This is a genomic window from Herbiconiux sp. 11R-BC (assembly GCF_049472555.1).
GTDB lineage: Bacteria > Actinomycetota > Actinomycetes > Actinomycetales > Microbacteriaceae > Herbiconiux.
This window is the reverse complement of record NZ_JBCEBO010000005.1, coordinates 55,993-113,077: the sequence shown is the minus strand read 5'-3', so window position 1 is coordinate 113,077 and position 57,085 is coordinate 55,993. Positions and strand designations below refer to the sequence as shown.

Annotated in this window: 51 protein-coding genes and 2 riboswitches (2 of these 53 running past the window's edge); of the genes, 13 read left to right on the top strand and 38 right to left on the bottom strand. The window is 69.9% G+C overall.

Going from position 1 to position 57,085, the window contains the following annotated elements; genetic code table 11:
• The 5 genes from VD659_RS13295 to VD659_RS13275 form a co-directional block, all read right to left on the bottom strand.
• Nucleotides 1-207, bottom strand: the start of a protein-coding gene (locus VD659_RS13295) for a citrate synthase (RefSeq protein WP_423261558.1). Its footprint begins 1,089 nt before the window's first position; the window shows 207 of its 1,296 coding nt (coding positions 1-207); its start codon is at nucleotides 205-207; the stop codon falls past the left edge of the window.
• Nucleotides 208-384: 177 nt separating this feature from the next.
• Nucleotides 385-1,500 (bottom strand): succinyldiaminopimelate transaminase, encoded by a 1,116-nt coding sequence (gene dapC, locus VD659_RS13290; RefSeq protein WP_423261557.1) that lies wholly within the window; start codon nucleotides 1,498-1,500, stop codon nucleotides 385-387.
• A gap of 16 nt (nucleotides 1,501-1,516) precedes the next feature.
• A complete protein-coding gene (gene fdxA, locus VD659_RS13285) occupies nucleotides 1,517-1,840 on the bottom strand; it encodes a ferredoxin (RefSeq protein WP_137836404.1) in 324 nt (107 codons plus the stop codon).
• A 20-nt stretch (nucleotides 1,841-1,860) separates the two neighbouring features.
• Entirely contained in the window at nucleotides 1,861-2,451 is a 591-nt protein-coding gene (locus VD659_RS13280) for a hypothetical protein (protein WP_423261556.1), read from the bottom strand.
• A gap of 30 nt (nucleotides 2,452-2,481) precedes the next feature.
• Entirely contained in the window at nucleotides 2,482-4,269 is a 1,788-nt protein-coding gene (locus VD659_RS13275; RefSeq protein ID WP_423261555.1) for a helicase HerA-like domain-containing protein, read from the bottom strand.
• 147 nt (nucleotides 4,270-4,416) lie between these two features.
• Between VD659_RS13275 and efeU the strand changes: the two genes are divergently transcribed.
• Genes efeU through VD659_RS13255 form a run of 4 tightly spaced genes read left to right on the top strand, consistent with a single transcriptional unit; the run spans nucleotide 4,417 to nucleotide 9,308 of the window.
• Nucleotides 4,417-5,385, top strand: coding sequence for an iron uptake transporter permease EfeU (gene efeU / locus VD659_RS13270; RefSeq protein ID WP_423261554.1), 969 nt, complete (start codon nucleotides 4,417-4,419; stop codon nucleotides 5,383-5,385).
• Complete coding sequence (gene efeO, locus VD659_RS13265; RefSeq protein WP_423261553.1) at nucleotides 5,382-6,566, top strand: iron uptake system protein EfeO; 1,185 nt, start codon at nucleotides 5,382-5,384, stop codon at nucleotides 6,564-6,566. Before efeU ends, efeO begins: the two co-directional genes overlap by 4 nt.
• 31 nt (nucleotides 6,567-6,597) lie before the next feature.
• A complete protein-coding gene (gene efeB, locus VD659_RS13260; protein ID WP_423261552.1) occupies nucleotides 6,598-7,926 on the top strand; it encodes an iron uptake transporter deferrochelatase/peroxidase subunit in 1,329 nt (442 codons plus the stop codon).
• Complete coding sequence (locus tag VD659_RS13255) at nucleotides 7,923-9,308, top strand: MFS transporter (protein WP_423261551.1); 1,386 nt, start codon at nucleotides 7,923-7,925, stop codon at nucleotides 9,306-9,308. The genes efeB and VD659_RS13255 overlap by 4 nt, the downstream gene beginning before the upstream one ends.
• 57 nt (nucleotides 9,309-9,365) lie before the next feature.
• Here the strand turns inward: VD659_RS13255 and typA are convergent, their stop codons facing one another.
• From typA to VD659_RS13230, 5 genes are all read right to left on the bottom strand, one after another.
• Nucleotides 9,366-11,273, bottom strand: a complete 1,908-nt coding sequence (typA, locus tag VD659_RS13250) for a translational GTPase TypA (RefSeq protein ID WP_423261550.1) — start codon at nucleotides 11,271-11,273, stop codon at nucleotides 9,366-9,368.
• Nucleotides 11,274-11,368: 95 nt separating this feature from the next.
• The gene (locus tag VD659_RS13245) at nucleotides 11,369-13,120 is read right to left on the bottom strand and encodes a dipeptide ABC transporter ATP-binding protein (RefSeq protein ID WP_423261549.1); all 1,752 of its coding nucleotides are present in this window, start codon (nucleotides 13,118-13,120) and stop codon (nucleotides 11,369-11,371) included.
• A complete protein-coding gene (locus VD659_RS13240) occupies nucleotides 13,117-14,067 on the bottom strand; it encodes an ABC transporter permease (RefSeq protein WP_423261548.1) in 951 nt (316 codons plus the stop codon). Before VD659_RS13240 ends, VD659_RS13245 begins: the two co-directional genes overlap by 4 nt.
• Nucleotides 14,057-14,986, bottom strand: coding sequence for an ABC transporter permease (locus tag VD659_RS13235; RefSeq protein ID WP_423261547.1), 930 nt, complete (start codon nucleotides 14,984-14,986; stop codon nucleotides 14,057-14,059). Before VD659_RS13235 ends, VD659_RS13240 begins: the two co-directional genes overlap by 11 nt.
• 101 nt (nucleotides 14,987-15,087) lie before the next feature.
• Nucleotides 15,088-16,701, bottom strand: coding sequence for a peptide ABC transporter substrate-binding protein (locus tag VD659_RS13230; RefSeq protein WP_423261546.1), 1,614 nt, complete (start codon nucleotides 16,699-16,701; stop codon nucleotides 15,088-15,090).
• Nucleotides 16,702-16,901: 200 nt separating this feature from the next.
• Between VD659_RS13230 and VD659_RS13225 the strand changes: the two genes are divergently transcribed.
• Nucleotides 16,902-17,678 carry a CPBP family intramembrane glutamic endopeptidase gene (locus VD659_RS13225; RefSeq protein WP_423261545.1) on the top strand — a complete coding sequence of 259 codons (777 nt, stop codon included), beginning with the start codon at nucleotides 16,902-16,904 and terminating at the stop codon, nucleotides 17,676-17,678.
• Here the strand turns inward: VD659_RS13225 and VD659_RS13220 are convergent.
• The 7 genes from VD659_RS13220 to VD659_RS13190 all read right to left on the bottom strand — a co-directional run bounded on the left by VD659_RS13220 (nucleotide 17,675) and on the right by VD659_RS13190 (nucleotide 26,115).
• A complete protein-coding gene (locus tag VD659_RS13220; protein WP_423261544.1) occupies nucleotides 17,675-18,478 on the bottom strand; it encodes a pentapeptide repeat-containing protein in 804 nt (267 codons plus the stop codon). The two genes, VD659_RS13225 and VD659_RS13220, sit on opposite strands and share 4 nt — an antisense overlap.
• 167 nt (nucleotides 18,479-18,645) lie before the next feature.
• Nucleotides 18,646-19,566: an endonuclease domain-containing protein gene (locus VD659_RS13215; RefSeq protein WP_423261542.1), complete on the bottom strand. Its 921-nt coding sequence runs from the start codon at nucleotides 19,564-19,566 to the stop codon at nucleotides 18,646-18,648.
• A 137-nt stretch (nucleotides 19,567-19,703) separates the two neighbouring features.
• A complete protein-coding gene (gene gcvP, locus VD659_RS13210) occupies nucleotides 19,704-22,640 on the bottom strand; it encodes an aminomethyl-transferring glycine dehydrogenase (RefSeq protein WP_423261541.1) in 2,937 nt (978 codons plus the stop codon).
• Nucleotides 22,641-22,644: 4 nt separating this feature from the next.
• Nucleotides 22,645-23,016: a glycine cleavage system protein GcvH gene (gcvH, locus tag VD659_RS13205; RefSeq protein ID WP_423261539.1), complete on the bottom strand. Its 372-nt coding sequence runs from the start codon at nucleotides 23,014-23,016 to the stop codon at nucleotides 22,645-22,647.
• Nucleotide 23,017: 1 nt separating this feature from the next.
• Entirely contained in the window at nucleotides 23,018-24,220 is a 1,203-nt protein-coding gene (gene gcvT, locus VD659_RS13200) for a glycine cleavage system aminomethyltransferase GcvT (protein ID WP_423261538.1), read from the bottom strand.
• A gap of 66 nt (nucleotides 24,221-24,286) precedes the next feature.
• A riboswitch (glycine riboswitch) is annotated at nucleotides 24,287-24,399 on the bottom strand.
• 1 nt (nucleotide 24,400) lies between these two features.
• Nucleotides 24,401-24,500, bottom strand: a riboswitch (glycine riboswitch).
• A gap of 87 nt (nucleotides 24,501-24,587) precedes the next feature.
• Nucleotides 24,588-25,682 (bottom strand): fatty acid desaturase family protein, encoded by a 1,095-nt coding sequence (locus VD659_RS13195; RefSeq protein ID WP_423261716.1) that lies wholly within the window; start codon nucleotides 25,680-25,682, stop codon nucleotides 24,588-24,590.
• Nucleotides 25,683-25,908: 226 nt separating this feature from the next.
• The gene (locus VD659_RS13190) at nucleotides 25,909-26,115 is read right to left on the bottom strand and encodes a cold-shock protein (RefSeq protein ID WP_137836421.1); all 207 of its coding nucleotides are present in this window, start codon (nucleotides 26,113-26,115) and stop codon (nucleotides 25,909-25,911) included.
• A gap of 331 nt (nucleotides 26,116-26,446) precedes the next feature.
• Here VD659_RS13190 and lgt point away from each other — a divergent pair, with 331 nt between their 5' ends.
• Nucleotides 26,447-27,400 carry a prolipoprotein diacylglyceryl transferase gene (lgt, locus tag VD659_RS13185; protein WP_423261536.1) on the top strand — a complete coding sequence of 318 codons (954 nt, stop codon included), beginning with the start codon at nucleotides 26,447-26,449 and terminating at the stop codon, nucleotides 27,398-27,400.
• 93 nt (nucleotides 27,401-27,493) lie between these two features.
• Here the strand turns inward: lgt and VD659_RS13180 are convergent, their stop codons facing one another.
• The 3 genes from VD659_RS13180 to ychF form a co-directional block, all read right to left on the bottom strand.
• Entirely contained in the window at nucleotides 27,494-28,291 is a 798-nt protein-coding gene (locus tag VD659_RS13180; protein WP_423261534.1) for a hypothetical protein, read from the bottom strand.
• 215 nt (nucleotides 28,292-28,506) lie between these two features.
• The gene (locus tag VD659_RS13175) at nucleotides 28,507-28,827 is read right to left on the bottom strand and encodes a DUF4190 domain-containing protein (RefSeq protein WP_423261533.1); all 321 of its coding nucleotides are present in this window, start codon (nucleotides 28,825-28,827) and stop codon (nucleotides 28,507-28,509) included.
• Between the two features lie 67 nt (nucleotides 28,828-28,894).
• A complete protein-coding gene (gene ychF, locus VD659_RS13170; RefSeq protein WP_423261531.1) occupies nucleotides 28,895-29,968 on the bottom strand; it encodes a redox-regulated ATPase YchF in 1,074 nt (357 codons plus the stop codon).
• 43 nt (nucleotides 29,969-30,011) lie between these two features.
• Here ychF and VD659_RS13165 point away from each other — a divergent pair, with 43 nt between their 5' ends.
• A complete protein-coding gene (locus tag VD659_RS13165; RefSeq protein WP_423261530.1) occupies nucleotides 30,012-30,980 on the top strand; it encodes a DUF389 domain-containing protein in 969 nt (322 codons plus the stop codon).
• 34 nt (nucleotides 30,981-31,014) lie between these two features.
• Here VD659_RS13165 and VD659_RS13160 read toward each other — a convergent pair whose 3' ends face one another.
• Nucleotides 31,015-32,550 (bottom strand): CoA-acylating methylmalonate-semialdehyde dehydrogenase, encoded by a 1,536-nt coding sequence (locus VD659_RS13160; RefSeq protein WP_423261529.1) that lies wholly within the window; start codon nucleotides 32,548-32,550, stop codon nucleotides 31,015-31,017.
• A gap of 111 nt (nucleotides 32,551-32,661) precedes the next feature.
• Here VD659_RS13160 and rmuC point away from each other — a divergent pair, with 111 nt between their 5' ends.
• Entirely contained in the window at nucleotides 32,662-34,401 is a 1,740-nt protein-coding gene (gene rmuC, locus VD659_RS13155; protein ID WP_423261527.1) for a DNA recombination protein RmuC, read from the top strand.
• Nucleotides 34,402-34,701: 300 nt separating this feature from the next.
• On the opposite strand, the gene VD659_RS13150 is transcribed toward rmuC, so the two are convergent.
• Together VD659_RS13150 and VD659_RS13145 are read right to left on the bottom strand one after the other, a co-directional pair.
• Nucleotides 34,702-36,816 carry a DEAD/DEAH box helicase gene (locus tag VD659_RS13150; protein WP_423261526.1) on the bottom strand — a complete coding sequence of 705 codons (2,115 nt, stop codon included), beginning with the start codon at nucleotides 36,814-36,816 and terminating at the stop codon, nucleotides 34,702-34,704.
• Nucleotides 36,817-36,994: 178 nt separating this feature from the next.
• Nucleotides 36,995-37,333 (bottom strand): DUF6804 family protein, encoded by a 339-nt coding sequence (locus VD659_RS13145; protein ID WP_137838071.1) that lies wholly within the window; start codon nucleotides 37,331-37,333, stop codon nucleotides 36,995-36,997.
• Between the two features lie 39 nt (nucleotides 37,334-37,372).
• On the opposite strand from VD659_RS13145, the gene VD659_RS13140 reads away from it, so the two are divergent.
• The 4 genes from VD659_RS13140 to VD659_RS13125 are packed head-to-tail and all read left to right on the top strand — an operon-like array spanning nucleotide 37,373 to nucleotide 41,073.
• Nucleotides 37,373-37,771 (top strand): hypothetical protein, encoded by a 399-nt coding sequence (locus VD659_RS13140; RefSeq protein WP_137838072.1) that lies wholly within the window; start codon nucleotides 37,373-37,375, stop codon nucleotides 37,769-37,771.
• Nucleotides 37,768-38,712, top strand: coding sequence for a pseudouridine-5'-phosphate glycosidase (locus tag VD659_RS13135; RefSeq protein ID WP_423261715.1), 945 nt, complete (start codon nucleotides 37,768-37,770; stop codon nucleotides 38,710-38,712). The genes VD659_RS13140 and VD659_RS13135 overlap by 4 nt, the downstream gene beginning before the upstream one ends.
• A 4-nt stretch (nucleotides 38,713-38,716) precedes the next feature.
• Nucleotides 38,717-39,721, top strand: coding sequence for a carbohydrate kinase family protein (locus tag VD659_RS13130; RefSeq protein ID WP_423261524.1), 1,005 nt, complete (start codon nucleotides 38,717-38,719; stop codon nucleotides 39,719-39,721).
• Nucleotides 39,718-41,073, top strand: a complete 1,356-nt coding sequence (locus tag VD659_RS13125) for a M20/M25/M40 family metallo-hydrolase (RefSeq protein ID WP_423261522.1) — start codon at nucleotides 39,718-39,720, stop codon at nucleotides 41,071-41,073. Before VD659_RS13130 ends, VD659_RS13125 begins: the two co-directional genes overlap by 4 nt.
• A 43-nt stretch (nucleotides 41,074-41,116) precedes the next feature.
• On the opposite strand, the gene VD659_RS13120 is transcribed toward VD659_RS13125, so the two are convergent.
• From VD659_RS13120 to VD659_RS13070, 11 genes are all read right to left on the bottom strand, one after another.
• Nucleotides 41,117-41,695 (bottom strand): GDSL-type esterase/lipase family protein, encoded by a 579-nt coding sequence (locus VD659_RS13120; protein WP_137838075.1) that lies wholly within the window; start codon nucleotides 41,693-41,695, stop codon nucleotides 41,117-41,119.
• Nucleotides 41,696-41,728: 33 nt separating this feature from the next.
• Nucleotides 41,729-43,225, bottom strand: coding sequence for an SDR family oxidoreductase (locus VD659_RS13115; protein WP_423261520.1), 1,497 nt, complete (start codon nucleotides 43,223-43,225; stop codon nucleotides 41,729-41,731).
• Nucleotides 43,226-43,351: 126 nt separating this feature from the next.
• A complete protein-coding gene (locus VD659_RS13110; protein WP_423261518.1) occupies nucleotides 43,352-44,212 on the bottom strand; it encodes an aldehyde dehydrogenase family protein in 861 nt (286 codons plus the stop codon).
• Nucleotides 44,209-45,735 (bottom strand): aldehyde dehydrogenase family protein, encoded by a 1,527-nt coding sequence (locus VD659_RS13105; RefSeq protein ID WP_423261517.1) that lies wholly within the window; start codon nucleotides 45,733-45,735, stop codon nucleotides 44,209-44,211. Before VD659_RS13105 ends, VD659_RS13110 begins: the two co-directional genes overlap by 4 nt.
• Before the next feature lie 11 nt (nucleotides 45,736-45,746).
• Complete coding sequence (gene deoC / locus VD659_RS13100; protein ID WP_423261515.1) at nucleotides 45,747-46,754, bottom strand: deoxyribose-phosphate aldolase; 1,008 nt, start codon at nucleotides 46,752-46,754, stop codon at nucleotides 45,747-45,749.
• Nucleotides 46,755-46,809: 55 nt separating this feature from the next.
• Nucleotides 46,810-48,084: a CynX/NimT family MFS transporter gene (locus VD659_RS13095; protein WP_423261514.1), complete on the bottom strand. Its 1,275-nt coding sequence runs from the start codon at nucleotides 48,082-48,084 to the stop codon at nucleotides 46,810-46,812.
• On the bottom strand, nucleotides 48,081-49,010 hold the full coding sequence (locus VD659_RS13090) for a bifunctional riboflavin kinase/FAD synthetase (protein WP_423261512.1): 930 nt from the start codon (nucleotides 49,008-49,010) through the stop codon (nucleotides 48,081-48,083). Before VD659_RS13090 ends, VD659_RS13095 begins: the two co-directional genes overlap by 4 nt.
• Nucleotides 49,007-49,417: a hypothetical protein gene (locus VD659_RS13085; RefSeq protein ID WP_423261510.1), complete on the bottom strand. Its 411-nt coding sequence runs from the start codon at nucleotides 49,415-49,417 to the stop codon at nucleotides 49,007-49,009. The genes VD659_RS13090 and VD659_RS13085 overlap by 4 nt, the downstream gene beginning before the upstream one ends.
• A 41-nt stretch (nucleotides 49,418-49,458) precedes the next feature.
• On the bottom strand, nucleotides 49,459-49,827 hold the full coding sequence (locus VD659_RS13080; protein WP_423261508.1) for a hypothetical protein: 369 nt from the start codon (nucleotides 49,825-49,827) through the stop codon (nucleotides 49,459-49,461).
• A complete protein-coding gene (gene truB / locus VD659_RS13075; RefSeq protein ID WP_423261506.1) occupies nucleotides 49,824-50,855 on the bottom strand; it encodes a tRNA pseudouridine(55) synthase TruB in 1,032 nt (343 codons plus the stop codon). Before truB ends, VD659_RS13080 begins: the two co-directional genes overlap by 4 nt.
• Nucleotides 50,856-50,908: 53 nt before the next feature.
• A complete protein-coding gene (locus tag VD659_RS13070; RefSeq protein WP_423261505.1) occupies nucleotides 50,909-51,523 on the bottom strand; it encodes a uridine kinase in 615 nt (204 codons plus the stop codon).
• 49 nt (nucleotides 51,524-51,572) lie between these two features.
• Between VD659_RS13070 and VD659_RS13065 the strand changes: the two genes are divergently transcribed.
• Nucleotides 51,573-52,463: an A/G-specific adenine glycosylase gene (locus VD659_RS13065; protein WP_423261504.1), complete on the top strand. Its 891-nt coding sequence runs from the start codon at nucleotides 51,573-51,575 to the stop codon at nucleotides 52,461-52,463.
• A gap of 106 nt (nucleotides 52,464-52,569) precedes the next feature.
• On the opposite strand, the gene rbfA is transcribed toward VD659_RS13065, so the two are convergent.
• The 4 genes from rbfA to nusA all read right to left on the bottom strand — a co-directional run.
• Nucleotides 52,570-53,013 carry a 30S ribosome-binding factor RbfA gene (gene rbfA / locus VD659_RS13060; RefSeq protein ID WP_137836848.1) on the bottom strand — a complete coding sequence of 148 codons (444 nt, stop codon included), beginning with the start codon at nucleotides 53,011-53,013 and terminating at the stop codon, nucleotides 52,570-52,572.
• A 146-nt stretch (nucleotides 53,014-53,159) separates the two neighbouring features.
• Nucleotides 53,160-56,021 carry a translation initiation factor IF-2 gene (infB, locus tag VD659_RS13055; protein ID WP_423261503.1) on the bottom strand — a complete coding sequence of 954 codons (2,862 nt, stop codon included), beginning with the start codon at nucleotides 56,019-56,021 and terminating at the stop codon, nucleotides 53,160-53,162.
• Nucleotides 56,022-56,106: 85 nt separating this feature from the next.
• Nucleotides 56,107-56,364 carry a YlxR family protein gene (locus VD659_RS13050; protein ID WP_423261502.1) on the bottom strand — a complete coding sequence of 86 codons (258 nt, stop codon included), beginning with the start codon at nucleotides 56,362-56,364 and terminating at the stop codon, nucleotides 56,107-56,109.
• 124 nt (nucleotides 56,365-56,488) lie between these two features.
• Nucleotides 56,489-57,085, bottom strand: partial view of a transcription termination factor NusA gene (gene nusA, locus VD659_RS13045; RefSeq protein ID WP_137836851.1) — the 3' portion only. The gene runs 402 nt beyond the window's last position; only the last 597 of its 999 coding nucleotides appear in the window; its start codon lies off the right edge, out of view; it ends in the stop codon at nucleotides 56,489-56,491.

The following is a 57,085-nucleotide window of genomic DNA, read 5'->3' as shown; positions in this document are numbered from 1 at the left end:
CTGGTCGCCGTCGATGTAGGTGATCGCCGACTTCGTGGCGGCCGTGTTCACGAAGCCGTAGTCGAGCGTGGTGAGCCCGGTCTGCTTGGTGAGCGAGGCCAGATCGATGGAGGACGCCCCGTCGGTGCTGGCAAGGAGTGGGAACTCCGCCGATCCCCCCGGGTAGGTCAGTGTTGCCTTCTGAGCAGTGTGATCGACGTCCGTCACGGCGCCTCCTTGAGATATTCGGACGGAAAGTGATCCACCCGAGTTGTCGTCAGCGGGACGCTGTCGACGTCTGGTGAGACGGTGACCGCGTTGACCCTCATACAGCCTAATGTGACGCGAACCCTACTGTCGCATCCGCTCACGCTCGTCTCCTCTGCTTGGAGGAATGCTCCAGCGTCAGCGCAGCCCGTCGGCGTCGAGTCGTGCGACCGCGGCGTCGATGCGCTCGTCGCTCGCCGTCAACGAGAAGCGCACGTGCTGCGGGAAGTGGTCGCCGTAGAACGGGCCCGGCCCGGCGAGGATGCCGCGGTCGGCGAGCGCGGCGATGGTCTCCCACGCGTCCCGGCCCTCCGTGGCCCAGAGGTAGAGCCCCGCTTCGCTGCGGTCGATCCGCAGCCCTGCCCGCTCGAGCGCGGGCCGGAGTGCGGCGCGGCGGGCCGCGTAGAGCGCCTTCTGGGCGGCGACGTGCTCGTCGTCGCCGAGGGCGGCCACCATGGCGGCCTGCACCGGTGCGGGCACGATCATGCCGGCGTGCTTGCGCACCGTCACCAGCCGCGCGATCAGCGCCGGGTCCCCGGCGGCGAAGGCGGCGCGGTAGCCGGCCAGGTTCGACTGCTTGCTCAGCGAGTACGCGGCGAGGACGCCGGTGAGGTCTCCCCCGGTCACCCGGTGGTCCAGGATGCTCGGCACGGGTTCCGAGGCCCAGCGCCCGTCCCAGCCGAGCTCGGCGTAGCACTCGTCGCCCGCGATGACGGCTCCGAGTTCGCGCGCCCGCTCCACCGCCCGCCGCAGCTGCACGTGGTCGAGAACCCGGCCGTCGGGGTTGCCGGGACTGTTGACCCAGACCAGCCGGGTGTTGTCCGGCCAGGATGCCGGGTCGTCGGCGGCGAGGGCGTCGGCGCCCGCGATCCGCGCCCCCATCTCGTAGGTGGGGTACGCGGCCTCGGGATGCACGACGACGTCGCCCTCGCCGAGCCCGAGCATGAACGGCAGCCACGCCACGAACTCTTTCGAGCCGATGGTGGGCAGCACGTTCTCCTCGCTCAGTCCGCCGACCCCGCGGCGGCGCGCGAACCAGGCGACGATCGCCGAGCGCAGCCCGGGGGTTCCGACGGTGAGCGGGTAGGAGTGCGCATCCGTCGCCTCGGCCAGAGCCTCACGCACGGGCCCGGGCGTCGGGTCGACCGGGGAGCCGATCGAGAGATCGACGATGCCGCCGGGATGCGCGCGGGCGCGCACCGCGAACGGCGCCATCTGGTCCCACGGGTAGTCCGGGAGCTCTCCGAGCGGCACGGCGGCGCGCCGGGCTCTAGTGCTCGCCCTGGGGCGGCAGCGCGGCGATCACCGGGTGGTCGTGCTTGATCACGCCGATCTTCGCGGCTCCGCCGGGCGAGCCGATCTCCTCGAAGAACTCGACATTGGCCTTGTAGTAGTCGGCCCACTCTTCGGGCAGGTCGTCTTCGTAGTAGATGGCCTCGACGGGGCACACCGGCTCGCAGGCGCCGCAGTCGACGCACTCGTCGGGGTGGATGTAGAGCGAGCGTTCGCCTTCGTAGATGCAGTCGACGGGGCATTCGTCGATGCACGCGCGGTCTTTGACGTCGACGCACGGGAGGGCGATGACATAGGTCACTGTGGATCGGGTCCCTTCGATTACCGGGAGTTCAAGTCTACGTGCTCGGCGCGCGACTTCCCGCCGGAGTGCGCCCCGGCGAGGCGCGGCCAGGCCAGCACGGCCACGGCGAGCAGGGTCGATCCGACCAGCCAGACCATACCGGCCACGCTGTCGGGGATGAGCACCGAGCCGCCGGGGCTCGGCAGCGCGAGGAGCGCCACGAGGCCCACAAGGGCGACGGCGGCGAGCACGGCGGCGAGTCGCGTGGGGGCGACCATCCGGAGGCCCACGAGCAGCATCCCTTCGGCGGCGAGCGCCAGGATCAGCCCCACCGGCAGGTCGAAGAGGCCGAACACGCTTACGCTGATCTGGTGCACGATCGTGCCGAGGATGCCGAAGACCCCGCCCACGAGGAACGCGGCGGCGAGCCCGAGCACGCGCGTGCCGAGCGAGGTGCCGGCCGGCTCTGGCTCGTACTCCGGCTCCGTGAAGGCGGGAGCGGTCTCCCCCGTCACGCCCATCGCTCCGGCGTAGACGCTGCCGGGCGCCGCGGCGCCGGCCCCGGTCGTGCGGATGCCGTACCGCGGTTCGCTCTGATCGGCGCCGTCCCGGCGCGGCTCGCTCTCCACGAAGCCAGCCTACGTCGTGGGGTGCGCCGCTCAGCGCCGGCGGCGGGTTCCGAAGATGCCTTCCATGACACCTTTCAGGATCGTCTGCGTGGTCTTGGAGCCGAGCACGTCGGTGAGCAGGTCGGGCTGCGGCTTCGTCGCGCGGCTGCGCGGGGCGGATGCGCGGCGCGCGTCGGCCGCGGCATCCGCCTTCGCCTGCTTCTCGGCCGCCTTCTGGAACTCGGCCTGCTGGCGGGCGTACTCCTCCTGGGCCTCGGCCTGCGCGGCGGCGGCCGCGGCCGCGTTCATCTTGGCGGCGAGCATCTCGCGAGCCGATTCGCGGTCGATCGGTGTGCCGTACCGGGCCAGCAGGGGCGAGGCGGCGACCGCGGCGTCGATCTGCGCATCCGGCGTCGGCGCCATGGAACCCTGCGGCGCCCGAACCCGCGTCCACGCCACCGGAGAGGGGGCGCCCTTCTCGTTCATCACGGTGACGACGGCCTCGCCCGTGCCGAGGTTCTGCAGCACCTGGTCGAGGTCGTAGGCGGAGGTCGGGTAGGTCGAGACGGTGGCCCGCAGAGCCTTGGCGTCGTCGGGCGTGAAGGCGCGCAGGGCGTGCTGCACGCGCGAGCCGAGCTGCGCGAGCACGTCGCCCGGGATGTCCTTCGGCGTCTGCGTGACGAAGAAGATGCCGACGCCCTTCGAGCGGATGAGCCGCACGGTCTGGGTGATCGACTGCTGGAAGTCCTTCGACGCGCCGGCGAAGAGCAGGTGCGCCTCGTCGAAGAAGAACACGAGCTTGGGCTTGTCGAGGTCTCCCACCTCGGGCAGGTCGTTGTAGAGGTCGGCGAGCAGCCACATCAGGAAGGTGGAGAACAGCTGCGGCTTGTCGGCCACCCGCGGCAGCTCGAGCAGGTTGATCACCCCGGTGCCGTCGGCAGCCGTGCGGAGGAAGAGCGAGGTGTCGATCTCGGGCTCGCCGAAGAAGGCCTCGGCCCCCTGGGCGGCGAAGGCGATGAGCTCGCGCAGGATGACACCCACGGTCTGGTTCGAGAGGCCGCCGAGGTTCTTCAGCTCGACCTTGCCCTCGTCGCTCGTCAGGTAGCTGAGCACGGCGCGGAGGTCGCTGAGGTCGACCAGCGGCAGCCCGGCCTGCTCGGCGTAGTGGAACACCAGGCCGAGGCTCGACTCCTGGGTGGCGTTGAGGCCCAGCACCTTGCTGAGCAGCAACGGACCGAAGCCCGAGAGCGTGGCACGGATGGGCACGCCCTTGCCGATGCCGCCGAGGCTGAAGTACTCCACCTGGCTGGCCTTCGGCGTCCAGTCCTGCCCGATGGCGGCGGTGCGGGCGAGGAGCTTCTCGTTCGGCTCCCCCGGCGTGGCGACGCCGGAGAGGTCGCCTTTCATGTCGGCCGCGAACACGGGCACGCCGTTGGCGGCCAGCTGCTCCGCGAGCGCCTGCAGGGTGCGGGTCTTGCCCGTGCCGGTGGCGCCGGCCACCAGTCCGTGGCGATTGGTCATCGCGAGCGGGATGCGCACGGGCGCATCGGGCACGGGCTCCCCGTTCACGAGAGCGCCGATCTCGAGGGCGGGGCCGGCAAAGGCGTAGCCGGAGCGGATGGCATCGACCTCGGCGGCCGAGAGCGGCCCGGCGGCAGGCGCGACGGGCGCGGCTGCGGGCACGGCTGCGGCAGCCGCCACCTCCTGGGCGGCCACGGCCGCCGCCGCGGCATCCTGAGCCCGCTTCACGGCGGCCTCGGCCGCGGCCTGCGCCTGTCGGGCGGCCTCGAGCGCCGCCTCCGCTTCCGCCTGGGCGTGCACCACCGCGTCGTCCGTCATGGCCTCAGCCTAGATCTGGCAGTCCGTTCAGGGAACGGATTCGGCTTGGCACCCCGAGGCACCTAAGGCTAGGCTTACCCAAGTAAGGCCAGGCAAACCAACAGTGACCGCGACCTTCCCCTCCCTGTCTCCGTCGAAAAGGTGCCCGTGCTCGCCAACTATCTGATCGGCCTGCGCGAAGGGCTCGAAGCCGCCCTCGTCGTGGGCATCCTCGTGGCCTACGTGCGCAAGATCGGCCGTCGCGACGTGCTGTTCCGGCTCTGGATCGGCGTCGGCCTCGCCGTGCTCGTGGCGCTCACCCTCGGAGCCGTGCTGACCTTCGGCGCCTACGGCCTGAGCTTCGAAGCCCAGGAGGCCATCGGAGGCTCGCTCTCGATCGTCGCCACGGGCTTCGTGACCTGGATGGTGTTCTGGATGCTCCGCACCAGCCAGAACCTCAAGGGCACCCTGCACTCCGACATCGACAAGGCCCTCATCGGCGCCGGCTGGGGCCTCGTGCTCGTGGCGTTCCTCGCGGTGGGCCGGGAGGGCATCGAGACCGCCCTGTTCATCTGGGCCGCGGTGCAGGCCACCGGCGAGACCACGTTCCCGCTGCTGGGAGCCGCCCTCGGCATCCTGACCGCCGTCGTGCTCGGATACCTGATCTACCGGGGCCTCGTGCGCATCAACCTCTCGAAGTTCTTCGCCTGGTCGGGCGGGTTCCTCATCCTGGTCGCCGCCGGCGTGCTGAGCTACGGCGTGCACGACCTGCAGGAGGCGGGCATCCTGCCGGGTCTCAACAACCTGGCCTTCGACGTGAGCGGCATCGTGCCGCCCGACAGCTGGTACGGCACGCTCCTCAAGGGCACCGTGAACTTCTCCCCCGCCACCACCTGGCTCGAGCTGGCGGTCTGGCTGGCCTACTTCGTGCCCACGATGATCCTCTTCCTCCGCGCCGTGCGGCGCGGGCCGAAGAAGACGCCGCTCACCGCGACCACCGCCCCAGCCGCCCCTGCCGCGCCCGTAGCCCCCGCCCCAGCCGCGGCCGCCGCCGCGCGCGCGCACCCCACGACCCCTGCCCCCACGACCCCTGCCTCCGCCGAATCCGGCGCCGTCCACCGCTTGGAGCACCTGTGAAGACCCGACCGATCCTCGTCGCCGCCGGCGCGGCACTGACCGCCCTCGCCCTCGCGGGCTGCGTTCCCAACAACACCTCGTCGACGGATACCGCCGGCGCGATCACCGTCGACAGCTCGGCCGACGCGTGCACGGTGAGCGCCAGCACGGCCACCAGCGGCACCCTCAACTTCAGCGTCACGAACTCCGGCACCCAGGTGACCGAGTTCTACCTGCTCGCCGAAGACGGGCTGCGCATCGTGGGCGAGGTCGAGAACGTGGGCCCCGGCATCAGCCGCGACCTCGTGGTGCAGGCCCAGCCCGGGAACTACTTCACCGTCTGCAAGCCCGGCATGGTGGGCGACGGCATCGGCCGCGCCTCCTTCACCGTCTCGGGCGACAAGGTGCAGCTCGCGGGCGACCAGCAGCAGCAGGTCGACCAGGCTGCCACCAACTACGTGGCCTACGTGAAGGACCAGGTCGGCCAGCTCGTGACGGGCACCGACACCTTCCTCGCCGCCTACCTCGCGGGCGACGACGCCACGGCGCGCACGCTGTACCCCACGGCCCGCGCGAACTACGAGCGCATCGAGCCCGTCGCCGAGTCCTTCGGCGACCTCGACCCCGCCATCGACTTCCGCGAGGCCGACGTCGCCGCGGGCGATGAGTGGACCGGCTGGCACCGCATCGAGAAGGACCTCTTCCCGCCGGCGGCCGCCGACAACGGCGGCACCGCCTACGTGCCGCTGACGGCCGACGAGCGCAGCTACTACGCCGACAAGCTCAAGGCCGACACGCAGAAGCTCTACGACGCCGTCACCGCCTCCGACTACACGGTCGGCATCGACGCCATCTCGAACGGCGCCATCGGCCTCATGGAGGAAGTGGCCTCGGGCAAGATCACCGGCGAGGAGGAGATCTGGTCGCACACCGACCTCTGGGACTTCCAGGCCAACCTCGAGGGCGCCAAGGTGGCCTACGAAGGCGTGCGCGACATCGTCGACGCGAAGAACCCCGAGCTCGTGAAGAGCCTCGACACCCAGTTCGCCTCGCTGCAGACGCTGCTCTCCGGCTACGGAAACCTGAACGACGGCTTCACCTACTACAACGACCTCACCACCGAGCAGGTGAAGCAGCTGGCCGACGGCGTCAACGCCCTGGGCGAGCCGCTCAGCCGCCTCACCGCGGCCCTGGTGAGCTGACACTCAGCCGCCGCATCCTAGAGTTGTGATCATGTCTGCCCAGGAAACACCCGAGGAGCAGCCAGAGACCGCGACCCCGGATGTCCCGCCCGCCCCGACGAAGTCCGGCATCTCCCGCAGGGGATTGTTCGGCCTCGCCGGGGCGGGCGTCGTCGGGGCGGGCATCGGCTTCTCGCTCGACCGCTTCGTGCTTCCCCCCGCCGCTTCGGCGCAGGCGGGCGGCACGGTGTACCCCTTCTTCGCCGCGAACCAGTCGGGCATCGTCACCCCCGCGCAGGACCGCCTGCACTTCGCCAGCTACGACGTGGCCGACATCTCGCGCGACGAGCTGGTGACCCTGCTGAAGGACTGGAGCGCCGCCGCCGCGCTGATGACCCAGGGCCAGCAGGCCGGCACCTACGGCGCCACCGGCGGCCCTTACGACGCTCCGCCCGACGACACCGGCGAAGCGCTCGGCCTGCCGGCATCCGGCCTCACCATCACCATCGGCTTCGGCCCCAGCCTCTTCACGAACGCCGCCGGCGCCGATCGCTTCGGCATCGCCGCGCAGCGCCCCGCCGCGCTCGTCGACCTGCCGCACTTCCCGGCCGACATGCTGCAGGATGCGCTGAGCGGCGGCGATCTGTGCATCCAGGCCTGCAGCGACGACCCCCAGGTCGCGGTGCACGCCATCCGCAACCTCTCACGCATCGCCTTCGGGCGCGCCTCGATCCGCTGGTCGCAGCTCGGCTTCGGCCGCACGAGCTCGACCTCCCAGGCGCAGGCGACCCCGCGCAACCTCTTCGGCTTCAAGGACGGCACCGCCAACATCAAGTCGGAGGAGACGGATGTGGTGAACGGCCAGGTCTGGGCCTCGGCCGACGACGGCGCAGCGTGGATGGCGGGTGGTTCCTATCTCGTGGCCCGCAAGATCCGCATGACGATCGAGACCTGGGACCGCACCTCGCTGCGTGAGCAGGAGCGCGTGATCGGCCGCACCAAGGGCGAGGGTGCTCCCTATTCGGGCGGCACGGAGTTCACTGCCCCCGACTTCGCCGCGCTCGGCGCCGGCGGCAAGCCGCTGATCGACGCCGCCTCGCACGTGCGCGTGGCGCATCCCGAACAGAATTCCGGCGCCCAGCTCCTGCGCCGCGGCTACAACTTCGTCGACGGCAACGACGAGCTCGGGCGGCTGAACGCCGGACTGTTCTTCATCGCCTACCAGCGGGACCCGCGCGCGCAGTTCATCCCCATCCAGATGAACCTGGCCAAGAACGATGCGATGAACGAGTACATCCGCCACGTCGGCTCGGGCGTCTTCGCCGTACCGCCCGGAGCCTCGACCGGGGGCTACGTGGGCGAGACGCTCTTCGGCGCGTGAGGGGCGTCCTCGGCGCGCGCTACCGGCTCATCACCATCGGCTCCTTCGCGCTGGTCTTCGTCGCGGCTTTCGAGAACCTCGCCGTCACCACGGTGATGCCGGTGATCAGCGCCGAACTCGACGGGGCCGCCCTCTACGCCGTGGCCTTCGCGGGGCCGCTCGCCGTCTCGGTGCTCGGCATGGTGGTGAGCGGCACCGCGAGCGACCGCAACGGGCCCGTGTGGCCGCTCTACACCTCCGTCGCCCTGTTCGCGACCGGCCTCCTCATCGCCGGCACCGCCACGAGCATGGGCGCGATGGTCGCCGGCCGGCTCGTGCACGGCCTCGGCGGCGGCGCGATGACCGTGGCCATCTACGTCATCGTGGCCCGGGTCTACCCGGCGTCCCTCCAACCGCGCATCTTCGGTGCCTTCGCCGCGGCTTGGGTGCTCCCGGCCCTGATCGGCCCGTACACCGCGGGGCTCCTCGGCGACACGGTGGGCTGGCGCTGGGTGTTCCTCGGCGTCGCCGTGCTCGTGCTGCCCGCTCTCGCGATGGTGGTGCCGGCGATGCGGCTGATCGCCCCCGGCACCGCGGAAGACCGCGCGGCCGCCCCGTGGAGCGTCTCGCGCATCGTCTGGGCCGTACTTCTCGGGTTCGCCATCCTGGCCCTCAGCCTCGCCTCGGAGCTCGACGGCGTGCTCGTGTTCGCGGTGGCCGGCGGCTCGCTCGTGCTGGCGGCGGTGGCGCTGCGTCCCCTGCTGCCGAGGCACACCCTGCTCGGCGCGCGCGGACTGCCGAGCGTCATCCTGATCCGGATGCTCGTCGCCGGCGGTTACACGGCTGCGGAGGTCTACCTGCCCTACCTGCTCACGAACCGTTTCGCCCTCGACGCCTCCACCGCCGGCCTCGCCCTCTCGGCCGCCGGTATCGCCTGGGGCCTCACCTCGTGGCTGCAGGGGCGGCTGCCCGGGCTCAGTGCCACACAGGCGCTGCGCCTGGGCACGGCGACCGTCGTGGGCGCCACCGCGCTGGTCTGCGCCACCGCGTTCTTCGGCTGGCCGGCCTGGGTGTCCATTGCCGGCTGGGCGTTCTCCGGCGCCGGCATGGGACTGGCCTACCCCAAGCTCTCAGTGCTCACCCTGAGCTACTCGAAGCCGGGACAGCAGGGCTTCAACAGCTCGGCGCTTAGCATCGCGGATGCGGCGGGCCCGGCCATGTCACTCGCCATCGCCGGCATCCTGTTCGGTGTGCTCGGCGGGCCGGAGGCGATCGGTGCCTTCGGCGCCGTCTTCCTGCTGGCCACCTGCATCGCCACGGCCGCACTCGTGATGAGCGGGCGGACGGCGGAGGCCTCCGCCGGGCGCACGGCCACCTCCCCGACCGGACTCACCACCTCGTGAACGACGAACGGCCCGCACCTCCGGAGGAGGGCGGGCCGTTCGGCGTGACGCGGGCGACTACTGGTTCGCGCGCTTGAGGTTCGCGGTGCGGCGGGCGCGGGCGTTCTGGTCGAGCTCGACCTTGCGGATGCGCACCGTCTCAGGGGTGACCTCGACGCACTCGTCCTCGCGGGCGAACTCGAGCGACTCCTCGAGGGAGAGCTGGCGCGACGGAGTCATCGACTCGAAGTTGTCGGCCGTCGACTGACGCATGTTGGTCAGCTTCTTCTCCTTGGTGATGTTCACGTCCATGTCGTCGGCGCGCGAGTTCTCGCCGATCACCATGCCCTCGTAGACCTCTTCGGTGGGGTTCACGAAGAAGGTCATGCGCTCCTGGAGGGCGATGATGGCGAACGGGGTGACGACACCGGAGCGGTCGGCCACGATCGATCCGTTGTTACGGGTGACGATCGAACCGGCCCACTCGTCGTAGCCGTGCGAGATCGCGTTCGCGATGCCGGTGCCGCGGGTGATGGTGAGGAACTCGGTGCGGAAGCCGATCAGGCCGCGCGAGGGCACGATGAACTCCATGCGCACCCAGCCGGTGCCGTGGTTGGACATACCGTCCATCCGGCCCTTGCGGGCGGCGAGCAGCTGCGTGATCGCGCCGAGGTACTCCTCGGGCGCGTCGATCGTGAGGTGCTCGAAGGGTTCGTGCGTCTTGCCGTTGACCTGCTTCGTGACCACCTGGGGCTTGCCCACGGTGAGCTCGTAGCCCTCGCGGCGCATGTTCTCGACCAGGATGGCGAGCGCTAGCTCTCCACGGCCCTGCACCTCCCAGGCGGCGGGGTTTCCGATGTCGACGACGCGGAGCGAGACGTTACCGATCAGCTCGCGGTCGAGGCGGTCCTTCACCATGCGGGCGGTGAGCTTGTGGCCCTTGACCTTGCCGACGAGCGGCGAGGTGTTGGTGCCGATGGTCATCGAGATGGCGGGGTCGTCGACCGTGATGGCGGGCAGCGGGCGCACGTCGTCGGGGTCGGCGATCGTCTCACCGATCGTGATGTCCTCGATGCCGGCGATCGCCACGATGTCGCCGGGGCCGGCCGACTCGGTCGGGAAGCGGGTGAGGGCCACGGTCTTCAGCAGCTCGCTGATGCGCTGGTTGGTGACGGTGCCGTCGTGCTTGACCCACGCGACCTGCTGGCCCTTCTTGATCGTGCCGTTGAAGACACGGAGCAGGGCGAGACGGCCGAGGAACGGCGAGGAGTCGAGGTTCGTGACGTGGGCCTGGAGGGGCGCCTCGTCGTCGTAGGTCGGCGCCGGGATGTGCTCCAGGATGGCGCCGAACAGCGGCTCGAGGTCGTCGTTGTCGGGCAGGGTGCCGTTCTCGGGCTTGTTCAGGCTCGCGGCGCCGTTACGGCCGGAGGCGTAGACCACCGGCACGTCGAGGATGGCGTCGAGGTCGAGGTCGGGGACGTCGTCGGCCATGTCGGAGGCGAGGCCGAGCAGCAGGTCCTGCGACTCGCCCACGACCTCGTCGATGCGCGCGTCCGGCCGGTCGGTCTTGTTGACCAGCAGGATGACGGGGAGCTTGGCCTCGAGCGCCTTGCGGAGCACGAAGCGGGTCTGCGGCAGCGGGCCCTCGGAGGCGTCGACCAGCAGCACCACGCCGTCGACCATCGACAGGCCGCGCTCGACCTCGCCGCCGAAGTCGGCGTGACCCGGGGTGTCGATCACGTTGATGGTGATCGGCTTGCCGTTCGCGTGGACACCGTTGTACGAGATCGCCGTGTTCTTGGCGAGGATCGTGATGCCCTTCTCACGCTCGAGGTCGTTCGAGTCCATCATCCGGTCGTCGGCGTCGAAGTGCGCGTCGAAGGAGTTGGTCTGCGTGAGCATGGCGTCGACCAGGGTGGTCTTGCCGTGGTCGACGTGGGCGACGATTGCGACGTTGCGCAGGTCATCGCGGGTGGCTTGTGCCATGGGAAAGTCCTCAGGTTCGTGAACCCGAACTCGGTGGCCTTGCCACCCGCGGGCCCTATATAGCGGGGAGTGTGTGGGCGACGTGGCCCGATCCGCTAAACGCCCAGGGTGATTCCAGCTCCCGGGATGGCGTTCAGCAACTCCTTAGTATATTGCTCCTTCGGGCTGTCGAAGACGTCATCGGTGCTTGCGGCCTCCACGATCTTGCCCTGCTGCATCACGCAGACGTTGTCGGCGATCACCCGCACCACCGCGAGGTCGTGCGTGATGAACAGGTAGGTGAGCTCGAGCTCGGCCTGCAGATCGGCCAGAAGCTTGAGGATCTGGGCCTGCACCAGCACGTCGAGCGCCGACACCGCCTCGTCGAGCACGACGATGTCGGGCTTCAGCGCGAGCGCGCGGGCGATCGCCACACGCTGACGCTGTCCACCTGAGAGTTCGTTGGGATAACGCGTGATGAGCGTCTTCGGCAGCGCCACCTGGTCGAGCAGCTCGAGCACACGGGCCTTGCGAGAGACCCGGTCGCCGACCTTGTGCGTGTTGAGCGGTTCGCCGATGGTGTTGCCGATGTTGCGCAGCGGGTCGAGCGAGCCGTACGGATCCTGGAACACCGGCTGCATGCGCCGGCGCAGGTCGAGCAGCGCCTTGCCCTTCAGCGGTGCGACATCCTGGCCGTCGATCATGATCGAACCGCTCGTGGGGTCCTCAAGGCGCAGGATCATCTTCGCCACCGTCGACTTGCCCGAGCCCGACTCGCCCACGAGGGCCGTGGTCGTGCCCTTCTCCACCGAGAACGACACGGCGTCGGAGGCCGTCAGCTCGCCGGCGGCGCCGCGGCCCTGGCCGCGGATCTTGTAGACCTTCGTGAGGTCTTTCACCACGATGGCGTCGGGGCGCTTGGTCTTGGGCTGCTGCTCGATGCGCTCCTCGGCCGCCGCGATGAGGTCGAGCCCCTCGGTGACCTTGGTGGGGGCGTACTCGAGGTCGCTCAGCGCGTGGCTGGCCGAGGCCTGCGTGGCCGACTGGATACGCCGCGACGCCAGGCTCGGGGCCGCGGCCACGAGACGCTGCGTGTAGGGGTGCACCGGGTTCTGCAGGATCTCCTTCGAGGGGCCGGCCTCGACGATCTTGCCCTTGTACATCACCACGAGCTGCTCCGCGCGCTCGGCGGCGAGGCCGAGGTCGTGCGTGATGAAGAGCACGGCGGTGCCGATGTCGCGGGTGAGCGTCTCGAGGTGGTCGAGGATGCGCCGCTGCACGGTCACGTCGAGCGCCGAGGTGGGCTCGTCGGCGATGAGCAGCTTCGGCCGGCTCGACAGGCCGATGCCGATCAGCACGCGCTGGCGCATGCCGCCGGAGAACTGGTGCGGGAACTGCTTCAGCCGCTTGTCGGCATCCGCGAGACCCGCCTCCTTCAGCACCTGGATGGCGTGGGCCTTGACGGCCTTGCGGCCCGAGGCGATGCCGTTGGCGCGGATGGTCTCCTCCACCTGGAATCCGACGCTCCACACGGGGTTGAGGTTCGACATCGGGTCTTGCGGCACGAAGCCGATCTGGCGACCACGGATCTCCTCCATCTTCTTCTCGGAGTAGGAGGTGAGCTCCTGCCCGTCGAACATGATGGAGCCGCCCGTGATGCGGCCGGGGCCGGGGAGCAGGTTGATGATGGCGTGGGCCGTCGTGGACTTGCCCGAGCCCGACTCCCCCACGATGGCGAGCGTCTGCCCGGGCATCAGGGTGAGGTCGACACCGCGCACGGCGGGCACGATGCCCTCGGTGGTCTGGAAGCCGACCTCGAGGTTCTTGATCTCGAGCAGGGGCTGGATGCTGGTGCTGGAGTCGCTCATCGCTGAGCCCTCGCCTTCGGGTCGAGAGCGTCTCTGACGACTTCGCCGAGCATGATGAAGCTCAGCACGGTGATCGAGAGCGCGATGGACGGGTAGATGAGCGTCTGCGGCGCGGTGCGGAGGTCGGTCTGCGCCGCGCTGATGTCGTTGCCCCAGGACATGGTGGAGTTCGGCAGGCCGACACCGAGGAACGACAGGGTCGCCTCGGCCACGATGGCCGCTCCGAGCGAGATGGTGGTGACCACGATCACCGGGGCGATCGAGTTCGGCAGCACGTGACGCAGCAGGATGCGGAACCGCGAGACGCCGAGCGCCTGAGAGGCCATGACGTAGTCGGCGTTCTTCACCCTCAAGATCTCGGCCCTCAGCACGCGCGCCGTAGCCGGCCACGCGAAGATGCCGATGGCGAGCGAGATGACGAACACGTTCCGGTAGGCCGAGAACACCGACATGATGACCACGGCGGCCAGGATGTAGGGGATCGAGAAGAAGATGTCGCCCGCGCGGGAGAGCACGGAGTCGATCCAGCCGCCGTAGTAGCCGGCGAACATGCCGAACAGGATGCCGAGCGCCGTGGTGAGGATCGTCACGATGATGCCGACGGTGAGCGAGGTCGACGTTCCGTGGATGATGCGCGAGAACACGTCGCAGCCCTGCTTGGTGAAGCCGAGGATGTGTTCGGCCGTGGGGGCGCCGTTGCTGTTCGAGAGCACGCAGTTGTCATTCGGCGGAACCGAGGTGAACAGGTTGGGGAACAGGGCCACGAGCACGACGAGCAGGATGATCGCCGAGGAGATCCAGAACATCGGCCGGCGGCGCATGTCGCGCCAAGCGTCGATCCAGAGGTTGCTGGGGCGCTCCCCCACGTTGACCGTGTCGATCGCGACGAGCGGCGTCTCTTCGAGGGGCGCGACGTAGTGCGTCTGGGTGGGTGGGTTATTTGACATAGCGGATCCTCGGGTCGAGAAGGCCGTACAGGAGGTCGACGACGAGGTTGACCACCAGGTAGATGAGCACCATGACGGTCACGAAGGAGACCACTGTGGGGCCCTCTCCGCGGATGATCGCCTGGTAGAGCGTGCGGCCGACGCCGGGCACGTTGAAGATTCCCTCGGTGACGGTGGCGCCCACGAGCAGCACGCCGAAGTCGGTGGCCGCATAGGTGACCACCGGGATCAGCGAGTTGCGCAGGATGTGCACCGGAATGATGCGGCGCCGGCTGAGGCCCTTGCCGTAGGCCGTGCGCACGAAGTCGAGCGACTGGGTCTCGATCACCGAGGCACGGGTGAGGCGCACGATCTGGGCGAAGGTGATGCTCGCGAGCACCAGGGCCGGGAGGATCAGGTCTTGGATTGGCGCCCCGGTCGAGACCGTCGTGCGCGCCCAGCCGAGCTGGATGCCGAAGATGAACTGCGCCACGAAGGCGATCACGAAGATCGGCAGCGAGATGAAGATGAGGCTGACCACGAGCGCCGATGCATCGAAGAGCTTCCCCTTCCGCAGACCCGAGACGAGGCCGATCAGCACGCCGCCGACGAACTCGATGATGAGCGCCATGATGGCGAGGCGGATGGTGACCGGGAAGGTGCGCGCCAGGATGTCGGAGACCGGCTCACCCGAGAACGAGGTGCCGAAGTCGCCGTGGAAGATCCCGCCGAGGTACAGGAAGTACTGCACGATGAACGGCTGATCGAGGTGGTACTGCTGCCGCAGGCTCTCGAGGAGTGCCGGGTTCGGCGTCTTGTCGCCGAAGAGGGCGAGGAGGGGGTCTCCGGGCATCGCGAAGACCATGAAGTAGATGAGGAAGGTCGTACCGAGCAGGACAGGAATCGCCTGCAAGATGCGCCTGAAGATATATCCGGCCAAAAGGAAGACCGTACCAATCGGGCTAAGGGCGGAGGGCCACCGTGACTAGGGACATGATACGGGGGCGGCGGCTCGCGCCGCCGCCCCCGATCGAGCGAGAACTAGCTCTTGGTGACTTCGTAGTACAGCGGCACCGAGTTCCAGCCGAACTGGACGTTCGACACGGTCTCGCTGTAGCCGCCGGTGACGTTGGAGTACCACAGCGGGATGGCCGGGAGGTCCTTCAGGAGGATCTCCTGGGCCTGCTGGAACTTCTGGTTGGCAGCATCCACGTCAGGCGTGCTCGAGCCCTCCTGCAGCAGCGCGTCGAACGCGGGGTTCGAGTAGTCGCCGTCGTTCGAGGACGCGTTGGTCGCGTATAGCGGGCCGAGGAAGTTGAACAGGCCCGGGTAGTCGGCCTGCCATCCGGTGCGGAACGCGGTCTGGATCGTACGGTCGGTGATCGCGGTGCGCTGCTCCTTGAACGTCGGGTACGGAGCGCCGGAGGCGTCGATGCCGAGGGTGTTCTTGATGCTGTTCGCCACCGCGTCGACCCAGCCCTGGTGGCCGCCGTCGGCGTTGTACGCGATCTGGAAGGTTCCGGTCCACGGCGAGATGGCGTCGGCCGCAGCCCACTTGGCCTTCGCGTCGTCGGCGTTGAACTTCAGCACGTCGGCTCCGGTGAGGGAGTCGCTCCAGCCCGCGATCACCGGCGAGGTGAAGTCGGATGCCGGGGTGCGGGTGTCCTGGAAGATGACCTTCGTGATCTCGGGGCGGTTGATCGCCTCGGAGAGGGCGGCACGGCGGAGCGCGCCTTCCTGGCCGGAGAAGTGCGCGAGGCGCTCCGGGATGGTGAACGACTGGAACACGGCCGAGGGCTGGTTCACGGCACGGTCGCCGAGGTCGCTCTGGTAGGTGCCGAAGGCGCTGTCCGGAACGGCGTCGAGAACGTCGAGGTTGCCACCGAGGAGGTCGGCGTATGCGGCGTCCTGGCTGGCGTAGAAGACGAAGGTGATACCGCCGTTGGCTGCCTTGCGGCCACCGGTGTACTGGTCGTTCACGACGAGGTCGATCTTCTCGTTGTGCTTCCAGGCGGTGTCACTGGCCAGCTTGTAGGGGCCGTTGCCGACGGGGTTCTGACCGAAGGCCGTCATGTCGGCGAAGGCCGACTTGGGCAGCGGGTAGAACGCCGAGTAGCCCAGGCGCAGGGGGAAGTCGGAACGGGCTTCCTTCAGCGTGACGGTGAAGGTGGTCGGGTCGACGACCTTGAGGCCGGTGAGGGGGCTGTCGGCGTCGTAGCTGAAGCCCTCGATGTCCTCGAAGAAGTAGCTGTTGAGCTGGTTGTTCGACAGGAGGGCGCCGTACTGCCAGGCGTCGACGAAGCTGTTCGCGTCGACGGGGTCGCCGTTGGTGAAGGTGAGACCCGACTTCAGCTTGATGGTGAAGGTGGTCGAGTCGGTGGTGTCGATGCTCTCGGCGACGTCGAGCTGCGGCGCTCCGGTCGCGTCGTAGTACTCGAGTCCGGCGAAGATCGAGTCGATGATCTTCCCGCCACCGGTCTCGTTGGTGTTGGTGGGGATGAGGGGGTTCTGCGGTTCAGAACCGTTGGCGGTGATGACCGCCGTGGCGTTTCCCGAGGGCGTGGAGCTCGAGCTGCCGCTGGCGCAGCCCGACAGTGCGAGCGCGCTCGCGGCGACCAGCGCGATCGCGCCGATGCCATACCGTCTGATTTTCAATTTTCCTCCTGTGCAGAATGCGGGCACGGTCTTGCCTCCTCGTGGGAGGCTGGACCTAAGGAAGTACCCTAAGTGGGGGCCAGCACCGGAGCAAAACCTGAGCCGACAAAGTTACATACACGAAACTATCTCCGATGATTTATTGTGAGATTCCAACAGAGAACGTGGAATTCCACCATTCGACGCAAGAAAGTTAAGCGATGACCCGAGCCGCCGAATGGGCCCGTTTGCGCCGCCGGAGGCTGTGGACGGAGCTCGGGATCGTTCTCGGGGTCTCGCTCGGCGCATCCGCCGTCTACTCGATCGTCAACCTGATCGGGAGGCTCACCGCCGACACCCCGCTCGGGGAGCAGACGGCCACCATCAACGGCGCCCTGAGCGACCGCTCGTGGCTCGACCTGACCTACCAGCTGCTCGCGATCTTCTTCGCCCTGATGCCCGTGGTGCTGGCGTTCTACCTGCTCGCGATCTCGGGCGGCAACCCGTTCCGGCGTCTCGGCTTCGACGCCCGCAAGCCCGTGAGCGATCTCGGGCGGGGGCTCCTGCTGGTACTCGTGATCGGCGTGCCGGGCATCGCCCTGTACTTCGTGGGGCGCGCGCTCGGCTTCACCGTGAACGTGGTGCCCGCGCCGCTGGACACCTACTGGTGGACCACCCCCGTGCTCATCCTCTCTGCCCTGCGCGCCGCGCTGCAGGAGGAGCTCATCGTCGTGGGCTACCTCTTCACGCGCTTGCGGCAGATCGGCTGGGGCAAGTGGCGCATCATCGTCGCCGCCGCCGTTCTGCGCGGCAGCTACCACCTCTACCAGGGCATCGGGCCCTTCTTCGGCAACGTCGTGATGGGGATCGTCTTCGGCTGGTGCTACTGGCGCTGGGGGCGCACGATGCCGCTCGTGATCGCGCACTTGATCATCGACATCGCCTCGTTCGTGGGCTACGCCTGGGCGGTCTCGGCGTTCCCGTCGCTGTTCGGCTAGGCGCCGGCGTCGGGCTTGGGCCGCCGGTTCGTGACGACGAACGCCACGATGCCCACCAGCACGAGCAGCCCGCCGCCCACGAACCCGCCGATCATGAGCCAGTTCGGCGTCTCCGAACCACTCGGCGAGTCCGCGATCGGCACCGGGGTGGCCGTGACGGGCTCCGGCGTGAACAGGGGCGTCGCGGTGGGGGTGGCCGTGGCCGACGCGACCACGTTCACGGTCATCACGGCTGTCGCGGTGCCCTTGAACGACGAGGAGATCGTGCAGAGCACGTTGGAGGTGCCGATGGGGAACACCTGGCCGGAGTCGACCGGGGCGCCGACGATCGAGCATCCATCGACCGTGAGGCCCGGAGGGGGCGTGACGTCGAAGGCCACCGGCGCGGATCCCGAGGCGTCCGCCGTCACGTCGACGGTGGCGGGCACGATCCCCGCGCCGGTGAAGTCGGCCCCGACGATGCGGGTTCCGCTGAAGTCGGCGCCCGAGATGTTGGCCCCCGCGAACACGGCGCCCTGCACGTCGCCCCCGGCGAAGGACGCCCCGATCAGGTTCGCACCCCGGAAGTCGCCCTCGCCGAACCGCGTTCCGGTGAGGTTCACCCCGGCGCACTGGGCGCCCTGCGGGCCGTTGTCGGTGACGCGGTAGATCACGCATCCTCCCTCGTCGAACACGGGATCGGCAACGACTGCGGCAGAGGCCGGCCCGGCGACGATCGCGACGGCAGCCGCTCCGGCGAGCACTCCGATCAGGGAGCGGAGCACGGCGGAGCGGACGCGGGCGGAGCGTTCTGCGGGCATGCCTCGCACCCTACCAAACCGCCGTGCCGAGCCCCTGCGAGCAGGCCCGCCGACACCTCCGCGCACGCGGTGCGCCGACCCGCCGCGCTACCGTGACCAGTTTTTGCAGGAATACCCGAGAGCATCGCAAATAGCTCGCCGCTGGAGGCTATTCCTGCAGAAACCGGTCACATCGCGATGACGAGGCCCGCCCGGCGATGGCGAGCAGCCCACCGATGCTCGCGCCGCGCGACGAGAGCACGAACCGCGGCGATGACGCGCGGCCACTCGAGCATCACCTGGTCGAAGGTGAGTCTGATCACGATGTACCCGCGCTCGACGAGCGCGAGGTCGCGCTCGCGGTCGACGGCGTAGGCCTCCGCGCCGGAGTGCCACTCCTCGCCGTCGGTCTCGAGAACGAGGCGATCGCCGATCAGGAGGTCGACGGCCCCCACCCCCTCGATCTTGACCTGGCTCCGAAACGGGATGTTCATCCTCCGCAGCCCGAGCCGCGCCTTCGTCTCCAAGCCCGAGGCCGCGGAGGGGTCGACCACGTCGAGGTACGCACGAATGCTCTTCGGGAGTCCGCTCAGGAGGAACTGGAGGCCTGTGGTCGTGATGCGACCCTCGTGGAGCGCGGAGTCGAGGCTCACGATGGCGTCCATCCGCGATTGACACTCGACCGCGTGCAACAGCGCCCACTCGAAGCCGTCGACGGCGCCCTGCGGCTCGTCGAGCACCATCGACCGGCGCGAGCGGTGCACGACGAGCCCATGCTGCTCGGGCCTGCCGAGCGGCACCTTCCGGCTGTTCGGCGAGGTGACCCCGCGGCCGTCTGCCGCCACCCGCACGTGCAGGCGGTGATCCCGCACGCACCAGATCTTCTCGCGCTCCAGCACCGACACGCACGAGAGCCGGCCGCCCACCGCCACCGCACGCACCACCTCACGGGGCGCCTGCGGCGCCGCCACCCATCCACTCCGCACCCGCACGAGTCGCCCTCTCCGCACGGCGTTGTCCACCTCGACGGGAGCCGCGCCGAGCGCGTAGAGCTGCGCGACCGGCGCCACGCCACCGACACGGGCGATGATCTCCTCGAGATGAGACATGCTCAGATTGTGCCATGGGTTCGGCTTTTGCAGAAATAGCCTCGAGCGGCGGGCTGTTTTCGACGCTCGAGACTATTCCTGCAAAAACCGGACGCCCGCCCAGACCACACGAAGGCGCTCGCACCCGCGAAGGGCTGCTACTCGAAGGCCTCCGGCGGCGGGCAGGCGCAGACCAGGTTGCGGTCGCCGTAGGCCTGGTCGATGCGGCGCACGGGCGGCCAGTACTTGCCCCGCACCAGAGAGTGGACCGGGTACACGGCCCGCTCACGGGCGTAAGGATGCGCCCACTCCGACGACACCACGGACTCCGCGGTGTGCGGGGCACCGCGCAGCGGGTTGTCCTCGACCGGCCACTCCCCCGCCGCCACCGCGTCGATCTCGCCCTTGATGGCGATCATCGCGTCGATGAAGCGGTCGATCTCGGCCAGGTCCTCGCTCTCCGTCGGCTCGACCATCAGGGTTCCGGCCACAGGGAAGCTCATCGTCGGCGCGTGGAACCCGTAGTCGATCAGCCGCTTCGCGACGTCGTCGACCGAGACCCCCGACTCCTGGGTGATCCCGCGCAGGTCGAGGATGCACTCGTGGGCCACCAGGCCGTTGTCGCCCGTGTAGAGCACCGGGAAGTACGGTGCGAGCCGCGCCGCGATGTAGTTCGCGGCGAGCACGGCCGCCGCCGTCGCATCCGCGAGCCCCCGCATTCCCATCATGCGCACGTAGGCCCAGCTGATGGGCAGGATGCTCGGGCTGCCGTAGGGCGCGGCCGAGACCGGAGCCCCGCCGTGCACCACCCGGGAGCCGTCGGCGAGGGGGTGCGTGGCGTCCTGCGCGAAGATATGCCCCGGAAGGAATGCAGCCAGGTGCGCCTTGGCGGCCACCGGACCGACTCCGGGCCCGCCGCCGCCGTGCGGGATGCAGAAGGTCTTGTGCAGGTTGAGGTGCGAGACGTCTCCGCCGAAGTCGCCGAAGCGGGCGAAGCCGAGCAGCGCGTTGAGGTTCGCCCCGTCGACGTAGACCTGGCCGCCGGCCTCGTGCACGAGCCGGCAGATCTCGGTGACCTCGTGCTCGTAGACGCCGTGGGTCGACGGGTAGGTGATCATGAGCGCGGCGAGCTCGGAGGCGTGGGCCGCGATCTTCTCGCGCAGGTCGCCGAGGTCGACGTTGCCGAGCTCGTCGCAGGCGACCACGACCACCTTCATGCCCGCGAGCACCGCGGAGGCGGCGTTCGTGCCGTGCGCGCTCGAGGGGATGAGGCACACCGTGCGCTGCAGCTCGCCCCGTGAACGGTGGTAGCCGCGGATGGCGAGCAGTCCCGCGAGCTCGCCCTGGCTGCCCGCGTTCGGCTGCAGCGACACCGTGTCGTAGCCCGTCACCTCGGCGAGCCAGCGCTCGAGCTGGTCGATGAGCTCGAGGTAGCCGCTCACGTCGCTCTTCGGGGCGAAGGGATGCACGCCGGCGAACTCGCTCCAGGTGACGGCCTCCATCTCCGAGGCCGCGTTGAGCTTCATCGTGCACGAGCCGAGCGGGATCATCCCGCGGTCGAGCGCGTAGTCGTAGTCGGCGAGACGCTTGAGGTAGCGCATCATGCTCGTCTCGGAGCGGTGCGTGTTGAACACCGGATGCGTGAGGAAGTCGCTCTCGCGAGCCAGGTGCGCGGGCAGTCGCTCCGCTCCCCGGGCCACGAAGGCGAAGTCCCGCGACTCGGGGCCGCCGAAGGCGCGCGCCACGAGATGCACGTCGGCGAGGGTGGTGGTCTCGTCGACCGAGACGCCCACCGTGTCGGCGTCGACCCGCAGCAGGTTCGCGCCGAGCTCCTTCGCGGCCGCGACCACCGCATCCGCTCGCCCGGGAACGCGGGCGAGCAGAGTGTCGAAGAACTCGTCATGCGTCAGTTCGATGCCGAGCTCCTCCAGGTACGACGCCAGCAGCCCGGCGTGCCAGGCCACCTGCCGGGCGATCGCGCGCAGCCCGTCGGGCCCGTGGTAGACCGCGTACATGCCGGCCATCACGGCCAGCAGCACCTGGGCGGTGCAGATGTTCGAAGTGGCCTTCTCGCGCCGGATGTGCTGCTCGCGCGCCTGCAGACTGAGCCGGTAGGCGGGGTGGCCGGCCGCATCCACGCTCACGCCGACGAGCCGGCCGGGCAGTTGCCGCTCGAGACCCGCGCGCACCGACATGTAGCCGGCGTGCGGGCCACCGAAGCCCATCGGCACGCCGAAGCGCTGGGTGGTGCCGACGGCCACGTCGGCACCGAGCTCGCCGGGCGCGCGCAGCAGGGTGAGCGCGAGCAGATCGGCCGCCACCACCGCGATGCCGCCGGCCTCGTGCACGATCGAGATCACGTCGGCCGGGTCCCAGACCCGGCCGGAGGCGCCGGGGTACTGCACGAACACGCCGAACGCGCCGTCCGGCCCCGCGACCGCCGAGGCGAGCGGATGCGCGTGGTGCGACGGGTGGTCGACCGCGTCGAGCACGAGCTCCACGATCTCGATGCCCACGGCCTCGGCGCGGGAGCGCAGCAGCGACTTGGTCTGCGGGAAGGCGTCGGCGTCGACGATGAACCGCGCCGAGGTGGACTTGCTCGCCCGGCGCGCCAGGAGCATCCCCTCGACGGCCGCGGTGGACTCGTCGAGCATCGAGGCGTTCGCCGTGGCGAGCCCGGTGAGGTCGGAGACCATCGTCTGGAAGTTGATCAGCGCCTCGAGCCGCCCCTGCGAGATCTCGGGCTGGTAGGGCGTGTACGCGGTGTACCAGCTGGGGTTCTCGAGCACGTTGCGCTTGATGACGGCGGGGGTGACGGTGTCGTAGTAGCCGAGGCCGAGATACGACTTCGCCACGGTGTTGCGGGAGGCGAGCTCCCGCAGCTCCGCGACCGCCTCACGCTCGGTGGCGGCATCCGGGATCAACGACTCGCCGAGCGAGCGGTCGAGCTGGATGCTGCGCGGCACCGCCGCGGCCATCAGCTCGGCGACGCTCGCGTAGCCCACGGCCTCCAGCATGCGGGCCTGCGCCCGGGCATCCGTGCCGATGTGGCGCGAGGAGAAGGCGGACGGGGAGAGGGCAGTAGGGTCTGTCATCCGGTCACTCGCCGATCAGCGCGGAGTACTCGTCGAAGCTGAGCAGCGGCGGCAGCGCGCTGAACTCCACCTTGAGCAGCCAGCCCTCGCCCAGCGGGTCGCTGTTCACGAGCTCGGGCGAGTCCCCAACGGCGGAGTTCTTCTCGAGCACCGTGCCGTCGACGGGGGCGAAGAGCTCGCCGACCGACTTGGTGCTCTCGATCTCGCCCACGACGGTGCCGCCCGAGACCTCGGTGCCGGCGTCCGGCAGGTCGAGGTAGACGATGTCGCCGAGCTGGGCGGCGGCGTAGGCGGTGATGCCGATCGTGGCCGTGGTGCCGTCCACCAGCACCCACTCGTGCTCGGCGGTGTAGCGGAGTTCGTTCTGTTCGGGCATGTCAGTCCTTCTTCCGGCGGTAGAACGGGAGGGGGGTGGTGCGGAAATCGAGGCGTTTGCCCCGGATGTCGACGCTCACGACGGTGCCGGGTTCTGCGTACCGTGGGTCGACGTAGGCCAGGGCGACCGGATGCCCGAGGGTCGGCGACAGGGCGCCGCTCGTGACGAGGCCGATCGGGGTGTCGGTGTCGGGGGCTCCGCCGCCATCCGCGGGCGCGTACACGGCGTAGTCGGCGCGCGCGGCGCGCTTGCCCTCGGCGACGAGCCCCACGAGAACAGGAGCGCCCTCGGGGGCTCCGGCCTCCAGGGCCGCCTTGCCCACGAAGTCGGGCTTCGAGAGCACGGGCACCCGGCCGAGCCCCGCCTGCGAGGGGAAGGTCTCGAGCGAGAGCTCGTGGCCGTACAGCGGCATGCCGGCCTCGAGGCGCAAGGTGTCGCGGCTCGCGAGTCCGGCGGGAACGAGGCCGGCGGCGGATCCGGCGGCGACGATCGCGTTCCAGAGCGCTTCGGCGGCATCCGGATGCAGGTAGAGCTCGAAGCCGTCCTCGCCGGTGTAGCCGGTGCGGGCCACGAGAATCCGTTCGCCCTCGAAGGTGCCCGGGAGGCAGCGGTAGTAGCCGAGCTCGGCGAGCCCGGGGACGTCGACCCCGGCGGCGGCCTCGAGGATGCCGAGCGAGGCCGGGCCCTGCACCGCGATCAGCGCCACCCCGTCGCTCTCGTCGGCCAGCACGGCGTCGAAGCCGTCCGCTCGCTCCGCGAGGGCGGCGGCGACGGGCGCCCGGTTGGAGGCGTTGGCCACCACGAAGAACTCCGCGTCGCCGACGCGGTACACCACGAGATCGTCGATGATACCGCCCGTGGGCGCCAGCAGCAGGCTGTACTTGGCCTGCCCGAGCTCGATCGCCGAGAGACGCCCGGCGAGCGCGAAGTCGAGGAAGGCGCCCGCCTGCGGGCCGCTCACGCGGAACTCCGCCATGTGCGAGAGGTCGAACAGGCCCGCCGACGAGCGCACCGCGTGGTGCTCGGCGAGGTCGCTCGAGTAGCGCACCGGCATCTGCCAGCCGGCGAAGTCGGTGAAGGTGGCACCGGCGGCCACGTGCACGGCGTGCAGAGGCGAGTAGCGGGGCGCGGAGGCGTCGGCCTGGGCGGGCTCGCCCGGCGTGCCGTGCTGCAGGAGGTGCGGTGAATCCACTGGCGTCGTCATGAGTTCTCCGGTGTCGTCGCAGAGTCGCCCCTGCGCGGGTCGGGAGCGCTGTGCGCTCGTGAGAACTCCCCCTCTGTCATCGTGCCTGAGAGATTCACGTCGCGCCCGGCATCCCGGTCGTTCGACGCTTTCACCGTGGGCGAGCCGCTGTCAATGCCGCGGACTGCTTTCCAGAGTGGCCAGTTCGACGCGGTACGGGGACCTGAGAGATTATCGGAGAGGATTGCTCCTTCGGTGCCACCGGGCTGGACTGCCCGGACGGCTCTCCCGCGTCGGCCTGATGGCCGGCGGTATTCAGTTGTGGTGAAGTGCTCGAGGCGCCTCGCGAACGAGCATAGCGCCGATCGTCAGGAGCGATCGCCCTCGATCAGGCGCGTCGCACGCGGTACTGGTTGACCAGGGGGCAGTCGAAGGGGTCGGGAGCGGCGAGACCCACCTTGTTCATGTAGGTGATGACCTGCTTGTGCGCCTCGAGCAGCGAGGTCTGCGTGTACGGGATCTTGTGCGTGGCGCAGTACTCCTCGACGATCGGGCGCACCTTCACCAGGTGCGGCCGGGGCATCGACGGGAAGAGGTGGTGCTCGGTCTGCAGGTCGAGGCCGCCCATGAAGATGGTCATGCCCCAGCCGCCCTTGATGTTGCGGGAGGAGAGCACCTGCTTCGAGAGGAAGTCGACGCGCGAGCCGGCCGGGAAGATCGTCATGCCCACGTGGTTGGGGGCGAAGGATGCTCCCATGTAGAGGCCGAACACGGCCAGCTGCACGCCGAGGAAGGCGAACGCCATGCCGATGGGAAGGAAGTAGAAGACGACCGCGATGTAGGCGACGAGGCGCACACCGATGAACCAGAGCTCGAGCTTGCGGCCCTGCACCGGTCCGCGGGCGAACAGCGTCTTGAACGACAGGTAGTGCAGGTTGATGCCCTCGAGCAGCAGCAGCGGGTAGAGCGCCCAGCCCTGGCGGCGCACCAGCCAGGCGGCGATTCCGCGCGTCTTGGCAGCATCCTCTTCGAGGAACACCACGGTGTCGGGGTCGATGTCGGGGTCTTTGCCCACGGTGTTCGGGTTGCCGTGGTGGCGGGTGTGCTTCGTCATCCACCAGGTGTAGCTCATGCCCACGAAGGCGGTGGCGAGGGTGCGGCCGGCGCGGTCGTTGGCCTTGCCCGACTCGAACACCTGACGGTGCGAGGCCTCGTGAGCCAAGAAGGCGAACTGGGTGAAGATGATGCCGAGTGCGCCCGCGATCAGCAGCTGGTACCAGGTGTCACCCAGCAGCACGAAGCCGACTCCGGCGCCCAGCAGGGCGAGAACGAGCACCGAGAACATCACGATGTAGAAGGTGCGGCGCTTTCGCAGCAATCCCATGTCCTTCACCGTGGCCAGCAGCTCGGAATAGGCGGCCGTCGGATGCGCGGCCCCTGTCTTCCGGGGGGATGTGGCGCGCGGGGTGGGGCTGTTGGTGATGCTCACTGGGCCTTCTCACTGGAGTCGTGTTCGACTTCACAGCCGCGGTGCGAGCGAATTGCCCTCGTTCAGATGTTCTCAACTTAGGGGGTGAACCTGCGGATTGACCCGGGACACGGTGAACACCGAGCGTCAATCCTGCCCCGGTCCTGCCCCGGTCGGGGTGACCGCGGGCACGAAAAAACCCGCGCCGCCGAAGCGGACGCGGGTTCTTCGAAGGGGAGAACTACGCGATGGGCGTGATGTTCTCGGCCTGCAGGCCCTTGCGGCCCTGGGTGACGTCGAACTCGACGCGCTGGTTCTCTTCGAGGTTCTTGTAGCCGTTGCCGGTGATGCCGGAGTGGTGGGCGAACACGTCTTCTCCACCGTCATCGGGGGAGATGAAGCCGAAGCCCTTTTCGGAGTTGAACCATTTCACGGTGCCTTGAGGCATTGTTTTCTCTTTTCGAGGTAAGCGGTTCCGCCTGTCGGAACCTACCGTCGCGGTGTACTTTGTTCCGCTCCTCAGAAAAACAAGCCCTGCCCCGAAACCGAGGCGAAGACCCTATTCAAGATTCATGGGTAACACAACAACTGGGACCAGCTTACCCGCGCCCTGAGCTTTTGGCTACGGTCTGCGCATCGAGTCGGCCTGCAGTTCGCCGCCGGAGCATCTAGAATTCTCGTGCCGCTGTCTGCGCACGTCCCCGCTGCCGCCTGAAAGGTCGACGATCATCGCCCCGCTAAGCATCCCGAGTCCCGACCAGGCCTTCGCCTCGTTCCCCGTGTTCGGGCTGACGATCCACACCTACGCACTCTGCATCCTCGCGGGCATCATCGCGGCGATGTTCATCGTGAACCACCGCCTCACCAAGCGCGGCGGCGAATCCGGCATCGTGATCGACATCGTGCTCTGGGCGGTGCCGCTCGGCATCATCGGCGCTCGCGTCTACCACGTGCTCACCCACGTGGGCGACTACTTCTATCCCGGCGCCGACCTCTGGAAGGTCGTGCAGATCTGGGACGGCGGCAACGCGCTGTACGGCTCGCTCATCGGCGGAGCGCTCGGCGCCTACATCGGCTGCCGCATCACGGGCATCCGCCTCTGGTCGTTCGCCGACGCGCTCGCCCCGGCGATGCTCGTGGCGCAGGCGCTGGGCCGCCTCGGCAACTGGTTCAACCAGGAGCTCTACGGCCTCCCCACGACGCTTCCGTGGGGACTGCAGATCGATCCGAAGGTGAGCCCCGCGTTCCCCGCGGGCCTTCCTGCCGACACGCTGTTCCACCCGCTCTTCCTCTACGAGATCATCTGGAACCTCGTGGGCGTCGCTCTGCTGCTCCTCCTCGAGCGCCGCTTCCGCCTGCGCTGGGGCAAGCTGTTCGCTCTCTACCTCATCTGGTACGGCCTCGGCCGCAGCTGGCTCGAGGCCATCCGCATCGACCCCACGAGCGACGGCTTCCTCGGCATCCCCGCCAACATCTGGGCCTCGTTCGTCGCGATCCTGCTCGGCATCGTGCTCTTCGTCGTGCAGAGCCGTCGCCACCCCGGCCTCGAGACCTCGGTCTACCGTGAGGGCCGCGGTCCGCGGATCGAGGCGCCGAAGAAGGGCGCCGGCGACCCGAGCGACACCGACGCGGACGCCGATGCGAGCGACAGCGACACCTGGACGGATGCGGAACTCACCTCGGTGGGCTCCGGCGAGTCCTCGACCTCTTCCTCGGAGAAGAAGGCCGACTGAGCAGCCACGGGATCTCACTGCAGAACTAGCGAGGAGCGACACCCTGTTCGGTGTCGCTCCTCGCTATTTCTGCAAGTTCTACCAGCGCGCGTCTCAGTCCGCCAGAGCGACGGCACCCGTCACCTGCGCCTGCATCGCCGCGGGCAGCTCGCGCAGTCGGCGGCGGTCACGGATGCACACGAAGCCCACGCAGACCACCCAGACGAGCCACGGGAAGGTCGCGAGCATCGCCGTGGCCGCTCCCCCGGCGGCGAAGAAGGAGTCGGGGCTCGTGCCGCCGAACATCGTCGGAACCGAGAGCAGATTGAGGCCGGCCGTCGCGTAGGCGACCCAGCCGGTCCAGCGCGGGAGCGCATCCGAGGCCAGGATGACGTAGCCCGAGGCGGCGGCGATCATCGCGTTGAGCGTGCACCCGATCGACCCGAACAGCAGCGTGTGACCCACGGTGAGCGCGCGCAACGACGAGGGGTCGGGGGTGAGGCCCATGGTGTCGAGCGCCGTGCCGCCCTCCATGCCGTCACCCACGAGCGTCACGCCCACGAACAGCAGACCGGCGCCGAAGGCGAGGTCGGCGATCCACTGCAGGTCGGGGCGGGTGTGCGTCACGATCTGCCGGAAGCCGCCGAGGAAGACGATCAGCGCGGCCATCAGGAAGGTGTCGATGAGGATCGTGACGAGGGTCTCGTTCGCGGTGCGCGCCATGAACGCGGCGAGGGCGTCGGAGTCGTCGAGCGCCGGCCGCGCGCCCACCAGAAACACCTGCACCAGGAACTCGGCGAGCGTCAGCCCGGCGACCGTCACGGCGGCGATGCCCGTCCAGAGCCGCACGTCGGGGTTCAGCCGCCCGTTCCGCACCACCGTGATCATGTGCTTGTGTCGGTGCTCCTGCATCGGTTCCCCTCCTGTCGTGCCGCGCATCCGCGCGCCGCGCTGCTCGCGCTCGACCCTAGCAAGCGGGTTCTCCACGCCCGGCGACGACGCGAGGACTTCCCACAGATGCAGCAATACCGCCCTCTGTTCCCGCCTCGGCATCATCTACTGGGTCGGGCAGCCATGAAAGAGGGCCGCCGTGGCGTGCGGGCCGTGCGGAACTCCCCTGGCGACGGTCATCCGGTCGGATGGCTCGTGAGGAGCGTGATGAAGAGCGCCAGCCAGGTGATGAAGAAGGCCGCTTGCACCGTCGTTCCGAGAGCGCCCACGATGACCGCCCAGCGCGCGAGACCGCGCCCGCCTTCAGTGTTCGAGGTGAAGCTCAGCTGCCGCGTGGCGATGATGCCGAGCACGAGCCCCACGATCGGCACGACGAAGGCGCCGATGAACCCGACCAGCGCGAGCAGATTCGTCTTCGGCGCCACCCCGACGGGCACTCCCGTGGGAACCCCGGGCGCCGCCGCAACAGGCGGGGAAGGAAGTGATGGTTCGGTCATGCGAGACCCCCTGATTCAGAAGACGACCACGTCTGGGATGCTGTCGCGAGCCGCGTGACCTCGGCGATCAGTTGTTGAAGCGGAACTCGACGACGTCGCCGTCCTGCATGACGTAGTCCTTGCCCTCGATGCGGGCCTTGCCCTTCGCGCGGGCCTCGGCGATCGAGCCGGTGGCGACGAGGTCGTCGAAGGAGATGATCTCGGCCTTGATGAAGCCCTTCTGGAAGTCGGTGTGGATGACGCCCGCCGCCTGCGGAGCCGTCCAGCCCTTGCCGATGGTCCAGGCGCGCGTCTCCTTCGGGCCCGCCGTGAGGTAGGTCTGCAGGCCCAGCGTGTCGAAGCCGATGCGGGCGAGCTGGTCGAGGCCGCTCTCGTCCTGCCCGGTCGACGCGAGCAACTCCGCGGCGTCCTCCGGTTCGAGGTCGATGAGCTCCGACTCGAGCTTCGCGTCGAGGAAGATCGCCTGAGCGGGCGCCACCAGGGCGGCCAGCGCAGCCTTGCGGGCGGCGTCGTTCAGGATGGCCTCGTCGACGTTGAACACGTAGATGAAGGGCTTGGCCGTGAGCAGGCCGAGCTCCTTGATCGGCTCGAGGTCGATCGTCGAGGTCGAGAGCGGCTTGCCGGTGTCGAGGTATTCGCGCGCGGCGACCGCTGTCGAGAGCACGATCGGCTCGAGCTTCTTGCCGCGCACCTCCTTCTCGTAGCGCGCTTCGGCCTTCTCGAGGGTCTGCAGGTCGGCGAGCACGAGCTCGGTGTTGATGGTCTCCATGTCGCTGGCCGCGTCGACCTTGCCGTCGACGTGCACGACATCCGGGTCTTCGAATCCGCGGATGACCTGCGCGATCGCATCCGCCTCCCGGATGTTGGCGAGGAACTTGTTGCCGAGCCCCTCGCCCTCGCTCGCGCCCTTCACGATGCCCGCGATGTCGACGAACGACACCGGCGCCGGCAGGATGCGCTCGCTGCCGAAGATCTCAGCCAGCGCACTCAGGCGCGCGTCGGGCAGGTTCACCACGCCCACGTTCGGCTCGATGGTGGCGAACGGATAGTTCGCCGCCAGGACCTGGTTCTTGGTGAGGGCGTTGAACAGGGTGGACTTGCCCACGTTGGGGAGTCCGACGATCGCGATAGTTAAAGCCACGGTCGACCATCCTAGCTTCGCCTCCTGCGCCTACATTGTGCTCATGAAGCAATTGCGCGTGATCTCCCCCGCGAGCCTGACCGAGGAGCTCGTGCGCTTCCTCTCCGACGACCCGGACGTCGCCCACGTCATGGTGCTGCCGGGCGCCGCCGCGAAGCCGCCCGGCGACGTCGTCGTGGCCGACGTCGCGCGCGAGTCGGCGAGCGCCGTGATCGAGCGCATCCGGGCGGCCGGCGTCTGCGACGGCGGGGCGATCGTGATCGACGACATCGGCGCCGTCATCAGCGACAACGCCGAGCGCGCCGACCGCTCCGCCGCCGGGCAGCCGGGCGACGCCGTGGTCTGGGAGGACATCGAGCAGCGCACGGGCGAGGAGACCCGGCTGAGCGCGAGCTACCTCATCTTCATGACCATCGCGATCGTCATCGCGGGCATCGGCGTGCTCAACGACCAGCCGATCCTCGTGATCGGCGCCATGGTCGTGGGGCCGGACTTCGGGCCGCTCGCCGCGCTCTGCGTGGCCCTCGTGCGCCGCCGGCCGCGCATGGCGGGCTCGGCGCTGCTCGCCATCGCCGTGGGCTTCGCCGTCGGCATGGCCGGCACCGTGCTGGCCACCTGGGGGCTCGCGGCGATCGGGCTCGCGGATGCCGGGATGCTCACGGCCCCGCGCCCGCAGACCGACTTCATCTGGGCCCCGGACGCCCTGTCCTGGGTGATCGGCGTTCTCGCCGGAGTCGCCGGGATGCTCTCGCTCACGACCGCGAAGTCCGGTGCGCTCGTGGGCGTGCTGATCTCGGTGACCACCATCCCGGCGGCGGGCAACGCGGCCGTCGCCTTGGCGCTCGGGGTGCCGGGCGAGGTGGGCGGATCACTGCTGCAGCTCGCCATCAACCTCGCGGCGATCGTGGCGGCGGGCACCGTGACGCTCGGAGTGCAACGCGTGCTGTACCGCCGGCGAAGCCGCCGCACCGACGTGATCGCCGATCGCGATCTGCGCCGGGTGGCCGGCTAGACGGAGAGGTCTCCATCCGCCGGCCACACCGGGCTCAGTTCTGGGGGAAGCCCAGGTTGATTCCGCCGTGCGAGGGGTCGAGCCAGCGCGAGGTGATGGCCTTCTCCTGGGTGAAGAAGCGGAAGCCCGCGAGGCCGTAGGCCTTCGAGTCGCCGAAGATCGAGTCCTTCACACCACCGAAGGAGTGGTAGGCCACCGGCACCGGGATCGGCACGTTGATGCCGATCATGCCCACCTCGACCTCGTTCTGGAAGCGGCGTGCCGCTCCCCCGTCGTTCGTGAAGATCGCCGTGCCGTTGCCGTAGGCGCCGTTGTTGATGAGGTCGACGCCCTCCTCGTAGGAATGCACGCGCACCACCGAGAGCACCGGCCCGAAGATCTCGTCGAGGTAGACCTTCGACGTGGTCGGCACGTTGTCGATGAGGGTCGGGCCGAGCCAGAACCCGTCGGCGGCCCCGTCGACCTCGACCCCGCGGCCGTCGACGACGACGGTGGCGCCGTCCTCCGTCGCCACGTCGATGTAGGAGGCCACCTTGTCGCGGTGCACCTCGGTGACCAGCGGACCCATGTCGCAGGAGCGCCGGCCGTCGCCGATCTTCAGCCCGCTCATCCGCTGCCGGATCTTCGCCACCAGCTCGTCGGCGATCGTGTCGACCGCCACCAGCACCGAGATCGCCATGCACCGCTCCCCCGCAGAACCGAACCCCGCGTTGATCGCGGCGTCGGCGGCCAGGTCGAGGTCGGCATCCGGAAGCACCAGCATGTGGTTCTTCGCCCCTCCGAGAGCCTGCACGCGCTTGCCGTTGCGCGCCGCGGTCTCGTAGATGTAGTGCGCGATGGGGGTGGAGCCGACGAAGGAGATCGACTTCACGTCCTTGTGCTCGAGCAGGCCGTCGACGGCCTCCTTGTCGCCGTGCAGCACATTGAACACGCCGTCGGGCAGCCCGGCCTCGCTGAACAGGGCGGCCAGCCAGTTCGCCGCGCTCGGGTCTTTCTCACTCGGCTTCAGCACCACGGTGTTGCCCGCGGCGATCGCGATGGGGAAGAACCACATCGGCACCATCGCCGGGAAGTTGAAGGGGCTGATGATGCCCACCACGCCGAGCGGCTGCTTCGTGGAGTACACGTCGACGCCCGTGGAGACGTTCTCGGAGTACTCGCCCTTCAGCAGGTGCGGGAACCCGGTGGCGAGCTCCACGACCTCGAGCCCGCGGGTGATCTCGCCCGCGGCATCCGACAGCACCTTGCCGTGCTCGCTCGTGAGGATCTCGGCCAGCTCGCCCTTGCGCGCGTTCAGCAGCTCGCGGAACGCGAAGACGACCTGCTGGCGGCGGGTGATCGAGGTGTCGCGCCAGGCCGGGAACGCGGCCTTGGCGGCGGCGACGGCCGCGTCGATCTCGGCCCCGTTCGCCAGGGCGACGTTCTTCGTGCGGATGCCGAGGGCCGGGTCGTAGACCGGAGCCGTGCGCCCGCTCGTGGAGACGAGCTCGGCGCCCCCCACCCAGTGGTTCACGACCGGCAGCTCCTGGGCTGCGGATTCGACGTCGACGACGGAGAGTGCTTCAGACATGGTTGGGGATTCCTCTACTGCGAGCGGCTCATCGATGAGCTTTTCAGCCAGCCTAGAGGGTCTGCGCCGTGGCGTGAATGCGCTGTCGGAGGTCGGTGACACACTGTCAGCATGGATGCACTCCTCCCCCTCGTCATCGGACTCCTGATCGGCCTCGCCCTCGGCGCGGTCGGCGGCTGGCTGATCGTCCGCGGTCTCCGGGCGGATGCGCCGGGTGGCGCGGATGCCGCGCTCCAGACCGCCCTCGCCGAGCGCTCCGCCGACCTCACCGAGGTGCGGGGGCGTGTCGAGCAGCTCGTCGAGGAGCGCTCGACCCTGCAGGCTCGGCTCGCCGCGCTCGACGCCACGGCGACGGCCCTGCGCGAGCAGGCCGAGGCCACCGCGCTGGCGCACCGGGAACAGACGACGCTCGCCCGCGAGCAGTTCGACGCGCAGCTCGGCTTCGCGAAGGAGCAGTCGCGGGAGCGGCTGCTCCAGCAGGAGACGCAGTACGCCGCCCAGATCGCGGCGCAGGAGGAGCGGCTCGCCGAGTTCCAGGAGCGCCTGCGGGCTCTCAAGGAGGCCGAGGCGGCACGCATCGAAGAAGACGGCAAGGTGCTCGTGGCGCTCAGCCCCGTGCGCGAGAGCCTGAAGGCCGTGCAGGAGAAGGTCGTCGAGCTCGAGACGCAGCGCCAGCAGCAGTACGGCGAGCTCAGCCAGCAGCTGAAGTCGGCCACCGAGTCGGAGGAGCGGCTGCGGTCCACCGCAGAATCGCTCGCCTCCGCGCTGCGCTCCAACAGCACCCGCGGCGTGTGGGGCGAGACGCAGCTGCGGAGCGTCGTGGAGGCCGCCGGCCTCATCGAGCGGGTCGACTTCGACGTGCAGACGAGCATCCTGAGCGACTCCGGTGCCGGCCGGCCCGACATGGTGGTGCACCTCCCGGGCGGCAAGAACATCGCGGTCGACGCGAAAGTGCCCTTCGACGCCTACCTCGAGGCCTCGGCCATCCCGGCCTCCGCCACCGGCATCGAGGGCGAGCACCGCACACAGCTCATGAAGAAGCACGTGAAGGCACTGCGCGACCACATCACGGCGCTCGGCACCAAGGGCTACTGGAACGGGCTGGAGGCCTCGCCGGAGCTCGTGATCGCGTTCATCCCGAGCGAGTCGCTCGTGTCGAGCGCGCTCGAGGCTGACCCCTCGATCATGGAGTTCGCCTTCGGCAAGAAGGTGGCGCTCGCCTCACCCGTGACGCTGTGGTCGGTGCTCAAGACGGTGGCGTTCAGCTGGCAGCAGGACGTCCTCACCCAGGAAGCCCGGCAGCTGTTCGACCTCAGCCAGCAGCTCTACGCACGCCTCGGCAAGACGGCGCAGCACATCGACAAGCTCGGCCGCACGATCGATCGCACGGTGAAGGACTACAACGCCTTCATCGGCTCCTTCGAACGCCAGGTGTTCCCCACGGCCCGCAAGCTCGGCGCTCTGAGCAGCGAGAACCTGTTCCCGGAGCTCGTGGCCATCGAGGAGTCACCCCGCGAGATCACGGGCCGTGAACTGCTCGCCGCGCTCGAGGAGCCGGCCCAGCCCGAGCAGGGGGCGAAGCTCGCGCTCGTGGTGCCGGTCGCGGGGGCCGCATCCGGTGTGCCCGCTGCCGAGCAGACCGAAAGCACCGAGCTCCCCGGCGACGAGGAGCCGGAGACCGACGAGACCGACGAGGAGCGAGCGGCCGCCGTCGAGCGCGCGGTCGCCGAACTCGACGCTTTGCGCGACGCCGGAGCCCTCCGCGACGCCGCCTACCTCGCCCACGAACACGACCGCGTCATCACCGTCGAACTCGACCTCGACGACAAGTCGGGCACCACCGACCGCTGACGCCCCAACCCACCCGCAAGCCGCGCCACAAGCGAGCGGTCTTCTCGCCCTCCGCCGCCCTTGAGCTCCGCTCAACCAAACGCAGAAGCCACCCATCCACTCCACCCACGAACGTCGCGACGAGGGGGCGGGGTTCTCGCCTTCCGCCGCCTTTGAGCTCCGCTCAACCAAAGGCGGAAGGCACCCATCCACTCCACCCACGAACGTCGCGAATCGGAGGGGGATTTCGACTTCCGCCGCCTTTGAGCTCCGCTCAACYGAAGGCGGAAGGCGAAATCCCCGCCCCCTTCGCCCCACCCTCTAGTCAGACAGCGCCGACCGCAACAACGACACCAACGCATCCAGCTGCACGGAGTCCGACGACCCCACCTCGACGTCCGACCCGTCGAGCGCCCGCGCCGCGAGGCCCTGCTTCGAGTCGATCAGCTCGGCGATGCGAGTATCGATGGTCTGGGCCGCGATGATGCGCCAGGCCGTGACCGGCTCCTCCTGACCGATGCGGTGCACGCGGTCGATCGCCTGGGTCTGTTCGGCGGCGGTCCAGGAGAGCTCGGCGAGAACGACGTTCGAGGCCGCCTGCAGGTTGAGGCCGACGCCGGCCGCGGTGAGCGAGCAGACCGCCACCGAGACATCCGGGTCGTTGTTGAAGGCGTCGATCTCGCGCTGGCGCAGGCTGGCCGACTGGTCGCCGCGGATCGAGACCGTCTTGAGCTCGCGGCGGGCGAAGAGGTCTTCGGCCGCATCCATCACGTCGATGTGCTTGGCGAAGAACACCACCTTGCCCACCGAGCGGGCGAGCTGCGCCGCGTAGTCGGCGGCGAGCCCGGCCTTCGCGGTGCCGATCTGGCGCACCATGGTGAACACGTTGAGGCCCTGTTCTGTGGCCTTGGTGTCTTCGAGCTCCTGACGGGCCACCAGACGCATGAGGTCGTCATCCGGCAGCTCGTCGACCTCGCCGCCGCGCTGGGCGGCGCGGGCGGCGATGAGCCGGCGGTAGCGGGTCACCAGGCGGGCGGCGAGCTCGCGCTCGGCCTCGCGGATGGTGCGGCCCAGGTCGTCGTCGAGCTCCACCGGCAGGTCGACGATGCGTTTCGACGGGAGGTCGGCGGCCACGTCGATCTTGCGGCGGCGCACGATGCCCATGTCGATGACGGCCTCGCGGGCCTCGGCGAAGAAGCCGGCGTCGGCGGGCGTGAGCCCCACCTCTTCGAGCCGCTCCATCAGCACCGGCGTGGGCTTGTCGCCGTCGATCCAGCCGAGGAACTGCCAGATGGCGCGGAAGTCGTCGACGTCGTTGATCAGCGGCGTTCCGGTGAGCGCCATCATCAGCGGGTTGCCGCCGGGGGCGGTGTGGCGGATGCGGTCGGCCAGCGCCAGCACGTTGCGCGAGCGCAGCGAGGACATGTTCTTGATGAAGTGCGCCTCGTCGACCACCATGCCGCGGAAGCCCATGGTGCCGAGCCAGGAGAGGTGCCGGTCGAGCACCTCGTAGTTGACCACCACGACGTCGGCGAAGGCGTCGAGCGTCTCGCCGTCGCCGTGCACGACGGTGGCGCGGCGGTGCGGGGTCCAGATCTCGACCTCGCGGGCCCAGTTCATCTTCACGACGTTCGGCACCACGGCCAGCAGCGGGTAGGCATCCGCGACGGATGCGGCCAGCAGCGACTGCGCCGTCTTGCCGAGGCCGGGCTCGTCGGCCAGCAGGAAGGTGCGGTGCCCGGCCTGCACGCTCTGCAGAAAGCGCGACTGGTGCACCATGAGCTCGCGCCCGGGTGGCGAGAGCCGGTCGATGGTGGGGGCCTCGGGAAGGTCCATGCTGGCGGCCGTGCCACCGGCGCCGTACTCGAAGGCGCGGTACAGGGGGCCGAGCATCTCCCAGTTGCTCAGCCGGCCGACGCCGTGGGGCTTCGCCGGGGTGAGGTCGGGCGCCATGAAGGGGTTCGCGAGCTGGCGCGACTTCACCGAGGTGGGCACGACCTGGCGCTCGGCGAGCTCGGGAGGCACGACCGTGGCCGTCGGGAGCGGCGCATCCGGCTCGTCGTCGGGCACGTCGTAGCCGGCGTCCTCGAGGTACTCGCGGCGCAGCTTCTTCGCGGCGGGCGAGAGGGCGGCGTCGTTCTCGAGCAGCGCGATCAGCGAGGTGTCGCGCGCGGCGGTGCGGGCGAGGATCGACGCGATGCCGTCGAGGCGCTTCAGCTGCTCGGCGCGCTCGGAGTCGCTGAGCGTGGCATCCGACTTGATGCCGGCGCGCTCCTCGCGCATGAGGAGGGCCACCACGAGGAACTTGGTGCGGTTCGCGGGGGCGACCTTGCCGCGCTGGGCGGCGGCTTCGACCTCGCGCACCTTGCGCGCGAGGATCGGGATCAGACCGGTGTTGTCTGCTGTGCGTGTTCGGCGACCGCCGGACCTTGACATCGTTCTCCTGTGGAGTATGGGCGAGGCCTCGTCTTCGCTGGAGACCGCCGCCGCCAGTCGACCGACGGCACCGGATCGGTGCCGCTTCACGACTGCGAACAGTTCGAACGGGAGCCTGGGCCGAGCAACGCGATGAGATCGCGGGCGGCACGAAGAGCGGGTTTCCCCGTTGCACCACTCAGTCTACGCGATTCACCTTGATCAGCAGGCCACTCGCCACGAAGACGACGGCGCCGGCGAGATGGGCGATCTGCCAGCCGAACTCGGGCAGGTCGATCGGCAGCACCGGATTCCAGATCACGGCGATCGCGACGAGCGGCGGGATCCACCACCACTGCTTCGCCTGCCAGGCGAACACCACCATGATCAGGGCGAGGATGCTCACCACATAGCGCGCGATGGTGAACCAGTCGGAGTTGCCGATCACCGCCACGAAGGCGAGCAGGGCGATGGCTCCGAGGAGTCCCGGCGCGAGGGCCGGACGGGTGAAGGCGGGGGCGGTCTGGCGCGGGCTCATGTCTCGCCAATTCTAAGCGCCGCGAGATATGTTGAGTCCATGACATTCGCCGCGCCTGCTTCGCCCCCCTTGTTCGCCGGCCCGGAGGGGCTCTGGACGGCCGATCCCGAGGAGCTGGCGGCCCGCCTGCTCGTCGCCGTGTTCGCCGGCCAGGGCGCCGTTCCCCTGCCCCAGAAAGACGTCTCCGAGGTCTACTCCACCCTCGCGGCGCTCGGCGGCTACTCGCTGCCGGATGTGCGCTCCGGGAACACGCAGCCGCTCGGCCTGACCGTGCAGCTGGCCCAGGAGTCGATCCTGATCTGGGAGCGCGCCACCGTCGCCACGCGTCTCTCGGCCGGCACCGGCCCCGTCTCGCACACCATCACGATGCTGCGCTTCGGCCCGGGCATCCTCAGCTCCGCCGACCCGGTGGCCGCTCTCAAAGCGCGACTCCACTGAGCGGGGCAGCGGGCCGCCACGCCCCGTACACCCTCTCGTCCGAGGTCGCCGAGGCGCTCGACGAGGGCCGCCCCGTCGTGGCCCTCGAGTCCACGATCATCTCGCACGGGCTTCCACGCCCCCGCAACCACGAGGCGGCGGTCGAGTTCGAGGAGATCCTCCGCTCCGCCGGTGTGACGCCGGCCACCATCGCCGTGCTCGACGGCGTGCCGCGCATCGGGCTCGACGCCGAGGGCGTGCGCCGCATCGCCGATGAGGACATGGCGAAGGCCAGTGTGCGCGACCTCCCGATCCTCGCCGCGAAGAAGACCAGCGGCGCCACAACGGTGGCCGCCACGGCCTACCTCGCCGGCAAGGCGGGGGTGCGCGTCTTCGCCACCGGCGGTCTCGGGGGTGTGCACCGCGGCGCCTCCGAGTCCTTCGACGAATCGGCCGACCTCTCCGCGCTCGCCATCTCCCCCGTCACGGTGGTGTCGGCGGGCGTGAAGTCCGTGCTCGACATCCCGGCGACGCTCGAGCGGCTCGAGACTCTGAGCGTGCCCGTGGTCGGCTTCGGCACGACGAACTTCCCGAGCTTCTGGCTGCGCGAATCGGGCTACACCATCGACTGGATGGTCGACGACGCCCGCGAGGTCGCGCTCGTGATGCGCGGGCAGGACGAACTGGGTCACGGCCAGGGCATCGTCGTGGCGAACCCCATCCCGGCCGATCAGCAGTGGGACCCGGCCGAGCACGACCGCGTTCTCGCCACCGCGTTCGCGGCGGCCGAGGAGGCCGGCGTGACGGGCAAGGCCGTCACGCCCTTCCTGCTCGGCTACATCGTCGACGCCTCCGGCGGCAGGAGCCTCGAGGTGAACCTCGACATCGCGCGCAACAACGTGCGGGTGGCGGCCGAGATCGCCATCGCCTGGAGCGCACTGAACGCCGACACGGAGGACTGACACCGTGCCGGAGGCCGCGGCGGTTCCGGATGCGGTGCCGCACGTCGTGGTGTTCGGCGACGTGATCGACGACATCATCGTGACGCCGGTGGGCGACATCCGCCCCGACACCGACACGACGGCCCGCATCGAGCGGCGTCCCGGCGGTTCGGCGGCGAACGCGGCGGCCTGGTTCGCCCACCTTGGCTGCCGCACCGACTTCTTCGGCCGGGTCGGCGCGAGCGACGTCGAGCAGCATTCGGCCCTCCTGCGCGCCGACGGGGTCGTGCCGCACCTGCGCGGCGAGGCCGCGCTCCCCACCGGCACGATCGTCGTGGTGCTGCAGCCCGACCGCACGCGCACCATGCTCACCGAGCGGGGCGCCAACGCGCTCGTCTCCGCCCGCGACGTCGACCGCTCGTTGCTCGGGCCGGGAAGACACCTGCACTTCACCGGCTATTCCCTGTTCAGCGACACCGGCGAAGCGGCCGTCGCCGACTTCCAGAGCCTGATCCAGGATGCGCGCGCGGCGGGTTCCACGGTCTCGGTGAACCCCGGATCGGCCGGCTTCCTCGCCGACCACGGCACCGGGAGCCTGGTGCGGGCCACGCAGGGCGCGACCGCGATCCTGCCGAACCTCGACGAGGGGCGCCTGCTCACCGGCCGGGAGGATCCACGGGAGGTGGTGGCTGCGCTCCTCGAGCGCTACGAGCTCGTCACGCTCACGATGGGACGCGCCGGGGTGCTCGCCGCGATGCGCGGCGTCGGGCCGGTGACCGTGCCGGCGATCCCGGTCGTGCCGATCGACACCACGGGGGCCGGCGACGCCTTCAGCGCGGGCTTCCTCACGGCGATGCTGCGCACGGGAGGCCATGACGAGGAACGCCTGATCGCCGCCGCGAGCGAGGGCGTGCGGTGCGCAGCCCTCGTCGTCGAGAGCCTCGGCGCCCGCCCACCGCGGCTCACATCCGCTGCCACGACGTCCGCCCTGCCGTCCACGATTTCCGAACCGCTGGGAGATCCCGCGTGACATCCTCCACCGAGCACGACGAGCGGAACGAGCAGGCGCTGGAACGCCTGCGCGAGCTGATCCGCATCCCCACCATGTCGAACGACGAGGCCGATCGCGTCGACTGGGAGGCCTTCGAGCGCTACTCCGCCGCCCTCGAGCGTCTCTACCCCCTGCTGCACGGCACACTCGAGCGAGAGTTCGTGGCCGGTCACTCGCTGCTGTTCCGCTGGCCCGGGCGAGAGCCGGGAGCGGCCTCCGTTCTGATGGCCCACTACGACGTGGTGGCGGCGACGCCCGAGGGCTGGGAGCATCCGCCCTTCGACGCGGTGCTGACGGGCACCGGCTCCGAGCGCGTGCTCTGGGGCCGCGGAACGCTCGACAACAAGGGCTCCGGCACGAGCATCCTCGAGGCGGTGGAGCGCAGCCTCGCAGCCGGACTCACCCCGCTGCACGACGTCTACCTGCTCTTCGGCCACGACGAGGAGACCGCGGGCACCGGCGCGGTGGCGGCCTCCGCCCTTCTCGTGGGTCGCGGGGTCGCGATCGGCTTCGTGCTCGACGAGGGCGGGGCGGTGGTGGAGAGGATCTTCCCCACCGTCGACGCGCCGGTGGCCGTCGTGGGCGTGAGCGAGAAGGGCACGACGAGCTTCAGCCTGACGGTCGAACAGGAGGGCGGTCACGCCTCGACGCCCCCGAAGGTGACGGCCACCACCCGCCTCGCGCAGGCCGTGGTGCGGCTGTCGAAGCGCCCCTTCCGGGCGAGCCTGAACGAGGTCGGCGCCACGATGGTGAAGACCGTGGGGGCGCACGGCCGCAACCCGCTCAAGTTCGTGTTCACGCATCCGCGGGCCTTCCGGCCGCTGCTCGTCGGGCTGTTCGCCCGCCTCGGGCCGGAGACGGCCGCGATCGTGCGCACCACCACCGCCGTGACGCAGCTCTCCGGCAGCCTCGCGGCGAACGCCCTGGCCGAGCGCGCCCGCGCGGTGGTCAACGTGCGCATCGCCGTGGGCTCGACCGTCGAGAGCACCCGCCGCCATCTCGTACGGGCAATCGACGACCCGCTCGTGCGCGTCGAGGTGCTGCAGCCCAACGACCCCTCCCCCGTGTCGGAGATGTCCGGGCCGCGCTGGGACTCCCTCTCGGCGGCGATCACCGAGGCCTACCCGACCGCCATCGTGACGCCCTACGTGCAGAACGGCGCCACCGACTCCCGGCAGTTCGCGAAGCTCAGCCGCACCGTCTACCGCTTCAGCCCCTTCGAGATGTCGGCCGAGGAACGCGGCACGCTGCACGCCAAGAACGAACGGATGCACGTGCAGACCTGGTTCACCGGCATCCGCTTCTACGAGGGCCTGCTCCGCCGCCTCTGAGGCCGCGGTCACTCGGGAAGGACGGGTGGCCGGGCCTCGCCCGCTACTCGATCCTGCCGAGCTCCGGGAGCCGGATCGGCCGGCTCGATGGCGGGAGATCGTTCACACGCTCCAGGGCGGGCACGAGCTCGGAGAGCCAGGCCTCGTAGCCGGCGTCGTTGAGGTGCAGCCGGTCGGTGGTGAAGGCAGGGTTGAGCTCGCCGTCGTCGAGGGCCATCACCGGCCAGAGGTCGAGGTAGTGCGCCCGCACGGTGGCGGCGAACTGCCAGACGTGCCGGTTGATCTCCTTCACGAACTCCGCGTACTCGCTGCCCCGGGGCAGGACGGACTGCACCAGGATGCGGGCATCCGGCAGCGCCTGGCGGATGTTCACCAGGATGGTCTCGATGTTGCGCACCACCTGCTCGACCGCGCGCCGGTTGGCGATGTCGTTGGTGCCGATCAGCAGCACCACCGTGTCGGGGTCTTCGGCCGCCACCTGGTCGAGGCGCTCGATCAGCCCCTCGGTCGTGTCGCCGCCGACGCCGAGGTTCACGGCCTCGACCTCGGGGAACCACTCCTGCCAACGGCCGCCTTCGGTCAGGCTGTCGCCGACGAACACCGTCTTGGATTTACCGGACATCTGTCCCTCCTCGCTCGTTCGTTGCCCTCCAGCTTAAGCGCTGCGGGCCGAACCGGCCGTGGCGGCGGCTGCCGTGGCGGTGATGCGGTTCGCCATGCCGTTGAAGATGACCCCGTGGAAGGGCAGGATCGCGAACCAGTACAACCGGCCGCCGAGCCCGCGGGGAAAGAACACGGCCCGCTGCTGGTACACCGATCCGCCACCCTGGGCGGGCCGTGCCCGCATCTCGAGCCACGCCCGCCCGGGCACCCGCATCTCCGCCCGCAGCCGCAGGAACTCGCCCCGGTCGATCTGCTCCACGCGCCAGAAGTCGAGCGCGTCGCCGGTGTTGAGCCGGGTGGCGCTGCGCCGGCCGCGGCGCAGGCCGACGCCGCCCACGAGCTTGTCCATCCAGCCGCGTACGGCCCAGGCGAGCGGGAACGAGTACCAGCCGTTCTGGCCGCCGATGCCTTCGATCACCCGCCAGAGATCGGCGGGGGCCGCCGGCGTGGCGCGCTCCTTGACGTCGAGGAAGACGGTGTGCCCGGCCCACTCGGGGTCGCTCGGCAGAGGGTCGCTCACGGCGCCCTCCACGAAGGCGTCCTGCCAGCTCGTCTCCACCTCGCCGGCCTTCTCCTTCTCGAGCGCGAGCCGCACCGCGCGACGGTACCGCGTCAGCCCGCCCTCGGGGTCGGGGATGAAAGTGCGGATGTCGTGCTCGTGCGTCACGCAGTCGAACTGCAGCGAGGCGATGATCGGCATCGCGAGCGCCCGCGGAATGGGGGTCACGAGGTTCACCCACTGCGACGCCAGCCACGGCGTGAGCACCGGGAGCGCGGCGATCGGCCGCTGCTTGAGACCGGCCTCGAGGGCGTAGCCGTTCATCATCTGGCCGTAGCGCAGAACGTCGGGACCGCCGATGTCGAAGGTGCGGTTCACCTCCGGCGGCAGCTCGGCGCACTTCACGAGGTAGTACAGCACGTCGCGCACCGCGATGGGCTGGATGTGGTTCCGCACCCACTTCGGCGCGGGCATGTAGGGCAGCACCTCGGTGAGGTGCCGGATCATCTCGAACGAGGTCGACCCCGATCCGATCACGACCCCCGCCTGCAGCGCCGCCGTGGGCACCCCGGAGCCGAGCAGGATGCGACCCACCTCGACGCGTGAGCGCAGGTGCGGGGAGAGCTCGCCGTGCACCGGATGCAGGCCGCCGAGGTACACCACGCGCGAGACCCCGGCCGCTGCGACCGCCGCCGCCACGTTCTGGGCGGACTCCTCCTCGGCCTGCTCGAAGTCCTTCTTGCCGCCCATGGAGTGCACGAGGTAGTAGAAGACGTCGACGCCCTCGCAGGCGGCCTCGAGCGTCGAGGGGTCTCCGAGGTCGCCCTTCGCCACCTCCACGTCGCCGGCCCACGGCACGTCGCGCAGCTTCTCGGGCGAGCGCACCAGCACCCGCACCGCGTAGCCCGCGGCAAGCAGCCGAGGCACGAGCCTCCCGCCGATGTACCCGGTCGCCCCCGTCACGAGAACCCTGCGCTCAGAAGATGCCATCTCCTCACGCTATCCCTGGTCACCGAAAGCCGCTGGGCCCTCCCAGCCAACCCAGGGTGAGCGCGCGGCCGCGACAGCGACCGCACGGGAGCATGTCCCCCGCCCCGCCGGGGCGGCGGCACGGTATCAGAGCAGGGCCTTGGTGTGCCAGACCGTCTTCGTCTCGGTGAAGGCCTGGATGCGCGCCAGGGCGGGGGCGGCCGCATCCGGGCCCTCCTCGGGCGGCAGCACGCGCTTGAGCGTGTCGGCGGCCGCGATCTCGAGATCGATCCACTCCAGCCCCGAAGCCCCCACCAGGTCGAGCGCGTTCACGTCGGCGTGGCTCGCGAGCCACGGCGCGATCTCGGCCGGCGCCCCGGTGAGCACATTGACCACGCCCTTGGGCAGGTCGCTGGTGGCGAGCACCTCGGCCAGGGTGATCGCCGAGAGCGGATGCCGTTCGCTGGCCACGACGACCACCGCGTTCCCCGGCACGAGGGCCGGCGCCACCGCGCTCACGAGCCCGAGCAGCGAGGAGTCCTGCGGCGCCACGATCGCCACCACCCCGGTCGGCTCCGGCACCGAGAGGTTGAAGTACGGCCCGGCCACGGGGTTGGCGTTGCCCGCCACCTGGGCGAACTTGTCGGCCCATCCGGCGTACCAGACCCAGCGGTCGATCGCCTCGTCCACCTGGGCGCGGGCGGCGGAGACGCTCACGCCCTCCTGGCGCACGATCTCGTCCTCGAACTGGGCGCGCCGGCCCTCGAGCACCTCGGCCACCCGGTAGAGCACCTGCCCGCGGTTGTACGCCGTGGCGCCCGCCCAGCCCCCGACGGCCGCGCGGGCCGCGACCACCGCATCCCGCGCATCCTTGCGCGAGGCCTGGGCCGCGTTCGCGAGGAACGCGCCCTGAGGTGTCGTCACTTCGTACACCCGCCCCGACTCGCTGCGCGGAAACGCGCCCCCGATGAAGAGCTTGTAGGTCTTGGGAACCGCGATGTGCGTCATGCTTCTGACTCCTTCGTCGTCGACCGAGCAGGCACAGCCCGCTCGGCGCTGGCGTCGCGGCGAGAGCGCACTGCGCTCTCGCTTCCAGCTCCAGCGCGCAGGTAGGCGGCCAGTCCGTGCCGGCCGCCCTCGCGGCCGTAGCCCGACTCCTTGTAGCCGCCGAAGGGCGACGCCGGGTCGAAGCGGTTGAAGGTGTTGGCCCAGATCACGCCGGCGCGCAGCTTGTCGGCCACGGCGAGGATGCGCGAGCCCTTGTCGCTCCAGATGCCCGCCGAGAGGCCGTAGGGCGTGTTGTTCGCCTTCGCCACGGCCTCGGCCGGCGTGCGGAAGCTCAGCACCGAGAGCACCGGCCCGAAGATCTCCTCCCGCGCGATGCGGTGCGAGGTCGAGACGTTCGTGAAGATCGTGGGCGCGAACCAGAAGCCCTGCTCGGGCAGCGAGCATTCCGGGCTCCACCGCTCGGCGCCCTCGGCCTCGCCGATGTCGGAGAGCTCCCGGATGCGCGCCAGCTGCTCCGCGCTGTTGATCGCTCCGACGTCGGTGTTCTTGTCGAGCGGGTCGCCCACGCGCAGGGTCTCCAAGCGTACCTTGAGCCGTGCGACCACGTCGTCGTGGATGCTCTCCTGCACGAGCAGCCGCGATCCCGCGCAGCAGACGTGGCCCTGGTTGAAGAAGATGCCGTTCACGATGCCCTCGATCGCCTGGTCGATCGGGGCGTCGTCGAACACGATGTTCGCGGCCTTGCCACCGAGTTCCAGGGTGACCTTCTTGCCCGAGCCGGCGGTCGAGCGGGCGATCTCCCGCCCCACGGCGGTCGACCCGGTGAACGCCACCTTGTTCACGTCGGGGTGGTTCACGAGCGCCCGTCCGGTCTCCCCCGCGCCCGTGACGATGTTCACCACGCCCGCCGGCAGATCGGCCTGCTGCACGATCTCGGCGAAGAGCAGCGCGGTCAGGGGCGTGGTCTCGGCCGGCTTCAGCACCACGGTGTTGCCGGCCGCGAGAGCCGGCGCGATCTTCCAGGCCAGCATCAGGAGCGGGAAGTTCCACGGAATGACCTGGGCGGCCACGCCGAGCGCCCGCGGGTTCGCGCCGAGGCCCGCGTGGTCGAGCTTGTCGGCCCAGCCGGCGTAGTAGAAGAACCAGGCCGCGACGAGCGGGATGTCGACGTCCCGGCTCTCCTTGATCGGCTTGCCGTTGTCGAGCGACTCGGCCACCGCGAGCTCCCGCGCGCGCTCCTGCACGAGCCGCGCGATCCGGAAGAGGTACTTGCCCCGGTCGCGACCGGACAGGCGCGACCAGGTCTTGTCGTAGGCCTTGCGGGCCGCCGCGACCGCGCGGTCGACGTCGCCGGCATCCGCGTGCGCGATGCGGGCGATGGGCTTCTCGGTGGCCGGCGAGATGGTGGTGAAGCTCTCACCTCCGGCCGGCGAGAACTCACCGCCGATGAAGAGACCGTACTCGGGCTGCAGGTTCAGCAGCGCGGTCGATTCCGGCGCGGGGGCGTAGTCGAGGAAGGTCATGGTTCTCGTTCCTAGTCGATCGTCACGTAGTCGGCGCCGGAGTAGTGCCCGGAGTGCAGCTTCTGCCGCTGCAGCAGCACGTCGTTGAGCAGGCTCGACGCCCCGAAGCGGAACAGCTCGGGCCGCAGCCACTCCTCCCCGACGGTCTCCGCCACCGTCACGAGGTACTTGATGGCGTCTTTCGACGAACGGATGCCCCCGGCCGGTTTCACCCCGATCCGCTCGCCCGTGAGGCGGTGCCAGTCCCGCACCACCTCGAGCATCGACAGGGTCACCGGCAGGGTCGCGGCCGGCGCCACCTTGCCCGTCGAGGTCTTGATGAAGTCGCCGCCCGCGAGGATCGCCAGCCACGACGCGCGCCGCACGTTGTCGTAGGTGCTGAGCTCACCGGTCTCGAGGATCACCTTGAGGTGCGCCGAGCTGCCGTCGGGCCGCCGGCAGGCCTCCTTCACCGCGACGATCTCGTCGAACACCTGCCCGTAGCGGCCGGAGAGGAAGGCGCCGCGGTCGATCACCATGTCGATCTCGTCGGCCCCGGCCGCCACGGCGTCGGCCGTGTCGGCGAGCTTGACGCGCAGCGAGGCGCGCCCCGAGGGGAACGCGGTCGCCACGGCGGCCACCTGGATGCCATCCCCGCTCCCCGTCGTGTGAGCGGCGCCGAGCGCCTCCACCGCGAACGGCACCATGTCGCCGTAGACGCACACGGCGGCCACCTGCGGCGTGGTGGGGTCGGCCGGGTCGGGCAGCACCGCTTTCGCCACGAGCGACCGCACCTTGCCGGGCGTGTCGGCGCCCTCGAGGGTGGTGAGGTCGATCAGGCCGATGATGCGGTCGAGCGCCCAGGCCTTCGAGGTGGTCTTGATCGAGCGGGTGCCGAGGGCCGCGGCCCGCTGCTCGAGCCCGACGCCGTCGACGCCGGGGATCCCTTCGAGGTAAAGCTTGAGGGTGGACTCGGTGGGCTCGTCGCCGAGCACCTCGATCGCGCGATGCGCTGGACTGACAACTCTGTCGATGGTCACGTGTGCAGGCTTCCTGGTCGTGTCTACGCCGAGCCTCTTCGCATCAGCGCGTCGCTCAATTGTGCCACTCGTCTTCGAGCATCCGCCCCCTCGAGACGACGATTCCGCACGGGATGACGGCGAGCCCCGTCGCCGCGAGGAACACCAGCGGTGTCATCCAGGAGCCCGTCGCCTGGTGCAGCACGCCGACGAACAACGGGCCGAGCGCCCCGAGGCCGTAGCCGAAGCTCTGCACGAAGGAGCTCAGCGCCACCGATCCGGCATGGCTGCGGGTGCGCAGATTGATCAGCACGAGCGAGAGCGGGAAGAGCAGCGGACCGAGCCCGACCAGGGCCACCCAGAGCCACGGGGCTGCACCAGGAACGAGCAGGAGCCCGAGATAGCCCAGCAGGTAGCAGGCCACGCCGACGCCGATCACGGGGCCCACGCTGCGCATCCGCACCGCCAGGATCGGAACGAGCAACGAGGCCGGCAGCCCCATCACGGAGAAGAGCGAGAGCAGAGCGCCCGCCTCGGCCGGCGACACCGTGGTGGTGTCGAGCAGGATCTCGGGAAGCCAGGCGAACATCGCGTAGGCGTTCAGGGCCGTGAGCCCGAACACGAGCATCAGCGACCAGGCGAGCGGGGAGCGGGCGATGCGCCCGACGTGCTCGACGTGCTCGACGTGCTCGATCGTGTCGGCCATGGGGGAATCCGCACCCGCTTCGTGCACCGGGCCGGCCGCGGCGCGAGTCCGGGCCCCGCGCATCCGGGTCCACAGCGTCACCATCGGGATCAGCGCGAGCACCGCGAACAGCGACCACACGCCCACCGAGACGCGCCAGCCCGCCGAATCGGCCAGCTGCACGGCGACGAGCGGGGGGATGGTGGCGCCGATGGCCATGATCGTGGCGTAGAGCGACGTCACCAGCCCGATGCGGTCGGGGAAGTACTTCTTCACGAGCGGCGGCAGCAGCACGTTGGCCACCCCCATGCCGGCGAAGGCGAAGGCGCTGCCGAGGACGAGCGCGAGGTAGGAGCCCGAGGAGGCGCGCACCAGGTGTCCGGCCAGGATGACCGCGAGGGCGACGACCACCACCGGCTCGAGCCCGAAGCGCCGGTGCAGCGCGGGCGCGAACAGCCCCACCACGGCGAAGCTCACCGGCGGCAGGGTGCCGAGCAGCCCGATGCCGATGCTGCCGAGCGAGACGTCGACGGCGATCTGGTCGAAGATGGGCGAGAGCGCGCCCACCGCCGTGCGCAGGTTGAGCGCCACCAGCACGATGCCGACGAGCGCGAGGGTGCGCCCGTGCCAGAGCGCGCGGGGGGCGCGGCTCGCTTCGGCCGTCACCCGAGCAGCGTCCGGGCCACCGCGACGTCGTCGTTCATCTGCGCGATCAGCGGCTCGATGCCGGTGAACCGCACCTGGCCCCGGATGCGCGCCACGAACGACACGTCGACGACATGATCGTAGAGATCGAGTTCGCGGTCGAGCACATAAGCCTCCACCTGCTTGGGCGGAACCCCGGCGAAGGTCGGGTTGCTGCCCACCGAGATCGCGGCCGGGTAGCGCTCCTCGCCGTCGATCAGCCAACCCGCGTACACGCCGTCGGCCGGGATGAGCCCCTCCGACTCGGGCGAGAGGTTCGCGGTGGGGAAGCCGAGCTCGCGACCGCGGGCGGCGCCGTGCACCACCATGCCGCGCACCGAGGGGGTGCGGCCGAGCAGTTCGCCGGCGCGCTGCACCTCGCCCTGGGCGAGCAGTTCGCGGATCCAGGTCGATGACACCTTGCGGGCGTCGCCGGGCTTCACCTCGGCGATGAGGTCGACGTCGAAGCCGAACTCGGCGCCGAGGGTGCGCAGGGTCTCGAAGGTGCCCTGGCCCTTCGCGCCGAAGCGGAAGTCCTCGCCCACCATCACCACGCTCGCCCCGCAGATCTCGTGCAGGATGCGCTGGGCGAATTCGCGCGGCGGCATCGCCGCGAGAGCCGCGTCGAAGGGCAGGAAGAGGGTCACGTCGACGCCGGTCTCGGCCAGCAGCTCGAGCTTCTGCTGGTTGCCGACGAGAGCATCCGGCCGCGCCAGCGGGTCGAGCTGGGCGAGCGGGTGCCGGTCGAAGGTGATGACCACGGAGGTGAGGCCGCGTTCGCGCGCCACCCGGGTGAGCTCGTCGAGCACCGCACGGTGACCGGCGTGCACGCCGTCGAACTTTCCGATCGTGACGGCCGAGGGGCCGAGGCCCGCGGGAACGCCGTCGAGGCCGAAGTAGGTCTTCACTTCGTGCGCCGCAGCCAGAGCAGGCCGAGCACCGGCAGCACGAGCGGGATGAACAGGTAGCCCATGCCGTACCACGACCACACCGAGGCCTTCGCGAACAGCTCCGGCAGGAAGAGGCTCAGGGTGCCTACCGTGACGACCCCGACGAGCTCGAAGCTGATGGTGATGAGCGCCACCCGGTGCCAGAGCGGGCCGGGCGCGATCAGCGCGACCGTGGCGACGATGTAGACCACGGCGGCGACGGCGGAGAGCGTGTAGGCGAGGGGCGCCTGGTCGAACTTCGCGATGATCTCGTACACCGAGCGGCCGGTGGCGGCGAGGGCGAGGATGCCGTACACGGCGATGAGGGCCCGTCCGATTCCCCGGGAACGGGTCTTGGACGGAGGTGCGAGTGTGTCGTCAGCCATGGCAGATACGAGTTTATGGCACGGCCGAAGCCGGCCGTCGCTCAGGCGCCCTGCACGAACCAGATGACGTTCATCCGGTACACCATCACGGCGACGGCCAGGCAGATGGCCCCGAGCACGACCGTGCTCCAGCGCGTGCGTTCGATCAGCGCCCAGAAGCCACCGGCCACCGGCAGCAGCACGGCCGAGATGAGGTAGATGTAGAACTCGAGCACACTCCCCCGGGCCTCGTTGCCGAAGGCCGGAGCGGCGATCGCCACGATCAGCTGCACGACGAGCAGCAGCTCCACGAGCGCGGTGGCGCCCATGGTGAGGTCGGAGGGCTTGCGGCCGGCGAGGCCGAGCACCACGCAGAGCAGCCCGGCGGCGACCGCGACCACCACCTGGACGGTCGTGAACCACTCGATCACTGCGCATCTCCTGACGTCGGCCCGTATTCGTCGGGCGGGAAGTTCACGATGCTCTTCGCGGTGCGGCCGCTCACGGCCACCAGCCCGAGCAGGCGTCCCTCGGCGGTGACGGCCGCGATCGGGCCGCCGTCCGGCAGCGTCTTCGCCAGGCTCCGGATGTCGTCGGGCACCTCGACGCGCTGCCCGTGCCCCAGCGCGGTGGCCTGCTCGGCGTCGACGTCGAGAACCGGGAAGAGCGCGGTCGCCACGGCCGCGGCGCCGAGGAGCGGCACACGGGCGGCGGTCGAGGCGGCCTCGATGTCGGGCCCGGCCTCCGCCGCGATCGCCTCGGCCCTCTCGGCGAGTTCCTCGAGGGTGAGCGCGTCGCTCACCGCGAACGGCCCGATGCGGGTGCGTCGAAGGCTCGTGAGGTGCCCGCCCACGCCGAGTGCCGTGCCCGCGTCGCGCGCGATCGCCCGGATGTAGGTGCCCGAGGAGCACACGACGCGCACGTCGACGTCGACGAAGTCGCGGCCGCCCTCGGTCGCGCTCCGCGGCTCGCCGAGCAGCTCGAGCTCGGAGATCGTCACCGTGCGGCCGGCGAGCACCACGTCCTCGCCCGCCCGAACGCGCGCGTAGGCGCGCTGACCGTCGACCTTGATGGCGCTCACCGAGCTCGGCACCTGGGTGATCGTGCCGCGCTGCGCGGAGAACGCGGTCTCGATGCTCTCGCCGGAGAGCCGGCCCAGCGCATCCGGAACCGGTTCGCTCGTGATCTCGCCCTCGGAGTCGTCGGTGCTGGTCGCGGCCCCGAAGCGCACGGTCGCGAAGTACTCCTTGTCGAGACCGACGATGTAGGTCAGGAGGCGCGTCGAGCTGTTGACGCCGAGGATCAGCAGACCCGTCGCGAGCGGATCGAGCGTGCCGGCGTGCCCGACCTTGCGCGTTCCGGCGAGGCGGCGCACGCGAGCCACCACGTCATGGCTGGTGAACCCGCCGGACTTGTCGATGAGCAGAACGCCGCTCGCGGTGGATGCCGGGGTTTTCACGCCTGCAACGCTAACAGCAACGGGCCGCGCCTCCGGCTCCGCGTCCGGCCTCGTCAGCAGGAGTCGGCGAAGCTGCGGCGCGGATGCGCGGGGTCGGCGATCTCGATGATCGCGCCGGCACCGAAGCGCGGGCCGGCCTCGGCCTGGTAGAGCGCGTCCGCTCCGGCAGCCGCCTCGCCGAGGCCGAACTGGCGCCCCTCGAGGTAGGCGGTGAAATTGAACTGGCCGCGGAGACCGGGCCGCTGCAGGAACGGGCCGTCGAGCACGAGCACCGAGTCGGCGGGGGCGGTGAGCCACTTCGACTCGCGCTCCGTGTCGCGGTCGGCGTCGAAGGCGGCGAGCTGGAAGCCGGTGCTGCCGCCGAGGCGGAAGGGCTCGATGAGCACACGCTTCAGCGTGGAGTCGTCGTAGCGGTCGAAGTAGTAGCCCTCGGGCGAGTTCTCGCCGCGCAGGGTGCGGGCGGCGCGGGGGCGCTGGAAGTCGTCCATCGAGGCGCGGGCCACGTGCGACCCGGCGCGGGAGAAGGCCTGCGCGAGGGAGTCGGCGAAACGCCCGGTGCCCTCGATGCCGTCGACGGCCACGATCACGCGGCCCGCCTTGTAGTTGTGCCGGATCTCGGCCGCGAGGGCATCGGCGAAGTCGCTCTCGGGGGTCGCCACCTGAACCATGACCCCAGTCTACGAGGGTGTGGGCCGGCGGCGGCCGTACAGTGGAGGGGTGCCTGAGACCGACGCGGAGATCTTCGACGGACTCGTGATCGACTGGTTCGCAGACCACGCCCGCGATCTGCCGTGGCGGCGCCCGGGCTTCTCCGCGTGGGGAACGCTCGTGAGCGAGTTCATGCTGCAGCAGACCCCCGTGGTGCGGGTGATCCCGCGCCTGGAGGAGTGGCTCACCCGCTGGCCGACGCCCGCCGCGCTCGCAGCCGAGCCGGCCGGCGAGGCGGTGCGGGCTTGGCAGTCGCTCGGCTACCCGCGCCGGGCCCTCTGGCTGCACGCCTGTGCCGTCGCCATCACCGAGCGCTACGACGGAGTCGTGCCGAACGACGTCGAGGCCCTGCGCTCTCTGCCCGGCATCGGAGACTACACCGCGCGGGCCGTGGCCGTCTTCGCCTACGGCGGGCGGCATCCGGTGGTCGACACGAACATCCGCCGGGTCATCGCGCGCGCCGTCGACGGCCTCCCGGATGCGCCGGCCCCCAGCGCCCGCCGCGATCTGGCGGCGATGGACGCCCTGCTGCCCGCCGATGTGGAGGCCTCCACCCGCTTCAACGCGGGCATGATGGAGCTCGGCGCCCTCGTCTGCACGGCCCGCTCACCGAAGTGCGAGCTCTGCCCCCTCGCCGCCGCCGACGCCTGCGCCTGGCGCTCCGCCGGCTACCCCTCGACCGAGGTGCCCCGCAAACCCAAACAGAAGAAATACGAAGGCTCCGACCGCCAGGCCCGAGGCGCCCTCCTAGCCCTCCTCCGCGCCACCCCGCACCCCGTCCCCGCCCCGCACCTCGCCCAAGCCGTCACAGACCCGGCCCAATACGGAAGAGCACTCACCGGCCTCCTAGCCGACGGCCTCATCATCGCCCTCGACGACGACCTCTTCGCCCTCCCCTGACGAGGCCTGCAACGCAGCCGGTGGGGGCGGATTTCGCTTCGGCGCGCCTTTGAGCTCCGCTCAACCGAAGCGCCGAAGCGATATCCGCCCCCACCGGCGTCCTCCCCTAGTCCTCGCCGTCCTCGCCGACGACCCGCGGCTTCACGTAAGGATCTTCCTCCCCCGCGTACTGCGCCGTCTTCGCCAGCCCCTCCACGGCCGCATCCCGCGCCCGCGCCTCGGCCAGCAGCCCTTCGAGGGCCTGCGCGTTCTCCGGCAGTGCGTCGGCGATGAACTCGAGCGACGGCGTGAGCCGCGCGGTGATGTTCTTGCCCACTTCGCTGCGCAGCATCCCGGTGGCCGACTTCAGGGCGGCGGCCGAAGCGGCCCGCTCCTCGTCGTCGCCGTAGACCGTGTAGAAGATCGACGCGTGCTGCAGATCTCCCGTCACCCGCACGTCCGTGATCGTCACGAAGCCGAGCCGGGGATCCTTGATCCCGCGCTCCAGCCTCTTGGCCACGATCACCTTGATACGATCCGCCATCTTGGCGGCCCGAGCCGGATCAGCCATCCTCTTACCTAACTCTCTCCCTATCCACCCACTACCGCGAGTGGAAAACGCGAGGTGCCCGTTGGGGATTTGTGCTCCCGCCGCCTTTGAGCTCCGCTCAACCCCTAGGCGGGAGTGCAAATCCCCAACGGGCACCGACCCCAGGCTTACACCCGCGGCTTCTCCTTCATCTCGATCGTCTCGATCTCGTCACCGATCTGGATGTCGTTGAACTTGCCGAGCCCGATACCGGCCTCGAAGTCCGTGCGCACCTCGGTGACGTCGTCCTTGAAGCGGCGCAGCGACTCGATGGCGAGGTTGTCCCCCACCACGACACCCTCGCGGATGACGCGCGCCTTGGCGTTACGCGTGATCGTCCCCGACCGCACGATGACACCGGCGATGTTGCCGAACTTCGAGGAGCGGAAGATCTCGCGGATCTCGGCCACACCCGACTGCACCTCTTCGAACTCGGGCTTGAGCATGCCCTTGAGCGAGTTCTCGATGTCGTCGAGCGCGTTGTAGATGACCGAGTAGAAGCGGATGTCCACACCCTCGCGAGCGGCGCGCTCGCGCGCCTTCGTGTCGGGCCGCACGTTGAAGCCGATGATGATGGCGTTGTCGACGGTGGCCAGGTTGACATCCGACTCCGTGACCGCACCGACACCGCGGTGGATGATGCGCAGCTGCACGCTGTCGTCGACCTCGATCTTGAGCAGCGACTCCTCGAGTGCCTCGACGGCACCGGAGACGTCACCCTTGATGATGAGGTTGAGGGCTTCGACCTTGCCTTCTTCGAGGGCACGGGTGAAGTCCTCGAGCGAGATGCGCTTGCGGGCCTTGGCCAGCTGGGCGTTGCGCTCGGCGGCTTCGCGCTTCTCGGCGATCTGCCGGGCCGTGCGGTCCTCCTCGGTGACGAGGAAGGTGTCGCCGGCGCGAGGCACCGTCGAGAGGCCCTGCACCTGCACCGGACGCGACGGGGTCGCCTCGGTGACGGTCTCGCCGTTCTCGTCGACCATGGCACGAACACGCCCATAAGCGGTTCCCGCCACGATCGCGTCTCCGACGCGGAGCGTTCCGGACTGGATGAGCACGGTCGCGACCGCGCCGCGGCCCTTGTCGAGCTTGGCTTCGATCGCCACGCCGCGCGCATCCTTGTTCGGGTTGGCCCGCAGGTCGAGACCGGCGTCGGCGGTGAGGAGCACGGCGTCGAGCAGGTCCTGGATGCCGATGTCGTTGCGCGCCGACACGTCGACGAACATGACGTCTCCGCCGTACTCCTCGGCCACGAGGCCGAACTCGGTGAGCTGCTGGCGCACCTTGGCGGGGTTGGCGTCGGGCTTGTCGATCTTGTTCACCGCGACCACGATCGGCACGTTGGCCGCCTGGGCGTGGTTCAGAGCCTCGATCGTCTGCGGCATGATGCCGTCGTCGGCGGCGACCACGAGGATGGCGATGTCGGTCACCTGCGCACCACGAGCACGCATGGCGGTGAACGCCTCGTGACCCGGGGTGTCGATGAAGGTGATCGGGCGCTCGATGCCCTCGTGCTCGGTGACGACCTGGTAGGCACCGATGTGCTGGGTGATGCCACCCGCCTCACCGGCCACGACGTTCGCGTTGCGGATCGCGTCGAGAAGGCGCGTCTTACCGTGGTCGACGTGACCCATGACGGTGACGACCGGTGGACGGATCTCCAGGTCTTCGTCGGTCTCGTCTTCCAGCTCCTGGTCGAGGTCGATGTCGAAGCCCTCGAGCAGCTCGCGGTCTTCCTCTTCGGGCGAGACCACGAGGATCTTGTAGCCGAGCTCCTCGCCGAGCACCTGGAAGGTGGCCTCGTCGAGCGACTCCGTCGCCGTCGCCATCTCACCGAGGTGGAACAGCACGGTCACCAGGTTGCCCGGGCTCGCGTCGATCTTGTCGGCGAAGTCGGTGATGGAGGCGCCACGACGCAACCGCACGACGGTGTTGCCGTCGCCGCGGGGAACGCTCACGCCACCCAGCGACGGGGCTTCGCGCAGCTCGAACTCTGCTCTCTTCGTGCGCTTCGACTTGCGCGCCTTGCTCTTGCCGCCACCGCGACCGAACGCACCGGCGGTTCCGCCGCCGGGGCCACGGCCACGACCGCCCGCACCGGGGCGCGGAGAGGTGAAGCCGGTTCCGGGCGCTCCGCCCGGACGGTAGCCGGGCGTGCCGGGAGCGGGGCGTGCGCCGCCACCCTGGGCAGCACCCGGGCGGAAGCCGCCGGCACCGGCGCCGCCGGGGCGGAAGCCGCCGGGGCCGCCGGGACGCGGGGCGCCCGGACGGGGTGCACCCGGACGCGGGGCGCCGGGGCGAGGAGCGCCGGGACGCGGGATGGCGGAGTTGCCGCCGGCGCCGCCGGAAGCTGCCCCGCGGCCCATGCCCTGCTGGCTCGCGAAGGGGTTGTTGCCGGGGCGGGGAGCGCCGGGGCGCTGCATTCCCTGCTGGCTGGCGAAGGGGTTGTTGCCGGGGCGCGGGATGCCGGGGCGGGGGCCGCCGGGGCGCGGTGCCGCGGAGTCGCCCGATCCGGAGGCCGGGGTGGCCGAGGAGGCGGGAGCCGAACCACTGGACGCGGCCGGAGCCGCAGGGGCCTCGGTCGACGCGGCAGCAGCGGGTGCCTGCGGCGCGGCGGCAGCAGGACGCTGGGCCTCGGCCGGAGCCGGCGCAGCAGCGGGTGCCGGCGCAGCGGGGGCGGCCGGAGCGGCCTCCTTCGCGGCGGCGGGTGCCGCGGCAGCCGGGGTCGGAGCCGACGGGCCGGGGCGAACGCCCGGTCGCGGTCCCGACGAGGTGCGGGGAGCGGAGCTCGGAGCCGCGGCGGGTGCCGCAGCACCCGACGATCCGGCGCCGGCCTTGATCAGTGCCTCTTTGAGCCGGCGGGCCACGGGGGGCTCGATGCTCGACGAGGGGCCCTTGACGAACTGGCCCATCTCTTTGAGGGTTGCAAGGGCGACCTTGCTGTCGACGCCGAGCTCGGCGGCGACTTCATGTACACGTGGTTTTGCAGCCACAATTCTCCTGTCTGAGGTCTACCCCAGACAGGGCAGACCGCTAATAACGGACGGGTCTCATTTCGAGCCGCTCATCAGTTGTCACTCATGGGTTCACGGTGCCGTTCAGCCTGTTCTCTAATGTCGTCGTGTCGAGGATTCCCTCGACCCGGAGCGCACGCCCGAACGCTCTCCGCGTGACCGCGGTGCGCAAGCATTCGGGTGAGGGATGCAACCATGCGCCTCGCCCAGGAAGAGAGGCCGCCTCGTCGACGACCAGGACATGTTCCTTGGCTACGACCCTCAGAAGTGAGGACCGTGTGGCGCGCGCACGACATCCGACGCACGTTCTAACGGGTTCCATGCTACTCCATATTCCCTGGGCGCCCGTCTAACACGGACGTTTGAGGCTGAGCCGCATTCGAGTTGTCCCGAGCCGTGACCGCGATGCGTTCCCAGCCCGGCGCGAAAACCGCCATCCGGCCCGATCAATCCCCATCCAGAATGCTGTCGGGCTGGATGTCGATCTTCGCGCCCGTGAGCTTGGCGGCCAGACGGGCGTTCTGCCCCTCCTTGCCGATCGCGAGCGAGAGCTGGTAGTCGGGCACGAGGGCCCGCACGGCCTTGAGCGACTCGTCGATCACGAAGGCGCTCGACACCTTGGCCGGCGAGAGGGCGTTGGCCACGAAGGTCGGCAGATCGGCCGAGTAGTCGACGATGTCGATCTTCTCGTTGCCGAGTTCGGCGGTGACGGCGCGCACGCGCTGGCCGAGCTCGCCGATGCAGGCGCCCTTCGCGTTCACGCCGGGCTCGGTGGCCCGCACGGCGATCTTGGTGCGATGACCCGCCTCGCGGGCGAGCGACACGATCTCCACGACACCGGAGGCGATCTCCGGCACCTCGAGCGCGAACAGCTTGCGCACCAGCGAGGGGTGGGTGCGCGACACGGTGATCTGCGGCCCCTTCGCCCCCTTCGCCACGCTCGTCACGTAGACGCGGATGCGCGAGCCGTGCGTGTACTCTTCGCCCGGAACCTGCTCCTCGGGCGGCATGATCGCCTCGATGGTGCCGAGATCGACGTGGAT

What these genes read in the sequence shown, in the direction of transcription:
- VD659_RS13175 (WP_423261533.1), bottom strand. Translation starts at nt 28,827, where the DNA reads ATGACCGAACCATCACTTCCTTCCCCGCCTGTTGCGGCGGCGCCCGGG.
- gcvT (WP_423261538.1), bottom strand. Translation starts at nt 24,220, where the DNA reads ATGACGACGCCAGTGGATTCACCGCACCTCCTGCAGCACGGCACGCCG.
- VD659_RS13070 (WP_423261505.1), bottom strand. Translation starts at nt 51,523, where the DNA reads ATGGTTCAGGTGGCGACCCCCGAGAGCGACTTCGCCGATGCCCTCGCG.
- VD659_RS13050 (WP_423261502.1), bottom strand. Translation starts at nt 56,364, where the DNA reads ATGGAACCCGTTAGAACGTGCGTCGGATGTCGTGCGCGCGCCACACGG.
- VD659_RS13140 (WP_137838072.1), top strand. Translation starts at nt 37,373, where the DNA reads ATGACATTCGCCGCGCCTGCTTCGCCCCCCTTGTTCGCCGGCCCGGAG.
- VD659_RS13240 (WP_423261548.1), bottom strand. Translation starts at nt 14,067, where the DNA reads ATGTCAAATAACCCACCCACCCAGACGCACTACGTCGCGCCCCTCGAA.
- VD659_RS13105 (WP_423261517.1), bottom strand. Translation starts at nt 45,735, where the DNA reads ATGACCTTCCTCGACTACGCCCCCGCGCCGGAATCGACCGCGCTGCTG.
- VD659_RS13150 (WP_423261526.1), bottom strand. Translation starts at nt 36,816, where the DNA reads ATGTCAAGGTCCGGCGGTCGCCGAACACGCACAGCAGACAACACCGGT.
- VD659_RS13180 (WP_423261534.1), bottom strand. Translation starts at nt 28,291, where the DNA reads ATGCAGGAGCACCGACACAAGCACATGATCACGGTGGTGCGGAACGGG.
- VD659_RS13160 (WP_423261529.1), bottom strand. Translation starts at nt 32,550, where the DNA reads ATGTCTGAAGCACTCTCCGTCGTCGACGTCGAATCCGCAGCCCAGGAG.
- gcvP (WP_423261541.1), bottom strand. Translation starts at nt 22,640, where the DNA reads ATGACAGACCCTACTGCCCTCTCCCCGTCCGCCTTCTCCTCGCGCCAC.
- VD659_RS13165 (WP_423261530.1), top strand. Translation starts at nt 30,012, where the DNA reads ATGAAGCAATTGCGCGTGATCTCCCCCGCGAGCCTGACCGAGGAGCTC.
- VD659_RS13085 (WP_423261510.1), bottom strand. Translation starts at nt 49,417, where the DNA reads ATGGCTGACGACACACTCGCACCTCCGTCCAAGACCCGTTCCCGGGGA.
- rmuC (WP_423261527.1), top strand. Translation starts at nt 32,662, where the DNA reads ATGGATGCACTCCTCCCCCTCGTCATCGGACTCCTGATCGGCCTCGCC.
- gcvH (WP_423261539.1), bottom strand. Translation starts at nt 23,016, where the DNA reads ATGCCCGAACAGAACGAACTCCGCTACACCGCCGAGCACGAGTGGGTG.
- VD659_RS13110 (WP_423261518.1), bottom strand. Translation starts at nt 44,212, where the DNA reads ATGACGCACATCGCGGTTCCCAAGACCTACAAGCTCTTCATCGGGGGC.
- VD659_RS13190 (WP_137836421.1), bottom strand. Translation starts at nt 26,115, where the DNA reads ATGCCTCAAGGCACCGTGAAATGGTTCAACTCCGAAAAGGGCTTCGGC.
- efeB (WP_423261552.1), top strand. Translation starts at nt 6,598, where the DNA reads ATGTCTGCCCAGGAAACACCCGAGGAGCAGCCAGAGACCGCGACCCCG.
- VD659_RS13225 (WP_423261545.1), top strand. Translation starts at nt 16,902, where the DNA reads ATGACCCGAGCCGCCGAATGGGCCCGTTTGCGCCGCCGGAGGCTGTGG.
- VD659_RS13145 (WP_137838071.1), bottom strand. Translation starts at nt 37,333, where the DNA reads ATGAGCCCGCGCCAGACCGCCCCCGCCTTCACCCGTCCGGCCCTCGCG.
- VD659_RS13275 (WP_423261555.1), bottom strand. Translation starts at nt 4,269, where the DNA reads ATGACGGACGACGCGGTGGTGCACGCCCAGGCGGAAGCGGAGGCGGCG.
- VD659_RS13120 (WP_137838075.1), bottom strand. Translation starts at nt 41,695, where the DNA reads ATGTCCGGTAAATCCAAGACGGTGTTCGTCGGCGACAGCCTGACCGAA.
- VD659_RS13245 (WP_423261549.1), bottom strand. Translation starts at nt 13,120, where the DNA reads ATGAGCGACTCCAGCACCAGCATCCAGCCCCTGCTCGAGATCAAGAAC.
- typA (WP_423261550.1), bottom strand. Translation starts at nt 11,273, where the DNA reads ATGGCACAAGCCACCCGCGATGACCTGCGCAACGTCGCAATCGTCGCC.
- VD659_RS13220 (WP_423261544.1), bottom strand. Translation starts at nt 18,478, where the DNA reads ATGCCCGCAGAACGCTCCGCCCGCGTCCGCTCCGCCGTGCTCCGCTCC.
- VD659_RS13115 (WP_423261520.1), bottom strand. Translation starts at nt 43,225, where the DNA reads ATGGCATCTTCTGAGCGCAGGGTTCTCGTGACGGGGGCGACCGGGTAC.
- rbfA (WP_137836848.1), bottom strand. Translation starts at nt 53,013, where the DNA reads ATGGCTGATCCGGCTCGGGCCGCCAAGATGGCGGATCGTATCAAGGTG.
- VD659_RS13215 (WP_423261542.1), bottom strand. Translation starts at nt 19,566, where the DNA reads ATGTCTCATCTCGAGGAGATCATCGCCCGTGTCGGTGGCGTGGCGCCG.